A 57,671-nucleotide genomic window follows, 5' to 3' on the forward strand; every position below is an offset into this window, starting at 1 on the left:
TCAGGCGCAGCCCGTCAGACGCGTTGCCATCGCCAAGGACGACGGCGGTGAACGTCTGCTGGGTATTCCTACGGTTCGAGACCGGGTTGTGCAACAGGCGTTGCGCAGTATTATCGAACCGCTCTTCGAGCCGGACTTCCACCCATCGAGCTACGGGTATCGTCCGGGACGCAGTGGTCACCATGCCATCGGCAAGGCGGAGTTGTTCATCCGCCGCTACCGGCGTGAATGGGTCGTGGATATGGACTTGTCGAAATGCTTCGACACGTTAAACCACGACTTGATCATCCGGCAGTTCCGTCAACGGATCACGGACGGCAGTGTTTTGTCGCTGCTGCGCCAGTTCCTGGAAAGCGGCGTGATGGAGGGGTACCACCTTGAAGAGACGGCGCTGGGCAGCCCCCAGGGCGGGGTAATCAGTCCGCTGATCGCCAACGTCTACCTGGACGCCTTCGACCAGTTTATGAAAGCGCGGGGTCATCGAATCGTCCGCTACGCGGACGACATCCTGATCCTGTGCGGTTCACAGGCTGGAGCGGAGAATGCGTTGCGGGTAGCCCAAGGCTATCTGGAGGGTGAACTGAAGCTGACGGTCAACGCCACCAAGACCCACATCGCGCACAGCGACGAGGGGATCAAGTTCCTGGGTGTGGTGATCCACACCAAGTACACCCGCATCCAGGAAAAGAAGGTGGTGAAGCTCAAGCAGAAAGTGAAAGCGTTGACGAAGCGCAATCGAGGGGCGGGACTTGCGGTGATCATTCGTGAGCTAAATCCTGTACTACGAGGCTTCGCCAATTACTTCCGGGTAGCGAACTGCGCACGGGTGTTAAAACAGATGATGAGCTGGATCAGGCGACGTCTCCGCTGCCTCCAGCTCAAACAGTGGAAGAAGCCGAGTCGGCTGCATCGAAGACTGAAACAGCTGGGCTACCGCCCACCGTTCAAGTTTATCAAGATGCAAAGCTGGCGTAACGCGGCGTCACCGCTGGCCCATCTGGCGATACCCAATGCTTACTTGCATGATGATCTGAAGTTGATGGACTTAACCCAGGTCAAAACGGGCATCACTGTCCCCGAGTTCGGGGTAAGTTAATGGCATGAGCCGTATACGTGGCCCGTATGTACGGTTCTGTGAGAGGGATGAGGCGGCAACGCCTCACCCTACTCGATTTGGATTAATGATTACGTTTTTATGGCTAATACAAATAAGAACGATTTTTCTTTAATGATAACTTGATATTGTATAACATTAGTTCGCTGCCCAGCGGAACAGCGTAAGCAGCCAATAAGATTAGCGTATCAAGGGATTATTTCTAATGCAGAAGAAGCAGTTAGCAGTAGCGGTAGCAAGTCTATTAAGCATCGCCTCGGTTCAAGCCGCAACGCTATATGATCAAGAAGGTTCTAAGCTTGATGTTTACGGGCGTATCTCAATGGGGGTCGCGGGCGGTGGCCCTGAGTTTGATAGCGCTGGCAATAAGGTCAATGACGGCGCGGAATTCGTTGATGTGTACTCCCGCCTAGGGTTTCGAATGAGCCAAGCCATCACATCCGACTTAAACGCCTTTGGGCGCTTAGAGTGGCGATTTACTGGCGATGAACGTAATACTGACCAGGGCTTTAATGAAATCCGTCAGAGCTATATCGGCTTGGCAAGCAAGCAGTACGGCACACTACAAGCGGGTAACTTCGATAGCCTCTATTACCAATTTGTATCGGCACCCTTTGACGTCTATCTCGACCGCGGCCTGCTTTTCAATTCAACCGGGCTACAGTCGCGCGGTGATTCAATTGGCTACTACACGCCTGAGCTGAATGGCTTCACTTCTTTTCTCCAGGTTAAGCACTACAGTGAGCGCGGATTAACGGCTGCTGAACAGAGCAGTGAAGGCGAAGTCGTTGCCGCCCAAGGCGGTGTTCGTTACCAGCAGGGGCCGTTTAAGATCGGTTTTGGCGCGGTGGAGAACGTGGTTAGAGGTGGTGGCAGCGGTAACGGCGAAATGCTTTATGGCCTTATCGGCGCATACTCACTTACAGATCAACTCTCCATGCGCTTAGGTGCTGAAACCCAAGATAATAGCGATACCTACGGCGGAGGTTTTGAGACAGTTGGCCTGGGTGGCACCTACTCCACAGGGCCATGGTCATTTACTGCGGATTACTACCACGTAGACCCTGACGATAGTGAAGAGAGCAACGCCTGGGCAGCAGGGGCTTACTATAAAGTCTCCAGCGCATTCGATGTATTTGTAGAGCTAGCCGATGGAGATGCTCCTAGCGTGCGGAAAGAGAGCACGGCAGGCAGGACGTATTGGCTTGCTGGGGCGCGCTATCATTTTTAAATAGTTCGTAAGAAACAAAATCTAAGCGCATTACCCTGCAAAGAAGCCCTCTTCATCAAGTAGAGGGCTTTTTTGCAGCCTTCTGTATGGGCTCGTCTACAATCTGGGCTGGGTAATCCATGTCGCGTAAGAAGCGGTACCTGTGCGAAGCGAATTGAAACCAGTCTCCAAGATGAGGCGAGATGCTCGTTGTTCTGTTATGATTGCGTCAAAGGGAAGGCGGTGAGAGTATTGCTGTTGCTAGCAGGAGCTTTTTTTATTAATTTAATATTTATATAAACTTCTGTTGAATGATGTTTTTAATTATTAATTGTTGATTGCTTTGACCCAAGGTTAAAGATGTAATATTTAATATCATATAGAGGGTAGCAGTGAAAACTATTAGTAAAATTGTAGTGAGTATTGCCTGCTATCTTAACGAAAATATACTGCAATAATGAATTGCAAAATAACACTGTGACTCATGGATAGACGATCAATAGGAATTGTAGAGCGCTATCCGGCTCAGCTTATAATGCCGGGAGTTGATATATTTGCTCTTGTAGCAGGTGGTCTGCTTGCACACTGTGTACGCTTTCAATCTCTCCAGTTGCACGACAGGTATTGGCTTGCAATAGTGGTGATGGCTTTATTAGTTTTGATGATTAATACATTACATGGCGGTTATATACGCTGGCGTATCAGTAAAATATCAACACTATTAGTGAAGCTGAGTATGGTATGGTCGGCCGTTGCCATATTAGTAGCTTCACTCATCTTTTTTGCACATGCTGCCGGTAGCTATTCTCGGTTGTGGATTGGCTATACGCTGTTCTTTTCGTTTGTCATTGCGGGCGGGTTAAGAGTAGCTGCACAGTTAATGCTTAAATATGCAAGAAAGCTGGGTAAGGCTAAGCGTCCGGTCTTCTTGGTAGGGCCCTCATTGCAAGTGATCCATGTGGGCAAGGGGATGCGCAATGCTCCCTTTGAAGGTTACTGCATCGCTGGTATCGAGCGTTTGCAAGAAAAACCCGATGTCCTCTTCTATGAACGCTTGATCAGACGTGTCATTGAGTCAGGTGCGCGCGAAGTATGGATCTGTGTTCCGCTGGAAATGGGCGGGCTGGTTCGATCCATTTTCTACGAGCTCCGCTATCATACTGCAGAGGTTCGGTTCATTCCCGACTTTGAAGGTATGCAGCTGCTGAACCACCGTATGAGCGAAGTGGCAGGCCACCTGGCGGTCGACCTCAGCGTCTCGCCATTGGACGGGGTGACGCGCATCGTCAAGCGCATGGAAGATCTGATGCTAGGATCCATCATTAGCCTTTTGATATTACCAGTTTGCTTCGTTATTGCGGTCTGTATTAAAGCTACTTCGCCTGGCCCAGTATTGTTTAAACAGTATCGCACCGGGGCCAATGGAAAGTTTTTCAAGGTTTATAAGTTTCGTACTATGTACGTTCATCAGGAGCCAGAAGGTTGGGTTACGCAAGCATGTCCTGGCGATGAAAGAATAACACCTATTGGTGCTTTTCTGAGAAAAAGCTCCTTCGATGAACTGCCACAGTTTTATAATGTATTGCAGGGCCGCATGTCGATTGTTGGGCCAAGGCCGCATGCCTTGGCACATAACGAATATTACAAAGACATTGTTGAGTCTTACATGAAGCGACACAAGGTAAAGCCGGGCATTACCGGCTGGGCGCAAGTGAATGGTCATAGAGGTGGTACAGATACTATTGAAAAGATGGAAAAACGTGTCGCCCATGACTTGTGGTATATCGATAGCTGGTCACTGGGCCTGGATTTAAAGATTATCTTCCTTACTATTGTTAAAGGTTTCTTTAATAAAAACGCCTATTGAGGGTTTAACTGACTATAGCGAAAAAATCAGACCGCTCAGTTCCAGAACCAAGCGTGCATTGAAAGCTTTTGTTTGAGGCTGTTAGGCAACTGCCTCTCATGGCGTCCAAGCCTGTAGCCCAAATACTTGGCAAAAGTGCGAAGCATAGCGCTGGGAAGCGCAATAGGTGCGTTTTTTAGCAGGTATTTCGCCTCAGAGCGAATAAAGCGTAAGCCTTCACCTTCAGCGCTGCCCAACCACTCAATCAACCACGTCTCCTGCGCATGAAACGCCCCAATATCAAAGTAGCGCTTGAACTCTTCTCGAATCGAATAGTTATGGGAGTGGTGTACACAGGCGCTGGCGTTATAAGCCAGTTTCCAACCCTGTTTGAGCAGTCTGGCACCCGCCATCATGTCTTCGGAAAGGATCACATGGTCAGGAAAGCCTCCAGCTTCTATTAACGCTTGCCTGCGGTAGGCGGCAAAGGAGTTGGAGAGAAAGGCGGTTTTTATGCCCAATCTGGGAATATCCGTTTGGCTGACCACTCGTGAAGATGCAGGGTAGTTGAACAGGCGTGCATGGGCTGCAATCGGCGTGGCATCCAGATGTGGCAGCTGCCTGCCGAAAGCGGCGCCCACCTTGGGGTCTTCAAATTCGGAGACTAGTCGGGTCAGCGCTTCGGAGTCGGCCACCAATGCGTCCTGAGTGAGAAAAACTACGATGTCGCAATCACTCAAGTGATGCAGCGCACTTTGGCGAGTGGCGCCATGATTAAAAGTCTCACGGCTGATTTCCAGCGTCTCAAAGCCCGCATCGCGTGCGGCTTCGGCGGTACCGTCGATAGAACAAGAGTCCATTACCAATACGCGAAATCCATCTGCGGCAAAAGCGGTTCGTTTCAGCCACTCATGCCACAGGGCACCAGCATTCAATGTTGGCACACATAGGCCTACGCTATTCACTACGCTCTCTCATCATCTGTTGGTGGACACGAGTCATTACAATAAATCCAAACAAAATAGCATATTTTTAACGAGTTACTGATATAGAACTATAGATTGTAATAATTGTCATTTGCTTTTATTGGTGGTGAAGCCCAAAAAGCTCCTACCTAGTCGTGCCTTTTAAGGAACCAAAGAGCCGCAGAATTCTCAAAAAACCTTCGCTGCTGTATAGTAGCCACCTGCCAGTACTGGCCAAGCCCTAAGATGTATTAATTTCACCAAGGACGGCGTATGAAAACCTATTTGTTCAATTGCCTTCTCGCAAAAAAGAAGCAGAAAGAAAATGCTAATATAGACGATTTTGCACAACAACTGATAAAAAGATATTAGTCATTACGTGTTGATCTTATTCTAGTCTTATATAAATGATGGCGAAAATTGCCTGAAAAGATAATCCGAGGAATTGATGAACCCCCATTCTGATCAACCAATATCATTCAAGTCGTTGCTAAAAAGTTTATGGCAGCATCGCGACCTTATTATAACGATGACTAAGCGCGATATTGCTGGACGTTATAGAGGGTCAGTGTTAGGACTGTTTTGGTCATTCCTAAATCCTGTTTTCATGCTGTTAGTGTATACCTTTGTTTTCTCGGTGGTGTTCAATGCCCGCTGGGGCGTAGGTGAAGATGAAACTAGCACTCAGTTTGCGGTTGTCCTTTTTGCAGGTTTGGTGGTGCATAGCTTTTTTGCAGAGGTGTTGAGTAAAGCGCCTGGCTTGGTGCTGGGGAGCTCCAACTATGTCAAGAAAGTTGTGTTTCCTTTGGAAATACTGCCCGCCATTGCATTAGGTAGCGCCATTTTCCACACTGCTATTAGCCTTCTAGTACTGCAGTTCGCCTACATCGTATTTACTGGCATCCCTCCTTGGACCATTATCCTATCGCCTATTGTCTTCTTCCCACTGGCTGTGTTGTCGTTAGGTGTGGCCTGGATGCTGGCTGCACTGGGGGTGTTCCTGCGTGATATCGGCCAGTTCATTGGCGTCATAATAACCGTACTGTTATTCCTGTCACCGATCTTCTTTCCTATCGATCGACTTCCAGAAGAGTATCAGATATTGATATTGCTGAATCCTTTAACCTTTATTATCGAGCAAGCAAGAGAAGTCCTAATCTGGGGGCGTTTGCCTGATTGGTTAGGGCTGGGAGTATATACGTTTTTTTCTACCGTTTTCGCTTGGTTAGGATATGCATGGTTTCAGAAAACCAGAAAGGGATTTGCTGATGTCCTCTAATAAAACGATAATTAAAGTAGATAATATTCATAAATATTATCAGGTTTATGATAAGCCTAATGATCGATTGAAGCAGTTTGTTGTTCCGCGTTTGAAAAAACTGATGGGCGCAGAGCACACAAGCTACTTTAAAGAGTTCAAGGCGCTTCATAACGTTTCATTCGAGGTCAAACAAGGTGAAACGGTCGGTATCATTGGTCGTAATGGTTCGGGTAAATCAACGCTGCTACAGATGATCTGCGGCACGCTGACACCCACCCAGGGCCAGATCGAGACCCGTGGCCGGATTGCAGCGCTGCTGGAGCTTGGCTCCGGTTTTAACCCAGAGTTCACGGGGCGCGAAAACGTCTACATGAACGCTACTGTGCTGGGCCTTACCACTGAAGAAGTGAGCGATCGCTTCGACAGTATCGTTGAGTTTGCCGATATCGGCGACTTTATTGATCAGCCAATTAAGACATACTCAAGCGGCATGGCGGTACGCCTAGCGTTCGCAGTAATTGCACACGTAGATGCCGACATACTCGTCATCGATGAAGCGCTATCGGTAGGTGACGCTTTTTTTGTTCAGAAATGCATGCGCTTTCTGCGCAAGTTCATGGAACACGGAACTGTTCTGTTCGTAAGTCACGACACAGGCGCCATTATCAATCTTTGTCAGCGTGTAGTATGGCTAGACAAGGGCGAAATCAAGATGATCGGAGAGCCGAAAGACATATCCAAGGCGTATCTGGCTGCCATGTACATCTCGCAGCAGGATGGTACCGCGCCAATGACAGTCAATAAGGATGAAAAGAGCGACAGTTCCGATCAAGAAGAGACTGTCGAAGACGTTCGAGACATGCGGTTGGATTTTCTTAACACGACCCAGTACCGCAACGACATTGAAATAGTGAAGTTTGATGAAAACTCGGAAGGCTTCGGCAGTGGTGGGGCTGTCATCGACTCGGCGCACCTGCTGGATGAAAACGATCAACGCCTGGCCTGGGTAGTGGGTGGTGAAAACGTCACGGTAAGAATCGAGTGCACCGCCAATGCTTACCTGGCCAGCCCAATTGTCGGCTTCCTTGTCAAAGACAGGCTGGGTCAGCACCTGTTTGGTGACAACACTTACCTCACCTATGTAGAGGAGCCGATTCACATTGCTGAAGGCGAAACCTTCGTGGCCAATTTCCAATTCAGGATGCCGGTTTTGCCGATGGGTGATTACTCAATGACGGTAGCGATCGCTGAAGGCAGCCAGCAAGGGCATGTCCAGCACCACTGGATGCACGACGCCATCGTATTGAAGTCGCATAGCAGCAGTGTCAGTACTGGGCTAGTAGGTGTACCTATGAAAAAGATTGAGATGACCAGCTTATGAATATTTATCAGCAGATGTTGAAGTCTTCGTTTGTTTCGAAAGAACCCTCGAAGTTTCCCAGTGCATGGTTAGGTCATATACCCTTTGGCGCGTGGCTGGTCGAAACCGTAAAGCCAGACTGCTTGGTCGAGCTGGGTACCCACTACGGGCACTCCTACTTCTCCTTTTGTGAAAGCATCGACAGAAACAAGCTGCCCACCCGTTGCTACGCGGTAGATACCTGGGAAGGGGATGAGCACGCAGGCTTATATTCTGAACACGTGTTTGATGTGGTTAGCAAGCACCATGATGAGCACTACAAAGATTTCTCTAAACTGCTGAGAATGACTTTCGACGAAGCCGTAGAGAACTTTGCCGATGGGGATGTCGATTTTCTACACATTGATGGCCTGCACAGCTACGAAGCAGTTAAGCACGATTTTGAAACCTGGTTACCCAAGCTCTCCGAAAGGGGCGTTGTACTGTTCCACGACACCAACGTACGTGAGCGTGACTTCGGTGTCTGGAAGCTATGGAGCGAGTTAAAAGATCACTACCCGCACATCATCTTTGAACACTCCTTTGGCCTCGGCGTGCTGTTTGTGGGTAAAGAGCAGCCTGTAGCCGTGTTAGAGCTCGTTAAAGAGTGGTCACAGCCGGAAGGCCACGCGTTTATCCGCAAATATTTCTCCAAGCTTGGCGAAGTGATTGAGCACCAATGGGTGATTACCCAGCTGCATGAAGCGGTTGCCAATGCTAATCAGGAAATAGCCAAGCGGGATGATTTAGTCAAGGCGCTTAATCATGACATTCAAGAGCGTGATAGGGTAATTAAAGAGCACGTTAACGCCATACAAGAGCGTGAAAGTGTTCTTCAAGACACGCAAGCTCAGTTAGCTGATAGAGATGCAGAGTTCGAACTGCTCAATGCCCGCATCGGTGAGCGTGATAGATCTCTCTTGGAGCGTGGCCAACATCTGGCCGAAAAAGAGTGCCAGTTAGCAGATATTCTTAGTTCTAGAAGCTGGAAATTAACCAAGCCGCTGCGTGATGCCATGGTGGCAATCAAGCAGTGCCGTCGAGCATTAGGTTTAATCAAACCAGCCGTGCAGCGTGGTGGTGGAGTGAAAAGTACGCTACGCAAAGCCGTTGCAATTTATCGTAGTGAAGGCTTAGCAGGGGTTAAAAGAGGATTTCGGCTGGTAGAAGCGACATCGAGCGTTGCGATGCCTCACGTCACTGACCCCGTCTATCTCGCAGCGATCAGCCACCTTGCACCAGAGTACACAGCCCCCCGAGTGTTGATCGTGGCTGAGTTCAGCATTCCGCAGTGTAAGAAGTACCGCGTTACCCAAAAGCAGAAAATGTTTGAGCACCTGGGTGTTGAGTGTACAGCGATCGATTGGAACGAGTCGGAAACAGCGATAAAAGCCCTGCAGACCCACTCCATGGTTATTTTTTACCGTGTTCCAGGCTTTCCCAATGTTTTAAGCGTTATTGAAGAAGCCAAGCGACTGAATATCCCAACCTACTGGGAAGTCGACGACCTGATCTTTAACCGCGAAGTTTTGCTGAATAGCAAAACGCTGGCGGGGCTCAGCAACGATGATTTCCAAGGCTTGCTGACTGGCGCCGAGCTCTACCTAAAAGCCATGCTCAGCTGTGATAACGGCATCGCCTCGACCACCGGTCTGGCCAAGGCAATGCAAGAGTCTGGTATGAGCAGCGTTCAGGTGGTGGAAAATGCACTGGATGCACAGACCATGGTCGTGGCCGAAAAGGTAAACAAAAAGCGCAAAACGGCGATTAAAGACGACGTCATTCGTATTGTCTACGGCTCCGGCACCAACACTCATAATGTCGATTTCCAGGAAGCCGTGCCAGCGTTTCTGGAAACGCTGTCCACCCACAGCAATGTACACTTCCGCTTGATCGGCTTGTTAGACCTGCCTGCTGAGTTTGATCAGTACGAGTCCCGTATCGAACGGATTCCTGTCTGCTCCTATGAAGAGTATTTAGAGAGCTTGGCCGAGTGTGATATCAGCATCGCCCCGTTAGAGCACTATGTGTTCAACGACTCGAAGAGCAATATCAAGTTTCTGGAGGCATCCGCCGTGCAGGTGCCCTCTATCTGCTCGCCAAGGGCAGCCTTTACCAGCGCCATTACCCACGGCGTAGAAGGCTTTCTCTGCGAAACAGACCAGGAGTGGAAAGAAGCATTTACACAGTTGGTAAATGATGCAGCGCTTCGCGAAAAGATGGCAGCAAATGCCTATGCCTCCGTAATGCAGGCCTACTCCCCGGAAAACATTGCCACCCAGCAACTGCAGCCTATTCTGAGTGATTTTACCAAGCACGAGGCAAGCACTTCGCAGCATCTTAAGCGCACGGTGTTGGCGGTCAATTGCTACTACAAGCCTCGCGCCTTTGGCGGCGCCACCGTGGTCGCGGCAGAGATGAATACGCGCCTGAATCAGCGTAACGATTTTGACATGCACATGTTCACTGCAGTGCCGACCAGTGTGGCGGAAGCCTATCAGGTTAGGCGCTACGAAGCGGATGGCATCAACGTCTACGGCATGGGACTACCTGATGGGCTGGATGACAAGTCACAGTTCGATAACCCCCATGTCGTGCAGGCGCTGAGCGATGTGCTGAGTGTCGTCCAGCCAGATATTGTGCACCTGCACAGCATTCAGGGAATCGGCCTGCCGATAGTCGACCTGTGCAAGGAACGGAACATCAAGTACGTCATCACGCTGCACGATGCATGGTGGCTGTGTGGTCGCCAGTTCATGATTGATCGGCGCGGCAAGTTCTGTGGCCAATACGTGATTGATCGGGACGTATGCGCCTCCTGTGTAGATAACGCCAGCCTCAATAATGAGCGTTTGGACAGAATGGATGCCGCGCTCAGCGGAGCCTCTGCGTTGCTGGCACCCAGCCGCTTTTTTGCCGACTTCTTTATTGCCAACGGCTATTCAGAAAAAAAGGTACTGGTGAATAAGAACGGTATCCGTAAGCCAGGCAACACACCCAAAATCGCTCATGATGGGCCTGTTCGCTTCGGCTACGTGGGGGGCAATACTGAAATCAAGGGCGTGCATCTCGTCAAGAAGGTGTTCACCGAACTCGATAGTGCAGATGCGGAACTCGTTATTGTCGATAATGCCCGCAATCTTGGGTTTTCAACCTACGACCCCAGCACCTTCAAGAACATGCAAAGAGTGGAAATCGTACCCGCCTATACACAGGATACGATTGACAACTTCTTCGCCAGTATCGATGTACTGCTGTTCCCGACCCAGTGGAAAGAGAGCTTCGGTTTGACCATCAGGGAAGCGCTGGCCAGAAACGTCTGGGTCATTACAACCGATGCTGGGGGGGTCGTCGAAGACATCATTTCGGGTGTGAATGGCATCGTCATCCCATTTAGCGATAAAGGTGAGCGCCTGAAAGAGGCGGTTCTGGAATCCATCCGAGTGTTTAAAAACTATCGCCCAGGGGATGAAATCAAACTGGAAAACAGCCATCTCACCTACTTTGAAGATCAGGCGGAAGAGCTAGTGGAGATACTGATTGGCGTAGATGACGGCCTTTATTCCACAAGTGATAGCATCATTGAAACCAGTGAGTGCCAGCATGCCAATCCCTCCTAACGTGGCAACACGGCGTACTACGGCCATTATTGTCACCTACCACCCGGCACTGGAAGTGCTGGGTGAACTTGTTGACCGGCTAATCAGTCAAGTAGAAACGGTGCTGATTGTGGATAACGGCTCAGATGAAAACCTTGCTAGCTGGAATGCCAGTCGGCAACAACCTGCCGACCACATCATTGTCTTGGGTGAAAATCGCGGCATTGCCTCAGCGCAGAACGTAGGTATTGCCTGGGCCAAGCAGCAGGACGCCACCCACGTGCTGTTAATGGATCAAGACAGCCTGCCCGCGACCGCCATGCTTGAAAAGCTGCATGCCGCACTAGCCAGTGAACCGGCGGCCGCTTCTGCCGGGCCCCGCTATTTGGATACCCGCCAAAAAAACCCGCCACCGTTTCTGCAAATCCGCAACTGGCGGTTATGCAGGCATAGCTGTGACAGTGACAGGGCCGTGTTGCCGGTCGATTATCTGATCGCCTCCGGGTGCCTGATTCCTGTTCCGGTGCTGGAAAAAGTAGGTGGCATGCGCGATGACTTATTTATCGACTATGTCGACATAGAGTGGGGGCTGCGAGCAGGACATCACGGCTTTCAAAGCTATGGTGTCTGCGGTGCGCATATGGAGCACAGTCTGGGCGAAATGCCTATCGAGTTTCGTGGTCGGAAAATACCGCTGCACAGCCCATTGCGTCACTATTATCACTTCAGAAATGCCGTGCTGCTCTACCGTACCGGATGGGTGCCGCTGCAGTGGAAATGTGTCGATGCATGGCGGTTACTGTTGAAATATGGTTTTTACACTTTATATGCTAAACCTCGTCGACAACATTTTATGAAAATGACCCAAGGGTTATTCCACGGCATCATCGGCAGGGCAGGCAAGTAGCGTTCAGTGTTTTGGCATGTGCACCATGTGAAAACGATGAGATTAATCAGGGATCGATCAAAGAGTGATCCGCAATAGTGGTGATTTAGCATGAATATTCTAGTAACAGGTGGAGCAGGGTTTATCGGTTCAGCGGTAATCCGTTACCTGATCGAGCAGACCGAACACGCCGTGGTGAATGTGGATGCCTTGACCTACGCAGGCAATCTTGAGTCGCTAACCGCCATAGACAGCAGCGACCGCTACACCTTTGAGCAGGCCGATATCGGTGATGCGGCAAGCATGGCTGCCATTCTGGAGCGCCACCAGCCGGATGCCGTGATGCACCTGGCGGCGGAATCCCACGTAGACCGCTCCATTGATGGCCCCGCCGCCTTTATTCAAACCAATATCGTCGGCACCTACACGCTGCTCGAAGCCGTTCGTCACTACTGGAAAGGCCTGCAGGCAAGCGCCCCTGAAAAAGCCAGTGCATTCCGCTTCCATCACATCTCGACAGATGAAGTGTATGGCGATCTGGAAGGCCCGGAGGACCTGTTTATCGAAGAAACTCCCTACGCCCCCAGTTCTCCTTACTCCGCCAGCAAGGCAAGTTCAGACCACCTGGTCCGCGCATGGCACCGCACTTACGGCCTGCCTGTATTGGTCACCAACTGTTCCAACAACTATGGGCCGTACCATTTCCCCGAAAAGCTTATCCCATTGATGATTTTGAATGCATTGGCGGGTAAGTCACTACCCGTTTATGGCAATGGCCAGCAAGTGCGTGACTGGCTATATGTAGAAGACCACGCCCGCGCGTTGGTCAAGGTCGTCACGGAAGGCATCGTCGGCGAAACCTACAATATCGGCGGGCATAATGAGCAAACGAACCTGCACGTGGTGGAAACCATCTGTGAGATTCTGGATGAATTGGTGTTAAAGGAGAGAGGAGTAAGGAGTGAGGAGAACCCCTCACAAGCACAGCACTCAAGCCTCACCATTCACCACTCACCCCTCACATCTTTCAAAGAGCTAATCACCTTCGTACAAGACCGCCCAGGCCATGACCTGCGTTACGCCATTGATGCCAGCAAGATCGAGCGTGAACTAGGTTGGACGCCAGAAGAAACCTTCGAAACCGGGTTACGCAAAACTGTGCAGTGGTACCTCGCCAATGAAACCTGGTGGAAACGTGTACAAGACGGCAGCTACCAGGGCCAACGGTTAGGTAGTTTGTAAGAGGTACGGCACAGGCTCGTAGCGCGTGGTAGGCGGAGTACACCCTCGGGCGCAGCGCGTAGCGGTGCCAAATGCACTAGCTTCCCACGTGCTTTTAAAAAAAGGATTTCCAATGAAAATTCTCATTACCGGCGGAAGTGGCCAAGTAGGCTTTGAACTGCGTCGTCAATTGGCAACGCTGGGTGAAGCTTTAGCACCTAGCCGTGCAGTGCTGGATCTTTCCGACGCCGATGCCGTCACGGCTTACCTAGATCAGCATAAGCCAGACCTAATCGTCAACGCAGCAGCCTACACAGCCGTCGATAACGCCGAGTCAGACCAAGCTATGGCAACGCGCCTAAACGCCGAATTGCCAGCGCAGTTGGCGGAATACTGTCAGCAGCAGGGCGGTTGGCTAATCCACTACTCCTCGGATTACGTGTACAGCGGCGAAGGCACTGCCCCCTGGCATGAAGACGACGCCACCGGGCCATGCAACGCCTACGGTGCGACCAAGCTGGCCGGTGATGTAGCAGTTGCCAACAGCGGCTGCAAGCACCTGATTTTCCGCACCAGTTGGGTCTACAGCGCCTTCGGGAAAAGCTTTTTGGCCACCATGCTGCGGCTAGGGGCCGAGCGGTCAGCATTAAGCATTGTCAGTGACCAAATGGGTGCGCCCACACCCGCACGCCTGATTGTACTCGTCACCCAACAGGCGTTAGCTACGCTGCGTAACCCCAAAACCGCCAACGATCTGGAAAGCGGCGTGTATCATCTCGCCCCCAAAGGTGAAACTAGCTGGTATGGCTTTGCCTGCGAGATATTCCAGGTAGCGAAGCAGGCCGGGTTGGCGATGGCGATTACCCCTGAAGGCGTCTCCGCCATCCCCACCGCAGAATACCCCACCCCAGCTACCCGCCCGCTGAATTCTCGGCTGGCAGCAGCTAAGATAGAAGCAGCATTGGGAATTCAGATGCCCAGTTGGCAAAGCCAGTTGGCGCTTACCGTGGAAGAAATAGCGAGCTCACGTTAGTGGCGAAGCAATAAAAAGGAGCAATAATCATGCAACGTAAAGGCATCATTTTAGCGGGGGGCAGCGGAACTCGCCTGCATCCCATCACGCGCGGTGTTTCCAAGCAACTGCTGCCTATTTACGATAAGCCGATGATCTATTACCCCGTCTCGGTACTCATGCTGGCAGGCATTCGAGAAATCCTGATCATCTCCACACCCGAAGACCTGCCCCAATACAAGAACCTGTTGGGCAATGGCGACTCCTTCGGCGTTCGCTTTGAATACGCCGCTCAGCCCAGCCCAGACGGCCTCGCCCAAGCGTTTCTTATTGGCGAAGAGTTCATCGGCGATGCGCCGGTGTGTCTGGTGCTGGGCGACAATATCTTCCACGGCCAGCACTTTTCCGACCAGTTGAAGCGTGCCTCTGACCAAGCCAGCGGCGCTACGGTGTTTGGTTACCTGGTCAAAGACCCTGAGCGTTTCGGCGTAGTGGAGTTCGACGAAGATGGCACAGCGGTCTCGATCGAAGAGAAACCTGCCAAGCCCAAATCACCCTACGCAGTCACCGGCCTCTACTTCTACGACAACGACGTGGTTGAAATTGCCCAACAGGTGAAACCCTCTGAGCGCGGTGAACTTGAAATTACCAGTGTCAATAACGCCTATCTAGAGCGTGGCGACCTGCGCGTTGAACGGTTAGGCCGCGGTTTTGCATGGCTAGACACCGGCACCCACGACAGCCTGCTGGAAGCCAGCCAGTACGTGCAAACCATTGAGCACCGACAAGGCCTGAAAGTCGCCTGCTTAGAAGAGATCGCCTGGCAGCAAGGCTGGCTAACCGATGAAGCGCTGCGCGAAAGCGCCACTGCGCTAGCCAAAACCGGCTATGGCCAATACCTGTTACACCGTCTAGATGCGGAAGGGAGCCACTAATGCTTGTTGAAAAAACCGCGTTGCCCGAAGTAGTGATTTTAACCCCCAAGGTATTTGGCGACGAACGCGGGTTCTTTATGGAAAGTTTTAATCAGCAGGCCTTCGAGCAGGCCACCGGCTGTAAGCGAAACTTTGTGCAAGACAACCACTCCCGCTCACGCCAAGGGGTGCTGCGCGGCATTCACTACCAGCTAGAGCGGCCCCAGGGCAAGCTGGTGCGTGTAGCGCACGGAAGCGTGTGGGATTTAGCTGTCGATTTACGCCGCGACTCAGCACAGTTTGGTCAGTGGGTAGGTGTCGAACTCTCCGCTGAAAACAATCGGCAACTGTGGGTGCCCGAAGGCTTTGGCCACGCCTTTGTGGTGATGTCTGAAACGGCTGACTTTCTCTACAAGACCACTGATTTCTACCACCCTGAATCAGAGCGCTGCATTCGCTTTGACGACCCGGAGCTAGCCATCGAATGGCCTGAACTGCCGGTACCGTTTGCGCTTTCAGAAAAAGACCAGGCGGGTAGCGCGTTCAAGTCAGCGGACGTATATAAATCCCTTTAAATTTTTAAAAAAGTAGTAATAAAGCATTACGTGTAATGCCTGAATTTAGACATTAAGCAACGCCTATAATGTATCTCAGGCATCACATTGACGAGTGTTAGGTGTACTGCAAAGGTATCTGTCATGGGGCGAAATATACACAGCATTGGCCAAATGGTGAACGTCAATCAAAAGTACCAGTATGCTATCGATTCGCAGGCCTAAAGGTGGATCACTCAGCTCTCTCAGCTTGAATGACCCAGCAATAACAGCGCCTCGCCTGTTGAATGGTAGAAGAGCCTAAAAAAGATGTGCTAGGAAGCGGAATAGCAATCAAATTTCTCAGCTTTGCTGAGTAAATAGCTAGGCCTGCGTTAAAAGTTGCGCTAGCCTGATGAGCAGTTGGCGGTGAAAGAATTTGGTCACTAGAAATCCATGGCTTTATAAGCTATTTAGTTATACTGCTAAGTGAAATGAATTGCTTGTACAAGGTTTGTTGAACTAGAGCCTCGGCAGTTAATCCCCTACAATAGGCGAAAGGTGCAAAAAACTATTTAGAGTAAGTACCTAATTTAGTTAGCGCACCATCACTTTTAGCCGCGCAGAAGGATAGGGCAAGGGAATACGCCCGTTACAATCCCTGGGCGGTAGCGTGCTTTTAATTTGGAATCAATTATGCCAGTATCCCAACGTTCAATGGTACCGCCAGCTCGCATGCTGCTAGCGGCGCTGGGTTTAGTCATTGTTAGCGGCTGTGCCTCATATCCATCTAGCTATTCGCAGCAAGAAGCACAGTATGTGCTAAACAATGATCCTGCCACGCTGCTCCAAAATGAAAACCTTAACAACTTCTTATCCCAAGCACCCGCAGGCGGAGTGTTACACCTTGCCAAGAGCCCGTGGGGCGATAACGTTGAAATCATAGTTGATGAGGCGTATCTAGCCGCCAGTGGGCGTGAATGCCGCAAGCTACAAATTGTCGAGGTGTCGAGCAACGCGGGTCGCAGTGGGCTTGTGTGTAAAACACCTAATGGCTGGGTGAACCAAAGGGTTGTGGCAAAAATATCTCAGGGACGCAATTAATGAACGTTAATTTCATGCTCAATAGCGCGTCGCTTCTATTCAATCGCGTTTCGTTAAAAAAATCTCTCGCTACTGCTTCCACCGCTTTAATTGTTGCGCTTGCAAGCTCTAGCGCATGGGCGCAATCGCTTAGCCTATCCGACAGCATGCTACAGCAGCAGGGGGGGCAGAGGGCTGAGCAACAGGGAGAAGTTGATGATTCGCCGCGTGCGGACTGGCGTAGTGGCACCTACGGCCCAGTTTCGATGCCGCTTCAAGACCCAGAAGCCTTGCCTCCTTTTGGCGCCAATTTATTTAGCGGTGGTTTCCGTGGTGCTATGGGGGATGGCTTAAATCCCGATTACCGTATCAAGCCCGGCGATCAGGTTACAGTTCGCGCCTGGGGAGCCTTTGAGCTTGACCGTGTGCTACCGGTAGATGCCCAGGGCAATATTTTCATACCTGGCTCTGGCCCGTTAAATGTGGAAGGGCAAAATAGCCAAGAAGTGGATGGCAGTGTGCGTAGTGCCATTACCGCGGTTTATCCCGACAACGTAGAGGTCTACACGAATCTGCAAGGCGTACAACCGGTGGCGGTATATGTTACTGGCTATGTGGAAAATCCTGGTCGTTATGCAGGTACACCCAACGACTCGCTACTTTATTTTTTAGATCAATCAGGTGGTATCGATCAAGACTTAGGCAGTTACCGAAAAGTGCGTGTAGTGCGCGACGAGCAAACCGTTGCCACTGTTGATCTTTACGATTTTCTACTCAATGGCAGTATTGCCCGCCCTCAGTTCCAGGATGGTGATACCATTGTCGTGGAAGAGCGCGGTCCCGCGATTGCCGTAGGCGGCGATGTGCACCGAGAGCACCGCTACGAACTGATAGGCAACCAGCTAAGTGGCGCCGAATTAGTCAACTTGGCGCGGTTAAAGAGTGGGGTTTCCCATGTGTTGTTACGCGGTGACCGAGAAAAAGGCCCCATAGCGCAATACTTCCCAATCGACATGTTTGCAGGCCAAATCATTCGTAGCGGTGATGAAGTGCAGTTCAGTGCTGACCAGCGCAGCGAAACCATCGTGGTGGAAGTAGAGGGTAGTTACTATGGTCCCTCACGCTATGCCTTGCCGAGAGATGCCCGTTTAAGCGAACTGTTAGACGCTATTGCCGTACCAGAAAATATGACCGCGGTAGAGAGCATTTCAATACAGCGGGAAAGCGTAAAAGAGCAACAGGCACAGTCGCTTGAAGACAGCCTTCGACGCCTGGAGACCACCTACCTGGGTGCACCTTCAAATACCAATGAAGAAGCTCAAATTCGTGTACAAGAAGCCGAGCTAATCCAAGACTTCATTTCCCGCGCTAGTGAGCTAGAGCCTAGTGGTCGTTTAGTGGTAGCCCACAATGACCGCATCTCCGATATTCGCCTTCAAGATGGCGATGTGGTTACGATTCCAGAAATCAGTGATTCCATGCTGATCAGCGGAGAAGTGTTGGTACCCCAAGCCGCTGTTTACCGCCCCGGCATGAGCGTGATCGATTATATTGAAGGTGCCGGTGGCTTTACCGAACGTGCAGATGACGACCACATTTTAGTGGTGCGCCAAAATGGCGCCGTTGAAAACGCCCGCAATGTTAACCTACGGCCTGGCGATGAAATCCTTGTGATGCCTGCTCCTCCCACGCACAATCTTCAATTAGCCTCCACGATTACTCAAATTCTTTATCAAGTGGCGGTCGCCACTCGCGTAGCGGTTGATCTGTAATCTGGGGGGAGTAGTGAGTCGTTAATAGTGAATCGTGAATCGTGGTTCTATTTTCAACTCATGATTCATAGCTCACCTCCAAAATTGAGTGAAGCGACGCAGGAACACACTTTGTATTTCTCTATAGAAGTAGTGTTATGGATAACGTAAACAGCGGGCCGCGACGTGCGCGCACGCCGTGGCAGGTGACGCGCAGCGTGTGGTACGCCATGTTTATGCGCGAAGCTATTTCACGCACCATGGCTGACCGCATGGGCTGGTTCTGGATGATTTTTGAGCCCGTTGCGCTAGTGGGGATTATGGTGGCTATCCGCAGTTTCATACGCGGCGGTGGTGCTCTCATTGTAAACGCACCCTTTATTCCCTGGTTAATAACAGGCTTGATGGGCTTCTTCCTGGTGCGTGAGGGTATGCAACGAGGAATGGGCGCCATTGATGGCAACAAAGCACTGTTTGCCTACCGTCAGGTGAGTCCAGTAGATCCCGTCCTAGTACGTAACTTTCTGGAAGGCATGCTACGCAGTTTTGTCTTTCTGATTTTTATCGGCGGTGGCTTGATGTTAGGCCTAGAAATGTACCCAGACAACGCTATTCGCGCTATAGGGGGATGGCTTTCACTATGGAGCTTGGGTTTAGGCCTTGGGTTGGTGGTTTCGGTGGCCGCGACGTTAGTGCCAGAAATAGGTAAAATCATTCGTATGATATCACTCCCTCTAATGATTTTATCCGGGGTTATTTTTCCGTTAAATACAATGCCGCACTGGCTGCTTGAATACTTAATGCTTAATCCTATTCCTCATGGTTTAGAAACACTACGCCTTGGTTTTTTCGAAAATTACCAAGTAGTCCATGGTACTAGTATGCTCTATTTTTGGCTGTTTACATTCACACTCATTGCCCTGGGGCTTTTAATGCACCTACGCTTTTCTGATCGTTTAAAGGCAAAATAATCCATGCAACGTTCTTTACCCCGTTTTGTTAAAAAGTCGCCGCACTGGGTCGTGGCATTGATTGCAATTGCAGTGGTTTCATTCTATTGGTTCGTTTGGGCTGAAGAGCGTTACGTTTCTCGTGCGACATTTGTACTTGAAAGCCCTCAAGTTGCTTCACCAGAGTTTAGTTTGTCTTCACTAATAGGCGGAGGAGGAAGCGGTAATACTCACGATCTACTGTTGCTACGTGAGCACTTACTCTCTGTGGATATGCTGCGTCGTCTAGATGAAGAACTCAATATCCGCCAACATTATACGGAACACGGTGATTTTTTTGCCAAACTTGGCGACCGCGATGCCCCTATCGAAGATCTGCATAAATACTACCTGCGTCGGGTAGAAGTAGAGCTTGATGAGTACGCTGGCGTGTTAAATATCTATGTACAGGGTTATACGCCTGAATTCGCCCACCAAATGACAACTTTGCTGCTAGAAGAAGGTGAAGAGCATATGAATGAAATGGGGCACAGGCTGGCTGAAGAGCAGGTAAATTTTCTAGAGCAGCAAATGGTGCGCCTCGATGAACGCTTTACCGAAACACGTAAAGCATTACTAGAGTATCAAAATGAGTATGGGTTGGTGTCGCCAACAGATACTGTAACGAGCATTAACCAAGTAGTGTCTACGCTAGAAGCAGATTTAGCCCGCTTGCAAGCTCAGCGCAACGCACTTTCCAGTTTTCAAAGCGCTCAATCTCCTGAGTTGCGCCAAGTGGAGCGTAATATTACCGCGCTACGCGATCAAATTGTTGAGCAGCGAGATCGGATAGCCCAGGCATCGGGTGACTCGCTAAACAGTGTTTCAGCTGAATATGAAACCCTTGAACTGCAAGCGCAGTTTGCGCAAGAAACCTACTCCAGTGCTCTAGCCGCGCTTGAGAACACACGGCTTGAAGCCGCACGTCAGCTAAAGCAAATCAGCGTGCTGCAAAGCCCGTTAATGCCAGAATATCCCACAAAACCTGACAGGCTCTATAACAGCAGCGTATTCGCCATTATCACGATCTTTCTCGCGTTTATCCTTAGCATGCTGATCATGATCATCAAAGATCACCGCGATTAAGCTTGGTATGGTGAATAGTGCCACTCGCCACTCGCCACTCACTACTCACAACATGCCCGACATCATTCATCACGGCGGCGCCACTGGCGTTACCGGTAGCTGCCACCAATTGCTGCTCAACCGCCACGAATCGCTGCTGGTGGATTGCGGTCTCTTTCAAGGCGAAGATGCCTTGGAAGATAGCTTCGAACAACTGCAGATTGAATTCGATATCAGCACGGTTAAAGCGCTCATTATCACCCACGTACACATCGACCACGTAGGTAGGCTACCCTACCTGCTGGCCGCTGGGTTCACCGGGCCCATTATCTGCTCGATCCCCACAGCCAAACTCCTACCGCTAGTGATAGAAGACGCGCTAAAAGTCGGTTTTACCCGTAATGCTCAACTAATTGAACGTTTTCAAGCGCAGCTTGAAAAGCAGATTGTTAGCGTGCCTTACGGCGAATGGCATAAAGTAGTAAGCGACCACTACGGCGATAAAGCCGGGAAAGAGTCAAGTGAAGCAGTCGGCATTACCCGCGTAAAACTAAAACGGGCAGGACATATTCTCGGCTCCAGCTACGTAGAGGTGAGTTACCAAGACGCTAAGACCAGCGAAAAAGAGCGTATCGTATTTTCTGGCGATCTAGGCGCTCCCTATGCACCACTGTTACCTGCGCCGCAATCTCCCTTCGGCTGCAATCAACTAGTACTTGAAAGCACTTACGGAAACCGTCGACATCCAGACCGCCGCCAGCGACGTGCTACTTTAAAAGCCGCCGTGGAGCAAGCACTAGCCAACGGTGGCACGGTGATGGTACCAGCGTTCAGTATTGGCCGAACACAAGAACTACTTTATGAATTAGAAACCATTATTTACCAAGCGCGCTCAGCGCAGTGGAAGTCACTGGAAATCATTGTAGACTCGCCGCTAGCCGCACGCTTCACTCACGTTTACCGCGAGCTAAAACCCTATTGGGATAAAGAAGCGCAGCGTCGTCTGCGTAGTGGGCGCCACCCGCTAAACTTTGCCAGCCTGTATACTGTGGACAGTCACGCAGAACATGAGCAAACCGTTGCTTATCTGGCTAAAACAGGTCGCCCCGCCATTGTTATTGCTGCCAGTGGCATGTGCGCAGGCGGGCGCATTATGAACTACCTCAAAGCCATGCTAAGCGATGAACGCCACCAAGTGCTCTTTGTGGGCTACCAAGGGGCAGGCACGCCAGGGCGAGATATTCAACAATACGGCCCGCAGGGAGGCTGGGTAGCCATAGACGGCCAACGCATTGATATCAAAGCAGGTGTTTCCACCATCAGCGGTTATTCCGCTCACGCAGATCAAAAAAACCTGATTAACTTTGTTAAACGCATGCGCAGCTGGCCCCATACCATTCGCCTAGTACACGGAGAACAAGCCGCCCGCGCCGCGCTTAAAGTTGAACTTGAGGCCATGTATGCCCGAAAAGGCAAAGAAGTTAGGGTGGTGAGTGGTGAGTGGTGAGTGGTGAGTGGTGAGTTGGAGTCATCAGGAAGCATCAGGAGCTAAGGGTTTGGCAGCAAGCCATGGATCTGGTAGAGCTATCCTATCAAGTAACTGCAGAATTCCCCGATGATGAGAAATATGGACTTACAGTTCAGTTACGTAGAGCTACTATTTCAATTCCAAGCAATATCGCCGAAGGCGCCGCAAGAGGTAGCACGCAAGAATTTATCCGCTTCCTTTACATATACCAAGGTTCGTTGAGCGAGCTAGCAACACAGCTACTCATAGCAAACCGCCTGAACTATCTAGATGATGTATCTTCGATCATAAATAACATTCAGCAAATCTCAGCCCAGCTCGGTGGCTTAATCAAACACCTAAAGAGACGGCGAATTCTGAGCCCTCAAGAATTTTCTATTCACCATTCACGAATTAAAAAAATGATTGAAATCAATAACCTATTCAAGCGCTATCACAATCACCATGGCAGTGACTGGGTATTGAAAGACATTAATTTGAGCTTTCCTCAGGGCGTTAGTGTGGGCCTGATTGGTGCCAACGGTGCGGGTAAATCTACGCTTTTACGTTTGGTTGCTGGTATGGATAAACCCGACCGCGGTGAAGTGATTCGCTATAGCCGTGTTTCTTGGCCTGTCGGCCTATCTGGTGGTATGCAAGGCAATATGACTGGTCGGCAGAACGTAAAATTTGTTGCGCGCGTACAAGGCAGTGGCTCTGAAGAGGTTAAACGAGTCATCAAATTTGTAGAAGACTTTGCAGAAATAGGCCCCGCCTTCGATGAACCAATTCGCACTTATTCATCGGGTATGAAATCGCGGATCTCGTTCGGCCTTTCACTCGCCTTTGACTTTGATGTTTACATCTCGGACGAAGCAACCGCCGTGGGTGACCGGGCCTTTAAGGCAAAAGCCAAAGAGCTATTTAATTCCAAAGTGGGCGTCGCCTCGCTAATTATGGTGTCTCATTCTGAAGGCATTCTGAAAGACTTTTGCCAGGCGGGAGTCTACCTTAAAAGCGGTAACGCCTACTGGTACGACGATATCAATGCAGCTATTGCCGCTTACCACTCAGACGTTGATGAAAAGAAACGCAACGCTGAACTGCCAAAAGACCTAGTAGGCGCCCGTAAATATTTACAAGCGTGTCACGCTGATTTAAAAGTGGCCCAAGAGGCGCTCTCCGATGCAAAAGTGCAGGACGACAAAGCAGCAATTGCCGTTGCGAAAAAGGCCGTAAATGAAGCAGGCAGCAGAGCCAAAGACGCGCGAAATAATTTAGACACATTGAAGTAGCTATTTTTATTTTAAAATTAGTGTAAATCTACTCACGGTGCTGTGTCGTACTAAAAAATTTAATTCTAGTTGCAATGTTTTAATGATAATGGCTTTAGAATAAAATTGCGTTCACCATGGTTTCATTAAAATAGCTATCTAACAAAGGAACAAAGCCGCACTTTATCCGTGTCAAGGTGCCAGAGAAATTTCATTCAACAGCGTAACAGTATATGACGCCTACAAGTGATGAAAATGAAGACAGTTATCCTTAAGCAAAAAAATTAACAGCTATTTGAATACAGTAAGGAGCTAATACATAATGCCTCTGGTGATCTACTTGGGATGGCACGTTTTTGAGCGTGACGGTAGTAAATTAAAGCCATCTGAAAAGGCACCGCTAACCTTGCCAATGCTGACAAAAGATTCAGAAGCGCTGAAACAAGGAGGTTCCCTGGCACTGGAAACACTTAGCGAGGCCAGAGAGCCACTCGAAACGTGGTTAGCCCAAAATGCTGAACATCAAGTGATACTAGTATGGCTTCAGCCAAATGCATACGTTGCTGCTTGTCTAACGCATGGTGAAAAACCAGAAGGTGCAATTAAACAATGGCAGGAAATTGCCAAACCAGCACTTGGATTATTCCGCAGCTACCGCCGCCAAGTGACCATGTTGGGAGCCGCGCCTGGTGAGCAGTTAGAAGAAATAGCAAGCACCAAAGTAGTGGATATCGAGAGTTTTATTCAGCCAAAGACGGCTATTTTTCCACTGTATAAACTAACTGCAGAGCAAATAGTTAGTAATCATCAGCCACTACAACAAACATTAGCTTATTTAAACGCAAGTAGCGAGGCATGCAGCTTCTCTAACCAACAACCTTCATCGCTATCGCTAGATATTTTAGAGAGCATACAGCAGCTTGAGTCTGAGAATGAAAAAGCGATAGCTCGAGAAAAAAAAAGTGAATCTGCACATAAAGCAGCGGTAGAAAAATTAAAGGAAGCGGAAAAATCGATTACTGTCCTCACCGAGGAGCGAGATACCCATAGCAGCGCGCTAACGGATGAAAAAGCCCAACATCAGCAAACAAAGACGTCCTTGCAGAGTGCTGAGAGTAAAATTCAAACCCTGACCAAGCAGGTCGAGCATGATCATCATGAACAAGAGCTATTAACGGCTGAGCTGCATACGGTTCAAGAATCACTTGAAGCCGCCGAGCGACGTCATAAGAGCGATGAAATTGCACTTAAAAAAGCGTATGAACAACGTGACGCGCATAGCAGCGCGCTAACGGATGAAAAAGCCCAACATCAGCAAACAAAGACGTCCTTGCAGAGTGCTGAGAGTAAAATTCAAACCCTGACCAAGCAGGTCGAGCGTGATCATCATGAACAAGAGCTATTAACGGCTGAGCTACATACGGTTCAAGAATCACTTGAAGCCGCCGAGCGGCATCATAAGAGCGATGAAATTGCACTTAAAAAAGCGTATGAACAACGTGACGCGCATAGCAGCGCGCTAACGGATGAAAAAGCCCAACACCAGCAAACAAAGACATCCTTGCAGAGTGCTGAGAGTAAAATTCAAACCCTGACCAAGCAGGTCGAGCGTGATCATCATGAACAAGAGCTATTAACGGCTGAGCTGCATACGGTTCAAGAATCACTTGAAGCCGCCGAGCGACGTCATAAGAGCGATGAAGCTGCACTCAAAAAAGCGTATGAACAACGTGACGTGCATAGCAGAGCGTTAACGGATGAAAAAGCCCAACATCAGCAAGCAAGAGCATCCTTGCAGAGTGCTGAGAGTAAAATTCAAACCCTGACCAAGCAGGTCGAGCGTGATCATCATGAACAGGAGCTATTAACGGCTCAGTTGCATACAGTGCAAGAGTCGCTTGAAGCCGCCGAGCGGCGTCATAAGAGCGATGAAGCTGCACTGACAAAAGCGTATCAGCAACGTGACACCTATCGCATCGCGCTAACGGATGAAAAAGATCAACATCAGAAAACGAGCGTATCTTTACAGCGTGGAAAAGAAGAAAGTTATAAACTAGAAAAACAATTAGATCTAAGTCGGCAAGAGTATCAATTGCTGCTGGATCAGTTGCACTCAGCCCAAGAAAATTTGGAGGCAGTCACTCTTCTTGCGAAAGAAAATGAAGGCAAGATCGACCACTATGAGCGACAGTTAAAAGAGCAACAGCTTTTTTTACTAGAAGAAAAAAATAAGTATCAAAACGTAGCAAACACGTTGCAAGATACAGAGAAGAAACTGCAGCATCTACAACAACAATATGAAAATGAGAGCAAGCATAAGAAACAGTTAAAAGTTCAGCTGCAAAAAGTGAAAAGGGGAGCGGAGCAAAAAGAACTTCAAATTGTTAAGCAGGTTTCACAGTTGAGAAAAGAGAAAGACCTGCTATTGGAGCAGTTACACAGTGCTCAAGAATCACTCGAAAAGAGATATTTTCAACAAAAAAATGCTCAAACAGCTGAAATTATAAGACTTGAAGAAGAATTAAAAGCTCACGATCTCAAGCATCAACAAGAGATGCACTACCTACAAAGTGTTATTACATGGCTACGTGCAAATGCATATCGCCATGTAGTGGTTGCTTATCGCTACAGTAAAACTTACAAAAAAATGCTGCCAGAGTTAGTAAGATTATTAGAATCAAGTGAGTATTTTGATGCTGATTGGTATAAAGAGCAGTATAAAGATATTGCAGAAGCGAATGTAAATCCAGCTGAGCACTTTATCAAGTATGGAGCATTAGAAGGGCGAAACCCTAGTATTCATTTTGATACAGAAAGCTATCTAGCCAATAATAATGATGTTGCAATATCGGGCCAGCATCCACTGGTTCATTATTTACGCTATGGTGTATTCGAGGAACGTATCACGAAGCAGGAGAGCCTATGATGACCAGTACACATATGCCTTTTTTAGTGCTTATTGGCCCGCTTCGTGATGAGAGTAAAGAGCTGATTGAACAAACGTTGCTGACTAGTGTAATCATAAGCACAGTTTATTCAGATTTAGAGCCTGTTAACCAAGAACATATCGAGCATATTGATGCTAATTTAAACCTTAGTAGCGGTAAACAGCTCTACTACGTTTATAATTTAGCTGAATTTAACAGTCTATCGCCAGCAACGGGTTTAAAAGAACTTTACCCAGGGTTACGTCTAAAAAAGAAAAGTAAAGTTGAAACGCAAACATTGAAGCAACTGCTTGAGGGGAAAAACAGGTCTCTTGAAGGGATGCAGCAGTTGATACTGGAACAGCCCGAACAGGCGCTTGCTTTACTGGAGTCTTGGGAGACAGAAGGCCTTCTTGAAGCGCTTGAAACACTGTACGTGCGCTCAAGCCCAACTAGCTTATACGAGGGTATGCCAACACATCATGAGTTAATAGCGTGGTGTGAAAAGCAAGGCTTCGAAATAAAAGATGAGCAAGAAATAGCTAAAAGTTTAGATCCAGAATTTTCACTACTATGCTTTAAGCGGGCCAAGTTGTACTCAAAACTAAAAACTGCAAAAGCTGATGTCGCGAGCCTAAAAGCCGAGCGCGATAGTTTGAAAAAACAGCTGGATGAAGTTCTCAAAGAGCTACCAGTTGTAAAAGAGAACTACGCAAAATCTTTGACCTCCCTTGAAACGTATAAAAAGCAGGCGGCTGAAAGTGTTAGTAAGTTAGAAAAAATGCAAGCTGAGAATGAAGTGCTGAATTCAACATGCAGTAAAGTCAAGAGTGATCATGAGAAATTAAAAGAAGCGTATGAACCGTTAAAGCAAGAATGTAGTGAGCTTAAAAAGCGTCGGACAGAGCTAAAAAAACAACTAGAAATTGCTCAGGAAAATACTTCTGAGTTAATGGAAAATTGTGAGAAAAATTCTATATCGCTAGAGAAGTATAAGCAGTTAAATGAAAAAAACTCTGAGCAGTTGAATAAAATACAATTAGATCATAAGGCCCTTAATGACATGCATCTTGAGTTAACGCAGCAATTTGACGAATTAAAGAAAGCATATGACCCCTTGAAAGAAGAATGTAACCACCTGAAGAAACGTCGCGACGAGTTAAAAAAACAATTGGCTACAGCTGAGGAAGCTGCGACAACGCTCCAAGAGAAGTATAAAAAAATAAATACTGAACTAGCTGAAAAAGCAACGCTAGCAATTAACTCAGAAACACAGCTTAAAAAGCTTAAAGGTGAGCATTCATCACTTAGCGATGATCATCAAAAAATTAAGAAAGAGCTTGAAGGTATAAAAAATAAGTGTGTTGAAAGTCAGCGAGAAGTGGAAAAGTTGCAAAAGGAGTGTAGTGAGCTTAATCAACAGCTAGAGCATCTTCATGGCTTAGAAAATATACAGGTTGAACGTGATCGCTATGCTGAACAGGCCTTGGATCGCCAGCAGCAGGTGCATGCACTGCAGCGCGAAAATCAAAAAATACAACGTGAAAACCAACAGTTACATCACCGTCAGAACCAGTTGCACAACGAGCTTATTAAAGCAGAAGCCCATGTAGAAATGATCAAAGGGCTAATGCTAGATGGTTAATAATATTCGTAACGCCAATAAAGAAAAGGAAGATCAACTTCAATCCTCCAAACTACGCGTATTTCAAAGTGAGCCAGCATTGCCCGCGGCACAACAAACACAATGGCAGTTTGGGGATTGGATCAGCTTACAGTCCCTTTCTCTTCAGGATATAGAGCAAGTAGAGGCAAAAACTCAGTTAGCACTTATTGTTGCAGTTGCACATTTGCAATCAGGAAACAGTGATCAAGCCAAACGGTATGTACAGCAGGCACGCGAATGGGGTGCCGGTCAGGAACTCTGTATACGTATATTAGCCTCTGGTGCATATAATGCTTTGGGTCGAGCGTCGCTAACATTAAACGATGTACATAGGGCAACTGACCATTTTGGGCATTCCATTGGTTTAGGTACTCCAGGTACGGACTCAAGGTTGATAATGCCGATACGTCTGGCTCATCAGTCGATGCAGTTAGGTACAATGACAGACCAAATTGATGGTTGGAGTTTGTTGCTAGCACAAAGCCAGCCTGTACAGTCAGCTCTGAGTTATGATGATGGTAACAGCTATCCATTAATACACTCATTATTGAAAAAGCTTAATCAGCTTCTACAGCAAGTGGTCTCAGAAAACTATGATATGTCACTGGATGGTGTAGCTGTTTTCGAGCAAAACGACCCCTTTTTACCAGGCAAACTTGCGCTTGCTCTAGCGTATTGGATCACAGAGCATCCTGCAGGCGAAGCTCTAACGCTTGAGCGTTGCCAGGCATTTCATCAGATTGCAGAGTGGACGCAAAACATTAAGGTGCAAACCTGGGGTATTGATTTTTACTTGCGAGCGTTGTGCATGCTTAAGCAAGCCAACGTGCTTGAAAAATGCGTGAGTGAAGAAAAAATAGTAATACTCAAAAAGCAGTTAGATTGGCGAAGCTTTGTAAATAAAGAAGATTATACGCTAAAGAATAAACCTATCAATTTTTACGGTGTCGCATACAGCATTGCCTATCATCGTTATGAACTGGGTTGGGAAGGGCCAGAGTATTCAGATGCTCTATTGGAAAAAATAGCCGATCACTATCGAGCTGCTGCAGGTGAGTTTGGTTTTGCAGATGAAACCCAAGGCAAGGGGAGATATGATCGATACTCATTTCTGCTAATCGCAGAAATCGCCCACAGGTTTAGGGAAGCAAGGTTACCGTTACCCGATCGGATGAAGAACTGGTTAAAAAATTCAGCTAATTATGTGCTGGTAAATCTCAATCAGCAGGGTGACGGTTTTCAATATGGCCGAAGTATTGGGGCTTACGGCGATACTGCCTTTCTCGAAATTCTTTCGGCAGCAGCATGGTTTGACGTTATTAGTCAAGAAGAACAAGCAATGGCATATCATTTTTGCTGTTTGACTACAAAGAAATTCTTAACCTATTGGTGGGATGAAAAGCGTGGCAGCGTCAACCTTTGGGAAAATGGACGAGTAACGGACAAATATCGCGGTAAACATCGTATCTTAGGTGAAAATTTTAGCTTAATGCACCAGCATATTTTTACTCACCAAGTTTGGAGTAAGTTAGGATTTCATCCTGATCAATGTGATGATAGCTCGTATCAGCAGTGGTTAAGCGAATTACCAAAAGCAACGCTTACTTGGTTTAGTAAGGGAAAACAAGGTGATAGCCAACAGGCAGTACTAACATGGCGAAACGGTGAAGCCATATTTAATATTCCGTTAATCAATGGAGATAAATATTATGACCATAGTCCATATTTGCCTGTTCCCTATTCTAGCCAAGGTGTTAAAGGTATTCCCGATAACCACTCATCATTCCTGATACCTAAAATATTGGAATGCAGCGGTAAGGAGTTGATGCCATTATGCATATTTCAAAATATTGCGTTACAAGAAATTAATGACGGTTACTGTCTGTCCTGGGAAAGCAATGTGTTAACTGAAGTGGGGCTTAATGAGCCTCAGTATACTTCTGATTTTATTGTAAAGACAAGCTATGCATTGCTAACGGATAAAATCTGTAGAAGTGATTTAATAGAAGGGAATTTAGATAAAATTGAAAAGGTAATAACGGAGTGGATTAACCATCCGGAAATTGAAAGTTCGGAAAATGGTAATTTAGTAGTTGAATTTAAGAATTCAGCTTTTAGTAACATAAGTTTCCATAATTATGATGATCTTTTGTCTGATGTGTCAGTTGAAAAAAATAATATATCAAGAGAGCCGTTTCGAGTTGGGTGGAGCCTTTTTTTTAACTGGAACCATAAAAACAAAAGTCCTTAAGGCTTTTTTATTAAAGATTTAGTGCATCAATTTAAACTCAATTTTAAACTAGGGGGCTTGGATAGGTTATGGACTTTAAGCAAGGAAATGAATTTTATCGACAGAAAAAATTCGAACAGGCAGCTTCCTGTTATGTGAAGGCAATTAAAAGTCAACCTGACTTTAAACAGTATTATGTGAACTTAGCGCTTGTTTTGCGCATGATTGAAAGTAAGAATACTGCTGAAACACTCCTTAAAGAAGTGTTGAAAGTGCTAAGAGCTGACACATTGGAAAAAGACATCTCTCTTGTTAAAAAATCGAAATTGGTAAATGGTAAATGGTACCTTGTTGAGTATTCCGTATGGATACCCAATAAGGTGGATCCAGTTCTTCATTACTTAGCAGTAGGTTGGCGAATTGGCCTTAACCCTTGCAAACGCTTTGATAATAATTTTTACTTCGAAAATAATATATTAAAAAACCAAACTAATGATATACCATTACTTCATTATCTTTACGAAGGTAAGGAAAAAGGTTATCAGATTAAAGGAAAAGAAAAAAATGAAACGGCGCAACTAGCTCTCCAGCTGTGGAGTGGTCATTCTAAGGCGGCACTTGATGCGTTTCGAAAAATGTATGAAGATAAAAACGCTGATGGTTCACTACGTTGGGCAGCGTTATGGCAAACAGCACGGTGGGACTTTTTTTGTGGTGATATAGATAAAGCTCTAGCACATGCTAACGAGATGCAAGCAATACCTACTGTGAGCAAAATAAGAAAAGAGACCGTATATTTAAAAACATTTTGCCTATTAGCTTTAGAAAAAAAACAAGAAGCCTACGAAACGTTAACTAGCTATATTGCAGCGAATCCTAATGATGCAGACGCCCGTTTTGCACTAGCGAATACAATAGGTGATGATACACAACGTATCGAGACTATTAATCATGCTTTTGCTATACATGGCTTTTCTGGCATTGAACGTAAAGATAAAAACAAGCCTCTTTCATTTTCTAATGTGGTAGGTTTGCCATTGGCTAAAATAAAAGGAGCTAATAAAGTATCTATTGTTATGCCTATTTACAGCGCTGGTGAGCAAGTCCGTATAGCCATTGATTCATTATTAGCTCAAAGCTATGAAAATATTGAAATTATCGCGGTAGATGACTGCTCCCCAGACAATACATTTGAAGTATTGAAAGCAATAGAAAAACAGGATGAAAGAGTTAAGGCAGTGCAGCCCCCTAAAAATGGTGGCGCATATGCTGCGCGTAATTTTGGGTTAAACTATGTTACCGGTGATTTTGTCACTACCCATGATAGCGATGATTGGTCGCACCCCCAGAAAATTGCATCTCAGGTAGCATATTTAAATGAAAATGCTAAAGTTATGGGCTGTTCTGCCCATTGGATCCGGGCTGTAGATAATTTAGCGTTCACGCAAAACTGGCGTCCAGTAAAATGCTTAATCCACTGGAGTCAGTCTTCTTTTATGTTCCGCAGGGAAGTGCTAGAAACGCTGGGTGGTTGGGATCATGTTCGCATTGGTGGTGATACTGAGTATATTTGGCGTATGCAAGCACATTATGGTGAAGCATCACTTGCAAAAATATATGCTGATACTCCATTAGCATTTGCGTTGGATGAAGAATCTTCACTCACACGCACCAAAGCTACCCATGTGCGAACCGTTTATTTTGGTTTACGTCATATCTACCGTGAAATTTGTAGGTGGTGGCATGCTACTCAAAAGCATTTGCGTATAGACAGTAAAAATACACAACGTCCATTTCCTGCGCCCCGAAGTATGTTTGAAAATTCAAATGAAGCTTTAATATTTGACATCGTTATTGCTGGTGATTTTTCTCGTTTAGAAGACTGCCAAAAGGCTGCTGAACTTATTCGGAACCAGTCGAAACGGAAAGTCGCTTTATTTCACTGGCCAAGCTTCCATAAAGTTCCTGAACCACTTTGTAATCTTTACTTTGAGCTGTTACAGCGAGGTAGTGTAGAGCCTGTAGTAGCTGGTCAAGTGGTTAAATCTAAGACTTATAAAGTCACAGAGAGGGATCTAATCAATTATCCATTAGATAGTTATCCTGATTTTTATAACCTGACTAAATGGGAATTAATTGTTTAATCTCATGAATCATTGTTGCTAGTTTTAACCTATACTATAAATGCAAATTTAAGGACATGTCATGCCTATTCCAAAGTATGCAGGCAAGGTTAGTGCTAAAGATATTCAATCTATGCCTTTTAAATATTTTAATGAAGAAAAATTGGCAGACACACCCTGTCAATATTCTTTGAGTGAAAATGGTTTGCAGTATGATTTTTTATGGTCGCCAAAAAATAAAGGGGGTAAGTTATTTGTTTTATTTTCTGGAGATATTTTAAGGGAAAAAAATGAACCTCCTGTATACCAGCGGTGGAGCTGGGCTCCGTCTTTCCCAGGAAATTGTTTATACATTTCTGATCCATCGCTTAATATGTCAAATAATTTAGGCTTGGCTTGGTACGTAGGTAACAATGAATTAGATCCAATGCATGGCATTGCTAATATAGTTAAAAAAGTATGTGTTCTTTATAATATTGATTATAAAGATGTTGTTTCTTATGGTTCTAGTGGTGGTGGATTTGCAGCAATAAGATTTTTGCTATTTTTTGAAGAAGCAACTGCTGTAGCTATTAATCCGCAAACTAATATTGAAAAATATCATAAATCTAAAGTTAGAGACTTTCTGAGAGAGCTTTTTTCTAACGAAAGTCCAGAAAATGTTTTTTTCGAGCATAGCGATAGAACAAATTTACTAAAATTGTGTGAATCTTTAAAAGATAAGAATATAATTTATGCTCAAAATTTACAGGATTCCTTTCATATTGAAAACCATAAAATTCCATTTTTTGATGAAATTAAACGTGTAGGCGGAGGGCAACGTTTACATGAAATTATTTTTGAAGATGAGGGTGGGCATGGTAAAGCTGAAAATGAATACGTTTTTAATAAAATAATTGATATGTTATCTTTTAATTAATTCAGTAATACTTCATTTTGTTTCATTTATTCGTTGCTTTAGTGGAAAGTTAGCCATGACTAAGAATACATGCTTTATATCAAAAAGACAGGACGGGCTTGGTGAGCGTTTAAGAGCTATGCTTAATGCCATTGCATTGAGTCAGGTTAATAACGCAGACTTTAAATTTAATTGGAAGGATAGCTCAAAAGATCATGGTTCTGGTAAACTAACTGATGTTTTTAGTGGTGAATTTATTAACAATCATCATATACCGGCTAAAGATTTAAATAAATTTCAATTAGTCGATAACTTTTATATAAATAAAATAGATGGCACATATTTTTGCGATCAAAATATATCAAAGAGGATTTTTAAAAATTATCCAGATGATTATTTCTATTACCGAAGTGAACTCGGTAAGGCTTTTCAAAAGATTGACTTTTCTGACTCTGTAAAAAAAGCAATTGAGTCAGCTTATCATGTCGAATTCAGCAATAATTGTGTTGCTCTCCACCTTCGTGCCGGTGATCTTGTTTATGGTAACTACCAACAAAGTGTTAGCTTTGTTAGTAAAGCTATCTCTTATCCCGTTGCTTTAAAAATTATTGAAGATGTTGCTAGAACAGGTGCGGATGTCTTGGTTTTTGGTCAAGACGTCGAATTAATTGAAATGTTGGCTAATCAGCCTAGAGTTATTTCGGCCCATTGTTTAATGCCTTCAAGCTTTGGCGAGGTCGAGGCGGCATTTTTTGACATGATATTGATGTCGCGGTGCAGGAAAATCTATGCTGGTAGTAGTGGGTTTGCAGTTTTGGCTAGTATTATTGGAAATATTGACCATATACGGCCAGAAAAATTATTTAGTGACACAGAAACTGTTAATATTATTACTGATGAGATTAAAAAAAATAAATTTTATAATGGGGTGTCTAATCAACAGAAAAGCTTCGCATGTAAATCAGCATTAGTCATTGGTAATGATATTTTAGATAATAAACTATACATGGAGATGACTGATTATGGAAAGAAAGCTGATCCTGATAATATGGCATTTGCTTTTTTCGATGCATGGAATAGCTACAAGATAGGTCATGAGAATGATGCGGAGAAAAAAATGAAATCAATTGTTTTTTGCGATGATGAAAAATTTCAAAAGTTTGTTTATTCTAATTTTAGTACACCTGTTAAAGCTTCTGTGTTTAGTAAGTTGTTTAAAGCTTCTGTTATCGAGAGCTATCGTAATAAACCTGCTACAGCCGAAATTTATAAGCTGCTCACCAGGAAAAGTGAATAGTTTTTATAGATATAATTTCCTGAACCGCTAATTTTGAATTTAGCTTGTATGAAATATTTTTTATTTTTAAACTATAGGAATCTATTATGAATAAAAAATTAGTTTTTGTATCTAAAAGAGAGGATGGGCTTGGTGAGCGTTTAAGAGCTATTTTAAATGCCTTTGCTCTAGCAGAAGTATATGACGCCCAGTTCAAATTTTGCTGGAATAACGAAAAGTATAACAGGTTGGGACATGGGGTTGACTTTGTTGATAAAGTATTTGGTAATGATTTTATCGAGAAGCATTATGTCGAGCCCTCTGCCATTAAAAACGGACAATTAGTTGAAAATTTTCTGATAACAAAAGATGATGGTATATACTTTTGTAATCAAAAAATACAGAAAAATGCTTTTAAAGATAAAAGTGAATTTTTTGTTTTTCAACAAGAGCTAAAAAAATCTTTTCATTCTATCGGTTTCTCTAAGTCTATTGAGTTGGCTATAAATAAAGCTTATGAACTAAAAATTGATAACGATTTTGTTGCACTTCACTTACGTGCAGGTGATGTTGTTTATGGCCCTCTAAGCCAAAATTGTAGCACCGTAAGTAAATCTATATCTTATCCAGTAGCATTAAAAATAATTGATGATGCGAATAAGACTGGTAATAAAATCCTCGTTTTTGGGCAAGATGTTGATTTATTAAGAGCTCTTTCTAAGATGCCAAATGTTACATTAGCCATGGATTTGGCTCCCCGCAACATGAGTAGAACTGAGCAAGCCTTTTTTGATATAACATTAATGTCTCAATGTAGCACTATCTATGCTGGTAGTAGTGGTTTTGCAATAGTAGCTTCATTGATTAGTAATGCAGTTCATGTCGTGCCAGGGAATAATTACAGCAAATGTCAAATTGCTGATATTTTTGATAAATATTTGATTAATCATGATCGCCTTGAAGGTGTTTCAAATGAACAGATTGGATTTGCATGCAAATCTGCTTTAATAGTTGGTATGGACATTTTCGAAGATGAAAAGCATTCTGCTTTGATTAATATTGCAAAAAAAAATGATCCGGATAATTTGTTGTTTCCATTTTTAAATGCTTGGCACAACTATAAGAAAGGGCTTGTCGATGAAGCTGAGTCTGAGATGGAAAAGGTAATATGTAAGAAATCTGCTTTTAATAATTTTGTAAAAAATAATTCTTCTACTAAACATAGTTCTTTCATTTTTCGTAAAATATTTGATGCTTCTACATTGAATGATTATTTAGATAAACCCGCAGCAGCAAAAATCTATCAATTACTTAATGACACTAAATAAGGGAAGAAGGAGTTGTTATGAAAAAGGCATTAATTACTGGTGTAACAGGTCAGGACGGTTCTTACTTAGCGGAGTTTCTGCTCGAAAAAGGGTATGAAGTTCACGGTATTAAACGCCGTAGTTCTTCGTTTAATACCCAGCGGGTCGATCATATTTATGAAGATCCGCATGTCGAGAACCAGCATTTTATTCTCCATTATGGCGATCTAACGGATTCAACCAATCTGATTCGGTTGGTGCAGGAAATCCAGCCTGATGAAGTGTATAACCTGGGTGCGCAATCGCATGTGGCGGTTTCATTTGAGTCGCCTGAGTACACTGCAGACGTTGATGCCATGGGCACGCTGCGGCTGCTAGAAGCTATCCGTATCTGTGGGTTAGAAAAGACCACTAAGTTTTATCAAGCTTCTACCTCTGAGCTATATGGTTTGGTACAAGAAATTCCTCAGAAGGAAACCACACCGTTTTATCCGCGCTCGCCGTATGCGGTTGCCAAGATGTATGCTTACTGGATCACGGTCAATTATCGTGAAGCTTACGGTATGTATGCTTGTAATGGTGTGCTGTTTAATCATGAAAGTCCGCGTCGTGGTGAAACCTTTGTCACGCGTAAAATTACCCGTGGTATGGCGAATATCTCCCAAGGGCTAGAGAAGTGCCTTTATATGGGCAATATGGATGCACTTCGTGATTGGGGCCACGCCAAAGATTACGTACGTATGCAATGGATGATGCTTCAGCAAGAGCAGCCGGAAGATTTTGTCATCGCGACGGGTAAGCAGTACTCCGTGCGTCAATTTATTCAGTGGTCAGCAGAAGAGTTGGGTATCACACTTCGCTTTGAGGGCGAAGGGGTTGACGAAACAGCTGTCGTAGTTGACGTCAAAGGTGATAATGCGCCTTCCGTTAATGTGGGTGATGTGCTGGTTCGGGTTGACCCGCGTTACTTCCGTCCAACGGAAGTGGAAACCTTGCTAGGTGATCCATCTTATGCCAAGCAAAAACTTGGCTGGGTGCCGGAAATTACGACGCAAGAAATGTGTGCAGAAATGGTCGCTTATGATCTCGACCAGGCGAAGCGCCATGCGCTGCTTAAAAGCCATGGTCACCACGTTTCCGTATCCACTGAATAAGGGTTGCTGGCAATGAAAATTCTGCTAACCGGCAGTTCAGGCATGGTGGGTAAGAATATTCTTGAACACCCGGCTGCTGAAAATCATGAGTTCATAACGCCCAGCAGTAAGGAGCTTAATTTACTCGACTTACAGGCTGTACGTGCATTTTATAAGCAGCATCAGCCTGATTGTGTGATTCATGCAGCAGGGCGTGTCGGTGGTATTCAAGCTAATATGGCGAATCCCGTTGGGTTTTTAGTTGACAATACCCTAATGGGCGTCAATGTGATTAATTCAGCTCATGAGGCTGGTATTAAGCATTTGCTCAATTTAGCCAGCTCGTGCATGTATCCCCGTGCTGCAGCCAACCCTTTGCAAGAGGATGATATCCTTAAGGGGGAGTTGGAGCCTACTAATGAGGGTTATGCGTTAGCGAAAATTACTGCTACAAGGCTTTGTGAGTATATATCGCGAACTGATAAAGATGCCCAGTTCTGTACTCTTATCCCTAGTAACTTGTACGGTCGTTACGACAAGTTTGATCCTGCTAACTCTCACATGATTCCTGCGGTCATCCGCAAGGTTCATGAGGCGAAAGTTGCTGGTAGTCAAGAGGTTGAAATATGGGGTGATGGTGAAGCACGTCGTGAGTTTATGTACGCTCAAGATTTAGCTGATTTCATCTTCCTTATTATTGAAAAAATGGCACAACAAACTGAAGTGCCTGAATTAATGAACGTAGGTTTGGGTAGGGACTACTCAATTAATCAGTATTATAAGGCTGTTGCTGATGTGATCGGTTATCAAGGTGAGTTTGTCCACGATTTGACCCGGCCAGTGGGCATGCGCCAAAAACTGATTGACAGTAGTGTCGCCAATAGCTTGGGTTGGAAAGCGGATAATACATTGGTAGACGGCATTGAAAAAACCTATCGTTACTTTATTGAGGATGTTCTAAATGATTAAGTATGCACTGGCTTCTAGCACGTGGGATGAGAAAGAGCGCAATGCTATACAAAGCGTTGTAGATTCAGACATGTATACAATGGGGAAACATGTTGCAGCCTATGAACAACAGTTTGCTGATTTTTTTGGCTCTAAATATGCACTGATGGTAAGTTCTGGCTCCACAGCCAATTTGTTAATGATTGCGGCACTTTTTTTTACCAAGCATCCAAAATTAAAGCGTGGCGATGAAGTTATTGTTCCCGCTGTGTCTTGGTCAACGACCTACTTTCCCCTTCAGCAATACGGTCTGAAAGTAAAATTTGTCGATATCGACCGTGATACATTGAATATCGATTTGGATAAGCTCGAAGCCGCGATTACTGAAGATACCAAAGCGATTTTGTTGGTTAACCTTCTAGGCAACCCAAATGACTTCGATGCTATACAGCGTATGGTCGATGGCAAGGACATCGTTATTCTTGAAGATAATTGCGAGTCGATGGGAGCGGAGTTTAACAATAAAAAAACAGGAAGTTTCGGCTTGATGGGAACGTTTAGCTCTTTTTTCTCCCACCACATTGCCACAATGGAAGGTGGTTGCATCGTTACCGATGACCAAGAGCTGTACCACATTTTACTGAGTATTCGCGCACACGGCTGGACACGTAATTTACCCAAAGAAAATCTGGTAACAGGTACCAAGAGCGATGATGCGTTTGAGGAAGCATTTAAATTTGTGTTGCCAGGCTATAATGTGCGTCCTCTTGAAATGAGTGGTGCTATTGGTATCGAACAGCTTAAAAAGTTACCTGACTTTATTAAGGTGAGGCGTGAAAATGCTGAAATTTTCTGCCAGCTTTTCAATGACCACCCATATATTCAAATTCAGCAAGAAGTGGGTAGTAGCAGTTGGTTTGGCTTCTCCTTGGTAATAAAGGAAAACGCTCCTTTTAGCCGTCATGATTTAGTCGCGGCTTTCCAAATAGCAGGAATTGAGTGTCGTCCGATTGTCACGGGTAACTTCCTTAAAAATAAAGAAGTACTCAAGTTTTTTGATTATGAGGTGAGTGGAAGCCTAGAAGCCGCAGAGTATATTGACCAGTACGGTCTTTTTGTTGGTAATCATCAATTGCCTTTAGGTGCTGAGATAGAGCTACTTAAAAGTGTCATTGATAAACTCTCTGCCTAATTTCGCTAACGGCTTAATGCTTGAATATATAGTGCTTTAAGGCTCATTTTTTATTATGAAACCCTGTGATGAAGGTAGTGTAGGCTTATTACCTGCAAAAGATTTTTTTCAGGTGATTGAGCATGCTCCACTTGTCTCAATTGACCTCATTGTTGTGTATAAAGGTAAAGTGCTTTTAGGGAAAAGAACAAATCGTCCTGCCCAAGGCTATTGGTTTGTACCGGGTGGCCGCGTTCGTAAAAATGAAACATTGGATGGAGCCTTCGTGCGCCTTGCAATGGAAGAACTTGGCATACAATACAGTCGGCATCAAGCCAGTTCATTGGGCGTTTATGAGCATTTTTATTCAGATAGTGTGTTTGGTGTAGCCCCATCAACTCATTATGTTGCATTGGCTTTCACTCTTGAGAGACCCCCTCGTTCAGTTTCTCTGACGCCCGACCAACATAGTAACGTTTTGTGGTGGGACATTAATGAGGCGCTGTCTTCATCATCGGTTCATCCATATACGCAAGATTATCTTCGACAGTTACTGACTTTGAAAGGTGAATTATGATCTATCCTGTAGTGATGGCCGGTGGTAGTGGTACACGCTTATGGCCAATGTCTCGTGAGCTTTATCCGAAACAGTTTTTGCCATTGGTTGGTGAAGAAACACTGTTACAAGATACGTTAACGCGCTTAAGTGGATTGGAAACCGCAGCCCCCATCTTGATATGCAATGAGGAGCATCGCTTTCTTGCTGCCGAACAGTTACGCCAAATTAACCTTTTAGATCACAACATCATTTTAGAGCCGGTAGGGCGTAATACTGCTCCCGCTATCGCTTTAGCGGCGCAAACAGCCCTGCTTAGCGATAGTGATGCACTGCTATTAGTACTTGCCGCGGACCATTCAATCACTGATGCCGCTGTTTTTCAGCAGGCGGTAGAAGCTGCCACACCTTTTGCAGAACAGGGTGAGCTGCTTACTTTTGGTATCGTGCCAAATCACCCTGAAACCGGCTATGGGTATATCCGCCGGGGCGAGCAGCAGGGTGATGCCTTTGCCGTTGCTCAATTTGTTGAAAAGCCGGATGCTTCCACGGCAGAGTCCTATGTTGCCAGCGGTGAGTATTACTGGAATAGCGGTATGTTTCTGTTTCGGGCAGACCGCTACCTACAGGAACTAGAGGCACACCGTCCGGATATTATGCACGCTTGCCAGGCGGCAATGCAGAACACTCAACCGGATCTCGATTTTATTCGTGTTGATGAAGCCGCTTTTAAGGCTTGCCCTGCGGAGTCAGTTGATTATGCCGTTATGGAGCATACTGATCGCGCTATGGTTATTCCTCTAGATGCCGGCTGGAGTGATGTGGGGTCATGGTCGGCTCTATGGGAGTTAGCCGATAAAGATGTAAACGGCAATATTAGCCAGGGTGATGTCATTCAGCATCAGAGTAGCAATACTTATGTAAGGGCAGAAAATTCCTTAGTTACAACCGTGGGCGTGCAAGACTTAGTAATTGTACAAACTAAAGATGCTATTTTAGTTGCTGCTAAAGACCAAGTGCAAAATGTTAAAGCCATTGTTAACGAATTAAAAGCTGCTGGCCGCAGTGAGTATCGTTTGCACCGTGAAGCCTACCGCCCTTGGGGTAAATATGACGCTATTGATAATGGCAGTCGTTATCAGGTTAAGCGCATCACAGTAAAACCCGGCGCTAAACTGTCAGTGCAAATGCACCATCACCGCTCGGAACACTGGGTCGTTGTCTCGGGAACCGCTAATGTCACCATTGATGAAAAAACTCAAATGCTGACGGAGAACCAATCTATCTATATTCCTGTTGGTAGCGTTCATGCGTTGGAAAATCCCGGTAAAATTCCACTAGAACTTATCGAAGTGCAAAGCGGCCCCTACCTTGGGGAAGACGATATCGTGCGATTTGAAGATCGATATGGCCGTGCTTAAAAACGCATATTGATACTGGTTGTGTTACGTCTATCTATATAGGCAAGGTAATATAAACAAGATAATCGGTATCTATAGATACGCTTTTAATGATTCCGGTTATAAAATTATTCGTGGTGGAGTTGCTGATGTCTAGACCTAAAACAGTCGCTGAAATAATTAATGACAGTGGTATTTCGTTTGGTACTAGTGGCGCTCGCGGTCTTGTTGAGCAGTTGACCGATGAGGCGTGTGCCGCATTCACAGTGGGGTTTCTAGACAGTCTGAAAGGCAAGTTTACGACCAAGCAAGTCGCACTGGCTATTGACCGGCGCCCTAGTAGCCCAAAAATGGCCGCTGCTTGTGCAGGGGCGGCTGAAGCGCTGGGTTTTCAAGTAGAGTATTTTGGTGTATTGCCTACTCCTGCATTGGCGCTAAGTGCTATGGGTGCAGGTATGCCCGCGATTATGATTACGGGCAGTCATATCCCTTTTGATCGCAATGGCATCAAGTTTTATCGCCCTGATGGTGAAATAACAAAGTCAGATGAGTTGGCAATTGTCCAAGCGAAGGTCGCTTTGCCATCTTTTACGCCAAGCTTGCCTAACGCTTCCAATGCAGCCGCGCTCCAATATATAGCACGCTGCCTGGACTATTTTCCTGCTAGTTTCTTGCAAGGCTGGCGAATTGGTTTATATGAGCACTCAGCGGCAGGTCGCGAGCTGAATACCCAAATACTCCAACAGTTAGGCGCAGAGGTTATTTCACTGGGCCGTACGGAGTCGTTTGTACCTATCGACACGGAAGCGGTTTCTGTAGAAGACCAACAGCGTGGAAGAGAATGGTCTAAAAAGTACCAATTGGATGCTATTTTTTCAACGGATGGCGATGGCGATAGGCCCTTGGTGGCTGATGAAAAAGGCGAGTGGATGCGTGGCGACCTGCTGGGTTTGATCTGTGCTAAAGAGCTTGGAATAGAGGCCTTAGCTATTCCGGTAAGCTGCAATACGGCTATCGAGCTAAGCGGTTGCTTTAAAGAGGTACTGCGTACTCGGATAGGTTCACCCTATGTTATTGAGGGAATGCAGGCACTAGCCAGTCGCTATGCAAGTATCGCGGGTTTTGAAGCTAATGGTGGTTTCTTAATTGATGAATTACCAACTCGCGATGCACTATTGCCAGTACTTGCCGTACTTGCAGCCGCTGTTCGCCAAAGTGTGCCCTTATCAAGCTTATTTGCCTCTCTACCTGATCGCTATACCTTTAGTGATCGTATCCAGGGTGTGGATATGAACAAGGTGATAGCCACAATGGAAGATTGGAAAGCACAACCACATAAGTTAATAGAAGACCTTCATTTGGCCAAGCTGGGCAGCATTGAACAAGTAGATTTGAAAGATGGCTTGAGAGTAAGCTTTGAGTCAAAAGATGTTGTTCATATACGTCCATCAGGTAATGCACCTGAGTTACGGTGTTATACAGAGTCTTCATCTATCATTGATGCGAGTAATTTAAATCAAGTGTGTCTTGACAGAATACGTGACCTTGTCAAGAGTGATTAACTGTACAAAAGTACTGACTTTTTAACAGGTTGCCTAATTTTTTTCGTTAAAATATTAATTTTTATTTGGCCTTGGCTTGACTAAGATCCTTAATAGTCGTTATATTATGTGCTTTTACTGGTGCGCTAATAGTATTAGATGTAATAGTTAGGGTCTTTTGATACTTAATCATTAATACGTCGGATTTTGCTGAGAAATATGTATTAATCTACTTGACTATATGGTCAGAGAATAGCTTTTTCTTGGCGCTAAAGGGGCGTTAAAAACTTTGGTTGTGGTAGCTATCGGCTTGTTATCCATCCATTTCCTCTTTTAGTAGTTGTCATAAATTATATCGTTGGGTGCGTTTTTCGATTAGTTTACGTTAACCAAAGATTTTACCCGTTGATATGTATGGAGACATAGCAGAATGAAAATAGCAGTTGCCGGTACGGGCTATGTGGGCCTTTCAAATGCGATGCTGTTGGCACAGCATCATGAGGTTGTTGCAGTTGATATCGTGGCAGAAAAGGTGGAGATGCTGAAGAACCGTCAGTCCCCCATTGAAGATGCTGAAATATCTGCGTTTCTAGCTCGGGAAGATCTGCATTTTACGGCCACCTTAGATGCCGAGGAGGCGTATAAAGACGCTGAATTTGTCATCATTGCAACACCTACTGATTATGACCCGGAAACCAACTACTTCAACACCAAAAGCGTTGAAGCGGTTATTGGTCAGGTTATGCAGATTAATCCCAATGCGGTTATGGTAATTAAGTCCACCGTGCCGGTGGGTTACACCAAGGAGACCGCAGCTCGCTTCAATACTCAGAATCTGCTTTTTTCGCCTGAGTTTCTGCGCGAAGGAAAAGCGTTGTATGACAACCTCTACCCTTCGCGAATTATTGTTGGCGAGCACTCTTTGCGCGGCGAAACCTTTGCTGAGTTGCTTAAGCAGGGCTCTCTCAAGCAAGATGTTGAAGTATTGCTGACCCACAGTACTGAAGCCGAAGCCATCAAGCTATTTGCCAACACCTATTTGGCTATGCGGGTCGCTTACTTTAACGAGTTAGACTCCTACGCCGAAACCCATGACCTTGATGCCAAACAGATTATCCAGGGCGTAGGGCTAGATCCACGCATTGGCAAGCACTACAATAATCCTAGTTTTGGCTACGGTGGCTACTGCTTGCCGAAAGATACCAAACAGTTGCTTGCTAACTACGAAGATGTGCCGAGCAATATGATCCAGGCTATTGTAGAGGCCAATCGCACCCGCAAAGACTTTATTGCCCAATCTGTGCTGCGCCGTAAACCCGAAGTGGTTGGCGTGTATCGGCTGATTATGAAAACTGGCTCGGATAATTTTCGTGCCAGCGCTATGCAGGGGGTAATGAAACGCATCAAGGCAAAGGGGATAGAGGTTGTGGTTTACGAGCCTGCGCTGGATGAAGAGAAGTTTTTCGGCTCTACCGTTATGCGTGACTTTGAGGTTTTCAAAGATAAATGTGACGTTATTTTGGCCAACCGCATGGTGCCGGAGCTTGTTGATGTTGAAGCCAAGGTGTATACCCGTGACCTATTTGGTAGCGATTAATTATTCCGGCAATTAGCCAGCTATTGTTATCGCTGGGCTTTTGAATAAGTGGGGTTCTGCGTTATGCAGGCCCCATTTTTGCGTTATCATGGCCTGGTTTTGCTATCGCCTTGATTTTTATTAGCTTAAGGTCATGCTAATTTTAATTATATTTTATGTATTTGGAGTGCCATGCTCTCTTTTTTGGCTAAATGTTGGCGCCAGTTGAATGCACCTCGCTTAACGGAAGCGCCGCCACTGGCAGCAAAAGACGATCAAGCGGAATTTGATGCTGATTGGTATCTAACCGCCTACCCTGATGTAGCACACGCTGGTGTAGACCCATGGCAGCATTATCAGCTGCATGGCAAAGCAGAAGGGCGCTTACCTTGTCAGAACCGTGTATTGGCTTGGGATCACGCTTTATGGCGCGGAGCTAGTGCGGTTATATTGCCAAGGCTAACCGGGTTGTTAGAGGCTAGTGATACTAATAGCGCTGAGCGTCTCGCGGCGCGTTGGGCATTGGCCCGTTGGTATGCATGGCAAATGCAATGGGAAAGGGTCGTCACTTATTTACTGCCCCAAAACGACCCAGATAGCGTATTCATTAACGTAGATCACCCGCGTATGGCGCTATTAGCAATCGATGCGCTATGTCGGCTTAAACTTGCAGGCAAGTCTTGCCCAGTTGTTTTGCCACAACTCGTTCAAGCACTTAAACAACGTTTTCCTGACCATGCGGATACCTACCTTGCTGAGGCTAATGGTCTGCTGGCTCAAAAGGGCAGTGATGATACACGGCTTAAAGTAATTAATCAGCTATTTGCTGCCCATGGGCTGAGCACCGTGAAGCAGCATGATTCTTCAATGCCATTAGCATTGGATAACCTCGCCCTAGCTGAAGATGATTCACCCCTCGCTACTCGCGATACTTCCTTAAAAACTCCCTCTTTACCCCATATTTCCGTTATTGTGCCGCTTTATAATGCGCAGTCTACAATTGACGTGGCACTGAATAGTCTGTTTCAGCAGCGCGATGTTCGGCTGGAAGTTATTGTGGTGGATGATGCAAGCGAAGATGCTAGTGTTGAGCAGGTGAAGAAACTGCAGGATGAGGCACCTTCTCATGTGCAGTTAGTGTTGATATGTCATGATCGTAATCAAGGGGCTTACGCCGCGCGTAATAGCGGTCTTGATGTTGCTAGCGCTGATTTTATTACTACTCACGATAGCGATGACTGGTCGCATCCGCAAAAGCTTGCCTTGCAGTGCCAGGCCTTACTGGATTCACCTGAGCTAAAAGCCTGTCTATCACACTGGGTGCGCGTTACCCCTGAACTGGTATTTCATCGCTGGCGGCTGGATGATTACGGGTGGATTTACCCGAATATGTCATCGCTTATGTTTCGTCGCGAGACATTTCAGGCGCTTGGCTACTGGGATGAAGTTAATGTTAACGCTGACACCGAGTTGAGGCTGCGCGTAGAAGCTATCTATGGCAAAGATAGCGTGGGCGAGGTGGTAGCCGGTGTTCCGCTTTCCTTCGGTTTGGCAGACGAGAGATCACTGAGCCAGCATACCAATTCCCACTTGGTTAGCCAGTTTGCGGGCACCCGGTTTCGCTATATTGAGTTAGCTAAACGCTGGCACCAAGCTGCAGAAAATACGGCACAGCTTTACATGCCGCGAGCGCCGAAGCAGCGCCCATTTGCTGCACCTCAAGCGCTGCTACGTAATAACACAGTGGCTAATGGCATGTTAGGCGAGGTTGAGCGGTTAGGTGGTTTTGAGCAGGTAAGCGAGTCTGGCATGTTAGATGCTGGGTGGTATTTGACGCGCTACATTGATTTGCAACAAATCCCAACTGAACCGTTAATTCATTATTGGGAAAGCGGCGCGCACGAAGGGCGAGATCCTGGCCCCGATTTTTCTACCTCTGGCTATTTACGCCGTTACCCTGATGTTGTTGCGTCAGGCGTTAACCCATTAGCTCACTTTTTGATTGAAGGTGAGTTAAGTGGGTATCATGCATTACCTGTGTGGGAAGGTGATCGAGCCTTTGAGGGGCAGCCAACGGTTATGCTGTGCGCGCATCAGGCTGGAACCACCTTGTTTGGCGCTGAGCGTAGCTTTATCGATGTGCTCGATGCGATGGTGGCGTTACATTGGAATGTGGTAGTGACGTTACCTGAAGCAAATAATTTGACTTATGAACAGGCGCTTTTAGAACGTTGCAGGGCATTGGCGGTGCTGCCATACGGTTGGTGGCAGCGGGGTAAAGAGCCAGTAGAAGCAACGGTTGTGCATTTTTCGGCGTTAATTGAACGTTTTCACGTTAAGGCGCTGCATGGAAATACCGTCGTTCTCCACGAGCCCTTTGTTGCGGCAGCGCGTGCAGGAGTTCCATCGCTTATGCATGTGCGTGAATTGCCCGAGCACGATGAGGGTTTATGCGCGCTTTTAGGGGCTATGCCTGAAGAGGTAGTCGCGCATGTTCATAATCAAGCTGATATCCTGGTTGTGAACTCCCGCTGTGTTGCCAGCGCATTTGCGTACCCTAGCAATAAACCGCTACAGATAGTGCCCAATACGATTGATATGCCGTCACTGATGGCCTTGCCAGCCGTGCAGTTTTCACCTGGCGAGCGCGTGGCGGGAACCCGCGAAGGTGGCGCGCGTGTGGGTATGCTTAGCAGCAACGTGGCTAAAAAAGGCATAGACGACCTAGTGCAAATGGCTAGCCATTTGCAGTCGTTGGCGCCCTTTGCTGAGGTAGTGCTGTTTGGTGCTCGCACGCCAGCCATTGAGGCTTTGCTTAACCGCCAAGCCTGCGGTAAAGCGCCTGCCAATATTACCTTTGCAGGTTACGTTGAGCGGCCTGAAGAGGCTCTTGCACAGTTGGACATTGTGGTGAACCTATCACGCTTTCAGGAGTCTTTTGGGCGTACCGTATTAGAGGCAATGGCCGCAGGTCGCCCGGTTGTCGCGTATAACTGGGGGGCATTGAACGAGCTTGTGCTAGAGGGTGAAACCGGTTTTCTAGTGCCGTTCGGACAGCCATTGGCCGCCGCTCAGCAGGTGGCTAAACTTGCCGTCTCGCCAGCTTATTGCCGACGCTTGGGACAAGCGGCGCAGCGTCGTGCAGAAACGCATTTTAGTGCCACTGAGCTACGCGCTGCTTTGGCAAAGGCTTATCAGCTAACACGGCTTCCTGAGTTTAGTTAGGTGGCGCCAAACAATGAGGGGGTTTTTTGAAGCTTGCGATTGCTGCCATTGTTAAAAACGAAGTCGATAGTTTGATTGAGTGGTTGGCCTTCCACCTGGCAGTGGGAGCTAGCCATTTTTTAATTGCCGATAATGAAAGCGATGACGGTACACGTGAGCTATTAATATCGTTGTCTCATGCCGGTTTGGTGACATTCGTTTCTGTGTCTAGTGCAAATGGCCCGCCTCAATTAGGAGCCTATCAAAAGCTACTTGATAAGTGCCCTAATGATGTTGATTTAGTTGCTTTTATTGATGCTGACGAGTATTTTTTACCTATGCTGGATGAGGTACAGTCAGAGGTGCTGGCATCACGGCCATATCCGTTAATAGACTGGCTGGAAGAGTGTTTTGCATCACATAATGTGAGCGCATTGGCGCTTAATTGGGCTTGCTTCGGCTCTAATGGGGCTAAGTTTCGTGATGATGGACTAGTGATAGAACGCTTCACTCAGCGGGCTAAGCAGGCCTTTGGGCCGAATCATCATTTTAAGAGTGTCGTTAGGCCTGCTGATGTCGAAAGATTTGATAACCCCCACTTTGCAAGGTTAAAGCGTGGTCATTACGTCACTGCTTTGGGGCAGCCGCTTCAAACGATGCGAGACAAGCACGGCAAGCAGCGCTTTGGCTTAAGTCAAAAGGTGGTGTGGGAAGGTGCCCGAATTAATCATTACCTTGTGAAGTCGGTAGAAGAGTTTTTATTAGGCAAGGCCAAGCGCGGTAGTGCGGCGACGCCTAATTATAAAAAACAGCGTGAGTATTTTATGCGCCATGACCGCAATGATATAGCGTGTCATGTAGCCACTGAACTCGCGCCTAAGGTCAAGCAAAAGATGAAATGGTTGCAGCAGCAGTTGGAAATAAAACGAGAGGTTGGCGCTGACCGATCTGCATCTCATGAGATAGCGCGATGGCTGAAGCGTCGTCTGAAGGATTTGTCTTCCACCACGTATAGTAGCGGCGCCATACCCGTTGAGCGCTGGTCGCTGGATTACCCCTCTGAGCAACGTGGTTCACGTTTCTTACCTTCTGGGCGGGTAGTGCAAGGGTGGTTATTACTCCCGGATTCCCTGGTGGAAATGCATGCTCAAGTGCGCATCGTGGCTGAATGGCAGCCAGTCTATGAGCTTTGCTATCCGCTTGAAATTGATCGCCCTGATGTGATTGAAAATGTGCTGGGGCTCCCTGCTGAGCAGCATTCCCAGCGAGGTTGTGGTTTTCGCTTTACTGTACCCCCGATGCTGGGGAATTTTCGCCTTTGGCTTGCGCTTGAAGACCAGCGTTGGCTCCTTCAAGAAGTGAATGTTGATACCCGAGATGTTGAAACCGCTCAGCCGTTGAAAGTGATAGAAGGCAAGCAAGGGTGGCTGTTTCTCGATAACGATACCAACGGTAGTGTAGATCAATTTACGGGCAGGATGCGCCTTACCCATGGTGGGCTGGATGAGTGGAACGATTATCTTATACAACTTGCTGAAACGGCGGGTAAGATTCCCTGGGCATTGTTAGTAGCACCTTCGAAAGAGAATGTGATGGGGGCGAATTACCATGTCTATAAAGAAGGTGCTTCTGGTCCTATGAACCAAGTGCTTGGGCTAAGCGCTGCGCAACATGTGGTGCACCCTACTAGTGCACTTAAATCACTAGGCGATAAGGCTTTTATTCCCACCGATACTCACTGGACTCACAAAGGCGCGTTGGCAGCGACGCTGGCGTTGGCAGAGAAGTTAGGAGTGGATCAGGCCGCTTGTGAAGCGCTATTTAAAAAAGACCGCTATAAAAGTAAGACAATGGGAGGAGACTTAGGCAACAAGCTGACTCCGAAGCAAACGTCGGTTGTGGAAGTGTTGACTTCTTTCGGCCATGGGCGCTACAAAACTTATGATAATGGCTTGCCTAATTTTGGACGACTTTTGGTAATTGACTATCCCGAGGCATTGGTCAGTGGCACGTGCTTGGTGTTTGGGTCTTCATCCAGCTATTCAATGTTTAACTACCTCTGCCGTATTTTTCAGCGCATTGTGTTTGTACACAGCGCCGGTAACGTTGATCCTGAATTGATTGCTGCCGTGGCGCCTAATTATTTAGTGGCACAGACTAATGCGCGTTTTGTGGTGCAGGTGCCAACAGTATCTTATTGCTTGGGAGAGATTATTCCTCAGAAGTGCGATTTGTTAGATGAAAAAGGATTTGAGGGAGTAAGTGATAAGCGTATAACTGCCTCAGATGAATATCTTAAAACCATTGGGCTGCTGCCTTGGGAAGAGACTCTCCGTGCAGTCATCAAGTAATTATTTTCTTGGTAACGGAATATATAAGGTAGTGGTATGAGGCAGCATTTAGTCAGATTCAAAGAGAAAGTAACATCCTTGCTTACTAGGGGGGAGACTGCGTTTTGGCGGTGTCAATCTTCACTGCGTATTGTTGAGGTGCAGTCGTTTGATAATGCTTCTTCCCTTGAAAGCAGTACATTGTGCGATATCAGTGGCGAATACCCTTGGCCTGGTTGGAATATGTTGGAGTTAGATGGCTTGGGCGCGGGTACTCATGGCGCCGCAACGCTCATCTTTCATACCCAAAAACGCGTTATTAAGTCATCAGTTTCATTACGCCCAGGTAAGATTACCAAGCGTATCGTATTGGTGCCGGTAGGTGTTTGGAAGATATCGCTCTCTTTCATAGCCTCTGAAAGCGCGCTTTCGGAGGCTTCTATTGAGTGGGTATGGCTAACCCCGTGGTTTGCACATGATCGCTTGGCGCGGCGATTAATTAATAATCATGCAAACTATAAAGGCATGCGCAGAAGCCAGGCAATCCGCTCATTGCATATTGATTCAGTTGCTAAAGGCCGAAGCTGGCGAAGTTTGGCATTGGCTGATTATGATCAGACCCACGCTAAACAACATATTGCTGATGACTATGCACACTGGGTCGAGAACACCGAACAGGCGACAAATGAGGAGCCTTTAACGGTTATTGCTGGTTTGAAAACAGTGCCATTTTTTTCGTTTGTTATGCCGGTGACGTTAAATGACCTTCAGCATGGTGAGGCGCCGTTTGTAGCCACAATTGATTCGCTAAAATCGCAGAGTTATTTTTTCTGGGAAATTTATATTGTTCTCTCATCAGATATTGAGGATGAACAGCGCAGAAATCTAGAGCACTATATTCCTTCTTCGAACCGTATTAATCTTATTCATAGCTATCACAATCAGTTTGCGCAGTTGGATCACCAAGGGTTTATCCAAACTCAGGGTGATGGAGTGATGCGGATTAGTGTTGGCGATCAACTTGCCAACGAGGCTTTGTGCAAGTTAGCAACGGCCTGGAATCTGCACCCGCAAGCTCAGCTTTTTTATGCCGATGAAGATTCACTGGGGCCTAAAGGTAAGCGTTGTTATCCGGTATTTAAGCCAGGATGGAACCCGGATTTGTTGCTCTCGACTAACTATATTGGTCGTTTAGCTCTCTATAATCGGCGTTTGCTTTGGCAGCTAGAGACAGAGCAATCAGAGTTGTTAGGTAATTTAACTAATCCCGGGGCCGTTGATTATGCACTAGCGCTTACTTTTTTGATGTGGCAGACCACTTATGGTCATGCTAAAACGGTTTGCCACCTGCCTTTGATGCTTTATCACAGAGGTGCAGTGGCACCTCGAAAATTGGTTCAGACAGAGGCGGTTTCATTGGTACGTCAGGTTTTGGCTCAACAGGTGTCTAGCTCTAAAGCACGTGTGCTGCCAGGCTTAACCGCAGACTCTGTACGCGTTAATTGGCCGATTCCATCCCCGGAGCCGTTGGTTAGCTTGCTGGTGCCCACTCGTAATGGAGTGGACATTTTACGTCCCTGCGTGGACGCTATTTTAGCGCTTACCGCTTACCAAAATTTTGAACTGTTAATCTTGGATAACGAAAGTGACTGTCCTGAAACGCTAGCTTACATGAAAGCGGTTGAAAAGCGAGATGCTCGTGTCCGCGTGCTTAAGTGGAATTATCCGTTCAATTATTCAGCAATCAACAATTTTGGGGCTGCTCAGGCCCATGGCAGCATCATCGGTTTAATTAATAATGATATTGAGCCTATTGATGAGCACTGGTTAACTGAAATGGTTAGTCACGTCTGTCGTGCGGAAATTGGCTGTGTCGGTGCCAAGCTGTATTATCCTAATGGCATGTTGCAGCATGGTGGGGTGATTCTGGGGTTAGGAGATGTTGCTGGTCATTCGCATCGGTTCTTTCCTCGTCAAAGTGATGGGTATACTGGCCGCCTAAAGCTTGTGCAGAACTTATCTGCTGTGACGGCAGCGTGTTTGTTATTGCGTAAAAGTGTTTTCAATAACGTTGGCGGCCTGAACGAAACTGATTTAACCATTGCGTATAATGATGTTGATCTGTGTCTAAAAGTCAGAGAAGCTGGATATCGTAATCTGTGGACGCCGTATGCTGAGCTTTATCACCATGAGTCCATTTCCCGTGGTGCTGATGATACACCTAAAAAACGAGCTCGTTGGCTAAGTGAAGTCGCGTATATGCGACGTACCTGGGCAGACCAGCTTGATAACGATCCGGCCTACAATCCGAATCTAACGCTGGTTCATGAAGATTTTTCGCTGCGTTAAGGCAAAAGGAGGAGTGAGTAGTGAGGCCTAAGCCGCAGTGGTTGGTTGTTAGCGATGGGGCTCGGCCCACCGAGGATATCTATTTTCTTGAATCTGCAGCACCTGAACTGCATCAAAAGGGCGTACTCACCGAACGTTACCCTATATCTCGCTCTTTTGGTTCTGCATGGTTGCATGGGCGTTCTTTTATAAGCCGCTTTGCCGGTGTTAACCTGCTGGTGTGTCGCTCGTTGCCATTAAGTTGGCTGCGCTGGTTAGAGCGTCACCGCCATATTTTTGGCTATATCGTCTATCTAATTGATGACGATATTCCTGCCGCTGCCAATGATTTCTCGTTGCCAAGGGCGTATCGCAAGCGTATGGGGCGTATAGCTAGCCTTCAACCACGCTTATTGGCACTGGCTGATGAAGTAGTAGCGTGTAGCGATGAGTTGGCTAAATACTTTACCCTGCGCCATTCCCTCGTTTCAGTGTTGACGCCTCCATTACTAGCGCCCTTACCCAGCCATGATCATTTGGCAATTCCTCCCTCTACTCAAGCTCCTTGGCAAATAGGCTTTCATGGTACTCGGGCGCATCTTAATGATTTGCTGCATATTGCTCCGGCCTTGGAAGCACTCCAAAAGCTGCGCGATGATACTCAGTTGGAGCTAATGTTGGGTAAGCATGCCCCGTCCCAATTGGTAGCTTTGCCGCGTGTCAATGTGCCTGCACCGCTGCCTTGGCAAGCTTTTCAGCGGTATCAGCGTCAGTGCCGCATGCACATTGGCTTGGCGCCGTTATTACCCACGCCATTCAATCAAGGTAAGTCATTTATTAAATTCTTGGATATTACAGCCATGGGCGGCGTGGGCATTTATTCCAATCGATACCCCTATACTGAGGTAGTACGGCACGCCGAGAATGGTTTGTTGGTGGAGGATTACCCTAATGCTTGGCAAGATGGCATTGTGCAATTATTGGAAGATCCCGCCGCGACTATGCGTATGGCGCAGCAGGCGGCGTTAGACGCACGCCGTGTTGGGGATCCACATAGATCGGCTGCATTTTGGTCTACACGCTGCGGCGAGCAATGAATAAATTTAAATTCAGGAAGGGTGAAAATGGAAGCTATCTTAAACGCATTTTATGAACTAAAGCCGAATGCTAGCAATCCTAAGGAGCGCGTATCGTTTGGCACCTCAGGCCATCGTGGACGCTCAATTGCGCGCACGTTTAATGCCTCACATATTTGGGCGATTACTCAAGCAGTGGTCGATTACCGGCGTGAAGCGGGCTATAAGGGGCCGCTTTTTTTAGGTTTCGATACCCATGCGCTTTCAAGGCCTGCCTGGGAGTGCGTGCTCCAGGTGTTGGCGGCTAATAACGTGCCGGTGTTCATTGAGAAAGATCACGGTTATACCGCAACACCGCTCATTAGCCAGGCGATATTACACCACAACCATGCGCAAGATCAGGTGGCACCGGCTCTTGCAGATGGTTTGATCATCACGCCTTCGCATAATCCGCCTGAAGATGGCGGTATCAAGTATAACCCACACCACGGCGGCCCAGCGGATACCGATGCCACGGGCTGGATAGAGTTGCGTGCCAATGCTTACCTGTTGCGCCAGTTAGAGGATGTGCCAATGGTGCACGTGGAGGAGGCGATTGCCCACGCCCAGGAGTACGACTTCACAGCGCATTACGTTGCCAAGCTGGGTAGCGTGGTGGATATTGCCGCGATTCAGGATGCGAACCTGGTCTTAGGCGCTGACCCAATGGGCGGTACGGCGCTGCCAGTGTGGCAGGCGGTCGCGGCCCACTACCGCTTGAACCTTGAAGTAGTCAATTCGTCGGTTGATCCTGAGTTTGCGTTTATGCCGCGGGATCACGACGGCAAAATCCGTATGGATTGTTCAAGTTCGGCGGCGATGGCTAATCTGCTTAACGTTAAAGATCGCTTCGATATCGCTTTTGGTAACGACCCCGATGCGGACCGCCACGGCATTGTCGATGCCAATGGCTTGATGAACCCAAATCACTTCTTAGCAGTGTGCATTGATTACCTGATCACTCACCGCCCAGAGTGGGCCGCTACGTTAAAAATTGGTAAGACGCTGGTATCGTCTTCCATGATTGACCGGGTTGTGGCTTCACATGATCGGGAGCTTTACGAAGTGCCTGTGGGCTTTAAGTGGTTTGTGGATGGTCTGCATGAAGGCTGGCTTGCCTTTGGTGGCGAAGAGAGCGCTGGCGCTAGTTTGCTGACCCGCAATGGGAAGGCATGGTCTACCGATAAAGATGGCATTGTATTGAGTTTGCTGGCGGCGGAAATTATGTCGGTCACAGGTAAAACGCCGAGTGAGTATTATCGTTCGCTCACCGAGCGTTTCGGTGAGCCTTTCTATAAGCGCGTTGACACTGCGTGTTCAGCAGAAGAGAAGGCGGCGTTTAAAAACCTTACTGCCGAGAGTGTGACAGAGAAAACCTTGGCTGGCGATCCCATTACGGCCGTATTGGTAGCCGCACCGGGTAATGGCGCTGCCATTGGCGGTATTAAAGTGACTACCGACAATGGCTGGTTCGCTGCGCGTCCCAGCGGCACTGAATCGCTTTACAAGGTGTATGCAGAAAGCTTTAAAGGCCCACAGCATTTGGACGAGTTGATTGGTAACGCCACATCGCTGTTGGCGGGAGTGTTGAAAGAGTAGAGCTGCCTTTATCAAAAGAGGAGTGCCAGAAGTGTGCAGCTATGTACCTGAGTGGCACATTGTTCGGAGTACGTTAGGTTTGCTTTTAGGTATTACTTTGGTTTCATCATACTGTAAACTATACATTTTAAAGTAAACCTAGCTTGACTGGCTCGGAGCTTGCTCTTAATAGGCTAACAGCTGTTACTTATTCACCATCAGGGAAGAGAAATTATGAGTGCCCATCTTTCTGCGACAAATCATCGTCTTTACACGCCTGTTAACGCTTTGCAGTCCCATGCTGAACATCTTCAAGCGCAATCCCTCAGCGATTTGATTGGTAGCGATTCACCCGCTGCTGTTGAACGCTCTAGTTCACTGGCGTTTACCTTTAATACGCTACATTTAGATCTCAGTAAGCAGCGTATTACGCCAAAAACCCTGGCATTATTAACTGATTGGGCAAAGAGTTGTGGGATTGAGGAACAGCGCAAGGCGTTATTCACCGGGGCTAAGGTGAATAATACTGAGCAGCGCGCAGCGTTACATATGGCGGCGCGCTGGCCCATAACGACAACGCCTCCTGGCGGTATGGAAGATGCAACCGCCTTTTGTCAGCAGCAGCGTTCGCGCTTAGCCGAGTTGGTTGAGCGCCTGCATAAGCGGGAGTGGTTTGGTGCTACTGGGCAATCAATCACCAATGTGGTGCATATTGGCGTAGGCGGCTCTGATTTGGGGCCAAAATTGATTAGTGAAGCCTTGGCGGATCGCCCGAGCCATGCATATGTTAACGTTCACTATGTCTCTAGCATGGACGGTGCGCAGCTTTTGCCGCTAATGGAGACATTAGATCCGGCCACCACTCTTTTAGTACTGGCGTCTAAGTCGTTTACTACGGCGGATACGCAGTTCAATGTAAAAACGGCATTAACATGGTTGAGTGAGTCGCTTGAAGTAGATGTGCCAACGCTATGTCGTCACCAGTTGGTGGGGGTTTCCTCGAAGCCAGATAAGATGACAGAGTTTGGTATTCCTGATGCTCACCAACTGGTTTTTAAGGACTGGATTGGTGGGCGTTTTTCATTGTGGTCGCCGATCGGCGTGAGTGTCGCGATGCAGCTTGGTATGGTGAGTTTTAATACGTTGCTGGAAGGTGCCCATGCCATTGATCGCCATTTTTTAGAAACGCCGCTGGATGAGAACCTGCCGGTTCTTGTGGCTTTAGTGGGCGCTTGGAATTGTCAGTTCTTGAGTATTCCTACTCATGCCGTGTTGCCATATGATGGCAGATTAAAGAGCCTGCCTGCGTATTTGCAGCAGTTGGAGATGGAGTCTAACGGCAAAAGCGTCACCCTTGATGGCCGTTCGGTTACCCATTCTACTTGTCCCATTATTTGGGGGGACGTGGGGCCAAATGCGCAACATGCGTTTTACCAATTGTTGCATCAAGGTAGCCACACCGTGAGCGCCGACTTTGTTGCGGTAGCTGAGCGAGAGGTAGAATCTACGAAGAGTGTGCGGGGGTTGCTGGCTTCCCAAGAGCAGCTAACGTTAGCAAACTGCTTGGCTCAGGCGCAGCTGTTTGCTCTGGGGGATGACGCTATTCCTACTGTGCTGCGTGGGTATACAGCCCAAGGCTATCGAGGCAATCAACCCAATTCGCTGTTATTGCTTAAGCGGTTGGATGCTTGGAGCATCGGCGCTCTGCTAGCACTCTATGAGCATAAGGTGTTTGTTCAATCTGTGCTGTGGAACCTTAATCCTTTTGACCAGCCGGGTGTGGAGTTAGGCAAGCAACTAGCGTCAAGCCTTTATAAAACGCTGGCAGGGGACTCTTCTACACAGGATGTAGTAAAAGATCCTAGCACTGAGCAACTGCTGCGGAAAATAGGCGAGTGGCGTCGGAAAGCCGCTAAGTAAGCCATCATCTTTGATAGACTAAATTAAGATAAAAACGTAACGCAATTAAGGAATGTATTCATGACGCAGGTTCGCAAAGCGATTATTCCAGTAGCTGGCTTTGGTACACGTTTATTACCGATCAGCAAGGCGATCCCCAAAGAGATGGTACCGGTAGTGGATCGTCCGTTGATTCAGCATGTGGTGGAAGAGGCGCTAGCGGCGGGCATCAATGAAATTATTTTAGTGACCCGCTCGGGTAAATCCGCCATTGAAGACCACTTTGATGCCCACGCAGAGCTTGAAGACTCTTTAGCTAGTAAAGGGAAAGATGCGCTGTTGGAAACCTTAGCGGCTATCGCGCCGCCGGGACTTAAAATCACCAGTGTCCGCCAGCCGCATGCGCAAGGGTTAGGACATGCCGTTTTTTGTGCCGCCCATTTGCTCGGTGAAGGTGAACCCTTCGCGGTTATTTTGCCCGACGTACTTGTGAAGCCTCAGGCAGGTAGTAATGCCTGTGATCTTGGCGATATGGTAGTGCGCTGGGACTCGAATACCGCTGCTCAGATAATGGTGGAAGCGGTACCGCAAGAAGATGTATATCGCTACGGAATTGTGGATTGTGGAGGCAGCGAACCTAACGCTGGTGAAAGCGCCGATATGCTGGGTGTCGTTGAGAAGCCCAAACCTGAAGATGCACCATCGCGTCTTTCTGTCATTGGACGTTATGTACTGCCTTATCGTGTAATGGAGCTGTTAAGTGACCAGCCTCCCGGTGCCGGTAACGAGATTCAATTAACCGATGCGATTGATCGTTTAATGCAGGAGGGCAAACC

The 57,671-nt window shown here is 46.8% G+C and carries 39 protein-coding genes (1 of these 39 running past the window's edge); 38 read left to right on the forward strand and 1 reads right to left on the reverse strand.

Going from position 1 to position 57,671, the window contains the following annotated elements; all coding sequences use genetic code 11:
- The 3 genes from ltrA to ACT3UM_RS06645 all read left to right on the forward strand — a co-directional run.
- Positions 1 to 1,096, forward strand: a 1,096-nt coding sequence (ltrA, locus tag ACT3UM_RS06635; RefSeq protein ID WP_498897227.1) for a group II intron reverse transcriptase/maturase, incomplete at its 5' end; no start/stop codon positions are given.
- A 223-nt stretch (positions 1,097 to 1,319) separates the two neighbouring features.
- Positions 1,320 to 2,345, forward strand: coding sequence for a porin (locus tag ACT3UM_RS06640; protein ID WP_498897229.1), 1,026 nt, complete (start codon positions 1,320 to 1,322; stop codon positions 2,343 to 2,345).
- 463 nt (positions 2,346 to 2,808) lie between these two features.
- Positions 2,809 to 4,191, forward strand: a complete 1,383-nt coding sequence (locus tag ACT3UM_RS06645) for an undecaprenyl-phosphate glucose phosphotransferase (RefSeq protein ID WP_498897231.1) — start codon at positions 2,809 to 2,811, stop codon at positions 4,189 to 4,191.
- Positions 4,192 to 4,226: 35 nt separating this feature from the next.
- On the opposite strand, the gene ACT3UM_RS06650 is transcribed toward ACT3UM_RS06645, so the two are convergent.
- A complete protein-coding gene (locus tag ACT3UM_RS06650; RefSeq protein ID WP_498897233.1) occupies positions 4,227 to 5,135 on the reverse strand; it encodes a glycosyltransferase family 2 protein in 909 nt (302 codons plus the stop codon).
- A gap of 448 nt (positions 5,136 to 5,583) precedes the next feature.
- Here ACT3UM_RS06650 and ACT3UM_RS06655 point away from each other — a divergent pair, with 448 nt between their 5' ends.
- The 35 genes from ACT3UM_RS06655 to ACT3UM_RS06825 form a co-directional block, all read left to right on the forward strand.
- A complete protein-coding gene (locus ACT3UM_RS06655; protein ID WP_498897235.1) occupies positions 5,584 to 6,414 on the forward strand; it encodes an ABC transporter permease in 831 nt (276 codons plus the stop codon).
- A complete protein-coding gene (locus ACT3UM_RS06660; protein ID WP_498897237.1) occupies positions 6,404 to 7,777 on the forward strand; it encodes an ABC transporter ATP-binding protein in 1,374 nt (457 codons plus the stop codon). The genes ACT3UM_RS06655 and ACT3UM_RS06660 overlap by 11 nt, the downstream gene beginning before the upstream one ends.
- Positions 7,774 to 11,415, forward strand: coding sequence for a class I SAM-dependent methyltransferase (locus ACT3UM_RS06665; RefSeq protein ID WP_498897239.1), 3,642 nt, complete (start codon positions 7,774 to 7,776; stop codon positions 11,413 to 11,415). Before ACT3UM_RS06660 ends, ACT3UM_RS06665 begins: the two co-directional genes overlap by 4 nt.
- Positions 11,399 to 12,301, forward strand: coding sequence for a glycosyltransferase family 2 protein (locus ACT3UM_RS06670; RefSeq protein ID WP_498897241.1), 903 nt, complete (start codon positions 11,399 to 11,401; stop codon positions 12,299 to 12,301). Before ACT3UM_RS06665 ends, ACT3UM_RS06670 begins: the two co-directional genes overlap by 17 nt.
- Before the next feature lie 90 nt (positions 12,302 to 12,391).
- Positions 12,392 to 13,522, forward strand: a complete 1,131-nt coding sequence (rfbB, locus tag ACT3UM_RS06675) for a dTDP-glucose 4,6-dehydratase (protein ID WP_498897243.1) — start codon at positions 12,392 to 12,394, stop codon at positions 13,520 to 13,522.
- A 112-nt stretch (positions 13,523 to 13,634) separates the two neighbouring features.
- Positions 13,635 to 14,534: a dTDP-4-dehydrorhamnose reductase gene (gene rfbD / locus ACT3UM_RS06680; protein WP_498897245.1), complete on the forward strand. Its 900-nt coding sequence runs from the start codon at positions 13,635 to 13,637 to the stop codon at positions 14,532 to 14,534.
- A gap of 29 nt (positions 14,535 to 14,563) precedes the next feature.
- Positions 14,564 to 15,448 carry a glucose-1-phosphate thymidylyltransferase RfbA gene (gene rfbA, locus ACT3UM_RS06685; protein WP_498897247.1) on the forward strand — a complete coding sequence of 295 codons (885 nt, stop codon included), beginning with the start codon at positions 14,564 to 14,566 and terminating at the stop codon, positions 15,446 to 15,448.
- A complete protein-coding gene (rfbC, locus tag ACT3UM_RS06690; RefSeq protein ID WP_498897249.1) occupies positions 15,448 to 16,002 on the forward strand; it encodes a dTDP-4-dehydrorhamnose 3,5-epimerase in 555 nt (184 codons plus the stop codon). The genes rfbA and rfbC overlap by 1 nt, the downstream gene beginning before the upstream one ends.
- A gap of 654 nt (positions 16,003 to 16,656) precedes the next feature.
- A complete protein-coding gene (locus ACT3UM_RS06695; protein WP_498897251.1) occupies positions 16,657 to 17,064 on the forward strand; it encodes an RT0821/Lpp0805 family surface protein in 408 nt (135 codons plus the stop codon).
- A complete protein-coding gene (locus ACT3UM_RS06700) occupies positions 17,064 to 18,815 on the forward strand; it encodes a polysaccharide biosynthesis/export family protein (protein WP_498897253.1) in 1,752 nt (583 codons plus the stop codon). Before ACT3UM_RS06695 ends, ACT3UM_RS06700 begins: the two co-directional genes overlap by 1 nt.
- A gap of 137 nt (positions 18,816 to 18,952) precedes the next feature.
- On the forward strand, positions 18,953 to 19,765 hold the full coding sequence (locus ACT3UM_RS06705; RefSeq protein WP_498897255.1) for an ABC transporter permease: 813 nt from the start codon (positions 18,953 to 18,955) through the stop codon (positions 19,763 to 19,765).
- A gap of 3 nt (positions 19,766 to 19,768) precedes the next feature.
- Positions 19,769 to 20,869 carry a KpsE/RkpR family capsule polysaccharide export protein gene (locus ACT3UM_RS06710; protein ID WP_498897257.1) on the forward strand — a complete coding sequence of 367 codons (1,101 nt, stop codon included), beginning with the start codon at positions 19,769 to 19,771 and terminating at the stop codon, positions 20,867 to 20,869.
- A gap of 52 nt (positions 20,870 to 20,921) precedes the next feature.
- Positions 20,922 to 22,355, forward strand: coding sequence for an MBL fold metallo-hydrolase RNA specificity domain-containing protein (locus tag ACT3UM_RS06715; RefSeq protein WP_498897654.1), 1,434 nt, complete (start codon positions 20,922 to 20,924; stop codon positions 22,353 to 22,355).
- 23 nt (positions 22,356 to 22,378) lie between these two features.
- Positions 22,379 to 23,650, forward strand: coding sequence for a four helix bundle protein (locus ACT3UM_RS06720; RefSeq protein ID WP_498897656.1), 1,272 nt, complete (start codon positions 22,379 to 22,381; stop codon positions 23,648 to 23,650).
- A 301-nt stretch (positions 23,651 to 23,951) separates the two neighbouring features.
- Positions 23,952 to 26,555, forward strand: coding sequence for a hypothetical protein (locus ACT3UM_RS06725; protein WP_498897259.1), 2,604 nt, complete (start codon positions 23,952 to 23,954; stop codon positions 26,553 to 26,555).
- Positions 26,552 to 28,201: a hypothetical protein gene (locus ACT3UM_RS06730; protein WP_498897261.1), complete on the forward strand. Its 1,650-nt coding sequence runs from the start codon at positions 26,552 to 26,554 to the stop codon at positions 28,199 to 28,201. The genes ACT3UM_RS06725 and ACT3UM_RS06730 overlap by 4 nt, the downstream gene beginning before the upstream one ends.
- The gene (locus ACT3UM_RS06735; protein ID WP_498897263.1) at positions 28,194 to 30,473 is read left to right on the forward strand and encodes a hypothetical protein; all 2,280 of its coding nucleotides are present in this window, start codon (positions 28,194 to 28,196) and stop codon (positions 30,471 to 30,473) included. The genes ACT3UM_RS06730 and ACT3UM_RS06735 overlap by 8 nt, the downstream gene beginning before the upstream one ends.
- Before the next feature lie 68 nt (positions 30,474 to 30,541).
- The gene (locus ACT3UM_RS06740; RefSeq protein ID WP_498897265.1) at positions 30,542 to 32,596 is read left to right on the forward strand and encodes a glycosyltransferase; all 2,055 of its coding nucleotides are present in this window, start codon (positions 30,542 to 30,544) and stop codon (positions 32,594 to 32,596) included.
- Positions 32,597 to 32,657: 61 nt separating this feature from the next.
- The gene (locus ACT3UM_RS06745; RefSeq protein WP_498897267.1) at positions 32,658 to 33,494 is read left to right on the forward strand and encodes an alpha/beta hydrolase; all 837 of its coding nucleotides are present in this window, start codon (positions 32,658 to 32,660) and stop codon (positions 33,492 to 33,494) included.
- Positions 33,495 to 33,549: 55 nt separating this feature from the next.
- A complete protein-coding gene (locus ACT3UM_RS06750) occupies positions 33,550 to 34,770 on the forward strand; it encodes an O-fucosyltransferase family protein (RefSeq protein ID WP_498897269.1) in 1,221 nt (406 codons plus the stop codon).
- Between the two features lie 86 nt (positions 34,771 to 34,856).
- Entirely contained in the window at positions 34,857 to 36,077 is a 1,221-nt protein-coding gene (locus ACT3UM_RS06755; RefSeq protein ID WP_498897271.1) for a hypothetical protein, read from the forward strand.
- Positions 36,078 to 36,094: 17 nt separating this feature from the next.
- Positions 36,095 to 37,210 (forward strand): GDP-mannose 4,6-dehydratase, encoded by a 1,116-nt coding sequence (gene gmd, locus ACT3UM_RS06760; protein ID WP_498897273.1) that lies wholly within the window; start codon positions 36,095 to 36,097, stop codon positions 37,208 to 37,210.
- 12 nt (positions 37,211 to 37,222) lie between these two features.
- Positions 37,223 to 38,158, forward strand: coding sequence for a GDP-L-fucose synthase family protein (locus ACT3UM_RS06765; protein WP_498897275.1), 936 nt, complete (start codon positions 37,223 to 37,225; stop codon positions 38,156 to 38,158).
- A complete protein-coding gene (locus ACT3UM_RS06770) occupies positions 38,151 to 39,329 on the forward strand; it encodes a DegT/DnrJ/EryC1/StrS family aminotransferase (RefSeq protein ID WP_498897277.1) in 1,179 nt (392 codons plus the stop codon). Before ACT3UM_RS06765 ends, ACT3UM_RS06770 begins: the two co-directional genes overlap by 8 nt.
- A 55-nt stretch (positions 39,330 to 39,384) precedes the next feature.
- The gene (locus tag ACT3UM_RS06775; protein ID WP_498897279.1) at positions 39,385 to 39,885 is read left to right on the forward strand and encodes a GDP-mannose mannosyl hydrolase; all 501 of its coding nucleotides are present in this window, start codon (positions 39,385 to 39,387) and stop codon (positions 39,883 to 39,885) included.
- Positions 39,882 to 41,285, forward strand: a complete 1,404-nt coding sequence (locus tag ACT3UM_RS06780) for a mannose-1-phosphate guanylyltransferase/mannose-6-phosphate isomerase (RefSeq protein WP_498897281.1) — start codon at positions 39,882 to 39,884, stop codon at positions 41,283 to 41,285. Before ACT3UM_RS06775 ends, ACT3UM_RS06780 begins: the two co-directional genes overlap by 4 nt.
- A 128-nt stretch (positions 41,286 to 41,413) precedes the next feature.
- Positions 41,414 to 42,826: a phosphomannomutase gene (locus ACT3UM_RS06785; protein WP_498897283.1), complete on the forward strand. Its 1,413-nt coding sequence runs from the start codon at positions 41,414 to 41,416 to the stop codon at positions 42,824 to 42,826.
- 409 nt (positions 42,827 to 43,235) lie between these two features.
- Positions 43,236 to 44,402 (forward strand): nucleotide sugar dehydrogenase, encoded by a 1,167-nt coding sequence (locus ACT3UM_RS06790; RefSeq protein WP_498897285.1) that lies wholly within the window; start codon positions 43,236 to 43,238, stop codon positions 44,400 to 44,402.
- Positions 44,403 to 44,573: 171 nt separating this feature from the next.
- Positions 44,574 to 47,606 (forward strand): glycosyltransferase, encoded by a 3,033-nt coding sequence (locus tag ACT3UM_RS06795; protein ID WP_498897287.1) that lies wholly within the window; start codon positions 44,574 to 44,576, stop codon positions 47,604 to 47,606.
- A gap of 26 nt (positions 47,607 to 47,632) precedes the next feature.
- Positions 47,633 to 49,936, forward strand: a complete 2,304-nt coding sequence (locus ACT3UM_RS06800) for a glycosyltransferase family 92 protein (protein ID WP_498897289.1) — start codon at positions 47,633 to 47,635, stop codon at positions 49,934 to 49,936.
- Between the two features lie 36 nt (positions 49,937 to 49,972).
- A complete protein-coding gene (locus tag ACT3UM_RS06805) occupies positions 49,973 to 52,264 on the forward strand; it encodes a glycosyltransferase family 2 protein (RefSeq protein ID WP_498897291.1) in 2,292 nt (763 codons plus the stop codon).
- A gap of 20 nt (positions 52,265 to 52,284) precedes the next feature.
- Positions 52,285 to 53,340, forward strand: a complete 1,056-nt coding sequence (locus ACT3UM_RS06810) for a glycosyltransferase family protein (RefSeq protein WP_498897293.1) — start codon at positions 52,285 to 52,287, stop codon at positions 53,338 to 53,340.
- Positions 53,341 to 53,367: 27 nt separating this feature from the next.
- Positions 53,368 to 54,957: a phosphoglucomutase (alpha-D-glucose-1,6-bisphosphate-dependent) gene (gene pgm / locus ACT3UM_RS06815; protein ID WP_498897295.1), complete on the forward strand. Its 1,590-nt coding sequence runs from the start codon at positions 53,368 to 53,370 to the stop codon at positions 54,955 to 54,957.
- Between the two features lie 213 nt (positions 54,958 to 55,170).
- Positions 55,171 to 56,856: a glucose-6-phosphate isomerase gene (gene pgi / locus ACT3UM_RS06820; protein ID WP_498897297.1), complete on the forward strand. Its 1,686-nt coding sequence runs from the start codon at positions 55,171 to 55,173 to the stop codon at positions 56,854 to 56,856.
- 60 nt (positions 56,857 to 56,916) lie between these two features.
- Positions 56,917 to 57,671: the 5' portion of a UTP--glucose-1-phosphate uridylyltransferase gene (locus tag ACT3UM_RS06825; protein WP_498897299.1), read on the forward strand. 106 nt of this gene lie beyond the right edge of the window; 755 of the gene's 861 nt are visible here — the first part of the coding sequence; it begins with the start codon at positions 56,917 to 56,919; its stop codon lies beyond the right edge, outside the window.

It is taken from the genome of Halomonas sp. AOP13-D3-9, from assembly GCF_052379125.1.
In the GTDB taxonomy this organism is placed as follows: Bacteria; Pseudomonadota; Gammaproteobacteria; order Pseudomonadales; family Halomonadaceae; genus Vreelandella.

Coding starts and splice junctions, on each gene's coding strand:
- ACT3UM_RS06640 (WP_498897229.1), top strand. CDS start 1,320: ATGCAGAAGAAGCAGTTAGCAGTAGCGGTAGCAAGTCTATTAAGCATC.
- ACT3UM_RS06645 (WP_498897231.1), top strand. CDS start 2,809: ATGGATAGACGATCAATAGGAATTGTAGAGCGCTATCCGGCTCAGCTT.
- ACT3UM_RS06655 (WP_498897235.1), top strand. CDS start 5,584: ATGAACCCCCATTCTGATCAACCAATATCATTCAAGTCGTTGCTAAAA.
- ACT3UM_RS06660 (WP_498897237.1), top strand. CDS start 6,404: ATGTCCTCTAATAAAACGATAATTAAAGTAGATAATATTCATAAATAT.
- ACT3UM_RS06665 (WP_498897239.1), top strand. CDS start 7,774: ATGAATATTTATCAGCAGATGTTGAAGTCTTCGTTTGTTTCGAAAGAA.
- ACT3UM_RS06670 (WP_498897241.1), top strand. CDS start 11,399: ATGCCAATCCCTCCTAACGTGGCAACACGGCGTACTACGGCCATTATT.
- rfbB (WP_498897243.1), top strand. CDS start 12,392: ATGAATATTCTAGTAACAGGTGGAGCAGGGTTTATCGGTTCAGCGGTA.
- rfbD (WP_498897245.1), top strand. CDS start 13,635: ATGAAAATTCTCATTACCGGCGGAAGTGGCCAAGTAGGCTTTGAACTG.
- rfbA (WP_498897247.1), top strand. CDS start 14,564: ATGCAACGTAAAGGCATCATTTTAGCGGGGGGCAGCGGAACTCGCCTG.
- rfbC (WP_498897249.1), top strand. CDS start 15,448: ATGCTTGTTGAAAAAACCGCGTTGCCCGAAGTAGTGATTTTAACCCCC.
- ACT3UM_RS06695 (WP_498897251.1), top strand. CDS start 16,657: ATGCCAGTATCCCAACGTTCAATGGTACCGCCAGCTCGCATGCTGCTA.
- ACT3UM_RS06700 (WP_498897253.1), top strand. CDS start 17,064: ATGAACGTTAATTTCATGCTCAATAGCGCGTCGCTTCTATTCAATCGC.
- ACT3UM_RS06705 (WP_498897255.1), top strand. CDS start 18,953: ATGGATAACGTAAACAGCGGGCCGCGACGTGCGCGCACGCCGTGGCAG.
- ACT3UM_RS06710 (WP_498897257.1), top strand. CDS start 19,769: ATGCAACGTTCTTTACCCCGTTTTGTTAAAAAGTCGCCGCACTGGGTC.
- ACT3UM_RS06715 (WP_498897654.1), top strand. CDS start 20,922: ATGCCCGACATCATTCATCACGGCGGCGCCACTGGCGTTACCGGTAGC.
- ACT3UM_RS06725 (WP_498897259.1), top strand. CDS start 23,952: ATGCCTCTGGTGATCTACTTGGGATGGCACGTTTTTGAGCGTGACGGT.
- ACT3UM_RS06730 (WP_498897261.1), top strand. CDS start 26,552: ATGATGACCAGTACACATATGCCTTTTTTAGTGCTTATTGGCCCGCTT.
- ACT3UM_RS06735 (WP_498897263.1), top strand. CDS start 28,194: ATGGTTAATAATATTCGTAACGCCAATAAAGAAAAGGAAGATCAACTT.
- ACT3UM_RS06740 (WP_498897265.1), top strand. CDS start 30,542: ATGGACTTTAAGCAAGGAAATGAATTTTATCGACAGAAAAAATTCGAA.
- ACT3UM_RS06745 (WP_498897267.1), top strand. CDS start 32,658: ATGCCTATTCCAAAGTATGCAGGCAAGGTTAGTGCTAAAGATATTCAA.
- ACT3UM_RS06750 (WP_498897269.1), top strand. CDS start 33,550: ATGACTAAGAATACATGCTTTATATCAAAAAGACAGGACGGGCTTGGT.
- ACT3UM_RS06755 (WP_498897271.1), top strand. CDS start 34,857: ATGAATAAAAAATTAGTTTTTGTATCTAAAAGAGAGGATGGGCTTGGT.
- gmd (WP_498897273.1), top strand. CDS start 36,095: ATGAAAAAGGCATTAATTACTGGTGTAACAGGTCAGGACGGTTCTTAC.
- ACT3UM_RS06765 (WP_498897275.1), top strand. CDS start 37,223: ATGAAAATTCTGCTAACCGGCAGTTCAGGCATGGTGGGTAAGAATATT.
- ACT3UM_RS06770 (WP_498897277.1), top strand. CDS start 38,151: ATGATTAAGTATGCACTGGCTTCTAGCACGTGGGATGAGAAAGAGCGC.
- ACT3UM_RS06775 (WP_498897279.1), top strand. CDS start 39,385: ATGAAACCCTGTGATGAAGGTAGTGTAGGCTTATTACCTGCAAAAGAT.
- ACT3UM_RS06780 (WP_498897281.1), top strand. CDS start 39,882: ATGATCTATCCTGTAGTGATGGCCGGTGGTAGTGGTACACGCTTATGG.
- ACT3UM_RS06785 (WP_498897283.1), top strand. CDS start 41,414: ATGTCTAGACCTAAAACAGTCGCTGAAATAATTAATGACAGTGGTATT.
- ACT3UM_RS06790 (WP_498897285.1), top strand. CDS start 43,236: ATGAAAATAGCAGTTGCCGGTACGGGCTATGTGGGCCTTTCAAATGCG.
- ACT3UM_RS06795 (WP_498897287.1), top strand. CDS start 44,574: ATGCTCTCTTTTTTGGCTAAATGTTGGCGCCAGTTGAATGCACCTCGC.
- ACT3UM_RS06805 (WP_498897291.1), top strand. CDS start 49,973: ATGAGGCAGCATTTAGTCAGATTCAAAGAGAAAGTAACATCCTTGCTT.
- pgm (WP_498897295.1), top strand. CDS start 53,368: ATGGAAGCTATCTTAAACGCATTTTATGAACTAAAGCCGAATGCTAGC.
- pgi (WP_498897297.1), top strand. CDS start 55,171: ATGAGTGCCCATCTTTCTGCGACAAATCATCGTCTTTACACGCCTGTT.